Raw genomic sequence first — 55,946 nt, 5'->3', positions numbered from 1 at the left:
CTGGGACACTCGGTGAAACGAGCCCCGCACCGGCCCGGTGACGGGCGGTGCGGGGCTCGGGGTGCGTTGGGCGCGGTGTTAAGAAGGGCCCCCTCCTCTACCGGAGGCGTTAAGAAGGGACCCTTCCTTTCACCTCAGTCGAAGATCGGGCCCTGTTCGCGGGTGCGCTTCAGCTCGTAGAAACCGGGGGTGGCGGAGACCAGCAGTACGCCGTCCCAGAGCCGGCCGGCCGCCTCGCCCTTCGGTGCCGGCGTGATCACCGGGCCGAAGAAGGCGACCTGCTTGCCGTCCGGGCCGGGCGCGTGGATCACCGGGGTGCCCACGTCGGTACCGACCGGCCGCATGCCCGCCTCGTGGCTGGCCCGCAGCGCCTCGTCGTACTGGGTGGATTCGGCCGCGTCGGCGAGCGCCGGGTCCAGCCCGACGTCGGTGAGCGCGCCCGCGAGCATGTCGCGGCCCAGTTCCTCCTTCTTGAGGTGGATCCGGTTGCCCATCGCGGTGTAGAGCTTCGCCAGCGCCTCGGCGCCGTGCGCCTGCTCGACGGCGATGCACACCCGCACCGGACCCCAGCCCTTGATCATCAGGTCCTGGTACTCCGCCGGCAGTTCCCGGCCCTCGTTGAGTACGGACAGGCTCATCACGTGGAACCGGATGTCCACGTCCCGGACCTGCTCGACCTCCAGCAGCCAACGGGAGGTGATCCACGCCCACGGGCACAGCGGGTCGAACCACATGTCCGCGGTGACACGTTCGGTCACGGTGTCTTCCCTTCACGACATCGTCGCGCCGGGGCTCCGGCGCGGTCACCTCCGATCCTCACCCCGTACCGCATCGACAGGTACCGGAATGAGAGCGTGACCTCGACCACCGAGAGCGGTCCGTGCATGGAAGACTCGGTTCTCGACGGGCCGTCACGAGCGGCCGGGCAGTACCGGCGCCGCGGGGCGCGGCGAGACGAGTGGGATGGAGACGAACAGTGCCGGGAGTGCGCAACCTGACCCAGGTCGAGGCTACCGAGCGGGCCCGCCTGCTCGAGGTGACCGGGTACGACATCAGCCTTGACCTGTCGACCGCGGTGCAGCCCACCGGTCGCACGTTCCGCTCGGTGACCGAGGTCCGGTTCCGCTGCGCCGAACCGGGGGCGACGACGTTCATCGAGACAGCCGCGGAATCGGTGCGGTCGGCCACGCTCAACGGCGAGCCGGTGGACCTGTCCGGCTGGTCCGCCGAGAAGGGACTCACGCTCAGCGGCCTGGCCGCCGAGAACGTGCTGGTGGTCGACGCCGACTTCGGCTACTCCAACAGCGGGCAGGGCCTGCACCGCACGGTCGACCCGGTGGACGGCGAGACCTACCTCTACAGCCAGTTCGAGACCGCCGACGCGCAGAAGGTCTACGCCTGCTTCGACCAGCCCGACCTGAAGAGCGTCTACACCTGGCACGCCACCGTCCCGGACCACTGGCGGGTCGTGTCGAACATGCCGGTGGCCCGCGAGGAGGCGGCCGGTGAGGGCTTGAAGACGGTGCACTTCACCGTCTCGGAGCGGATGAGCACCTACATCACCGCGCTGTGCGCGGGGCCGTACCACGAGGTGCGCCGCAGCCACGACGGCATCGACATGGGCTACTTCTGCCGGGCCAGCATGGCGCCGCACATGGACGCCGACGACCTGCACCTGATCACCACGCAGGGCTTCGACTTCTTCCAGGAGAAGTTCGGCGTCCGCTACCCGCTGCCCAAGTACGACCAGCTCTGGGTGCCGGACTTCAACGCCGGCGCGATGGAGAACTTCGGCTGCGTCACGCACGCCGAGTCGCACTACATCTTCCGGTCGCAGGTCACCGACTTCGAGTACGAGCAGCGCGCCAACACGATCCTGCACGAGCTGGCGCACATGTGGTTCGGTGACCTGGTCACCATGCGCTGGTGGAACGACCTGTGGCTGAACGAGTCGTTCGCCGAGTGGGCCAGCCACTGGTGCAACACGCACGCCACCCGCTTCACCGACGCGTGGACCACGTTCCTGTCGATCCGCAAGAACTGGGGTTACCGGCAGGACCAGCTCTCCTCCACCCACCCGGTCTACTGCGAGATGCCGGACCTGGAGGCCGTCGAGGTCAACTTCGACGGCATCACGTACGCCAAGGGCGCGAGCGTGCTCAAGCAGCTCGTCGCGTACGTGGGTGAGGAGCCGTTCCTGGCCGGTCTGCGCGCCTACTTCGGCAAGTACGCCTGGGGCAACGCCACGTTCGACGACCTGCTGTCCGAGCTGGAGGCGGCCTCCGGCCGGGAGCTGCGCAAGTTCGCCGCCCAGTGGCTGGAGACCGCGCAGGTCAACACGTTGCGCCCGGAGGTGACCATCGGCGCCGACGGCACGTACGAGCGGGTGGTGGTCCGTCAGGAGGCGCCGTCGGGCTACCCGACGCTGCGTACCCACCGAATCGGCGTGGGCCTGTACGACCTGACCGACGGCCGGCTGGTGCGCCGGGAGCTGATCGAGACGGACGTGACCGGCGAGCTGACCGAGCTGTCCGAGCTGCACGGCAAGCGGGCCGCCGACGTGCTGCTGCTCAACGACGAGGACCTGACGTACGCCAAGCTGCGGCTGGATGAGCGGTCGATGGCCACTGTGGTGCAGCACATCGCCGGCTTCGACTCGTCGCTGGCGCGGGCGCTGTGCTGGACCGCCGCGTGGGACATGACCCGTGACGCCGAGCTGTCGGCCCGCGACTACGTGGCGCTGGTGCTGGCCGGGCTGACCGCCGAGACCGACATCAACCTGGTGACTGCGACGCTGCGGCAGGCGACCACGGCGCTCACCTTCTACGCCGACCCGGCGTGGGCGCCGACCGGCTGGGCCGACCTGTCCCGTACCGCACGGACCGCGCTCGCGGCGGCCGAGCCGGGCAGCGGCTTCCAGCTCGCCTGGGCCCGGGCGTACGCCTCGTCGGCCCGCTCCGGCGAGGACCTGGCGACGCTGCGCGGCTGGCTGGACGGCAACGGGGTGCCGGAGGGCCTGACCGTGGACACCGAGCTGCGCTGGACGGTGCTCCAGTCGCTCGTCGCCAACGGTGCGGCGGGTGCGGCCGACGTGGACGCGGAGCTGGCCACCGACCGTACCGCCAGCGGCGAGCGGGAGGCCGCGTACGCGCACGCGCTGGTGCCGACCGCCGAGAACAAGGCGGCGGTGTGGGCGCTGCTCACCGGCCCGGACGCGCTGCCGAACTGGCGTAACCGGGCGCTGCTGCAGGGCCTCACCCACCCGGCGCAGGTCGAGCTGACCGCGCCCTACCGGGAGCGGTACTTCGCCACCGTGGACCAGGTGTGGGCGCAGCGTGACAGCGAGCCGGCGCAGGAGTTCGTGCAGCTCGCGTACCCGTCGTACCTGGTCGAGGAGGACACCGTCGCGGCCACCGACGCGTGGCTGGCCCAGGACGGGCGGCCGGCGTCGCTGCGGCGGCTGGTGGCGGAGGGCCGCGACGGCGTGGTCCGCGCGCTGAAGGCCCGGGAGCGGGACGCGCGCAGCGCCTGAGTGAGGCATGCCGGCCGGGGCCGGCGCGGGTGGCAGCCCGCGCCGGCCCCGGCCGTTATCGTGTGTGGAGGAGGTGGACGTGATGGCACAACCGACCCACGAGTGGCGCCCGCCGGAGCGGCCGTGGCAGGAGCAGGACCTGTCCGACCTCCCCGAGGACGGAAGCCGCTACGAGATCATCGACGGGAGCCTGCACGTGACCCCACCTCCCGGGTACGGGCATCAACTTCTGGCCGACGAGATCCGATCGGCGCTCCAGGCCACTGCGCCGACCGGTTGGTGGGTCATTCGGGAGGCCGGACTTCGGGCGCCTGTCGCCAATCTCATTCCGGACATCTCCGTGCTGAAGCCCAGCGCTCCCCCGGACGGCTTGTGGACGCACCCCTCGGATGTCGCGCTCGTCGTCGAGATCGAGTCACCCAGCAGCCGCCGGTATGACCGGCTGATCAAGCCTCCGCTCTATGCCGAGGCCGGCATCCCGCACTACTGGCGGGTGGAGCGAGGCGACTTCGGCCCGGTGATCTACCGCTACCAACTGGTCAAGGGCGTCCACTACAACCTGATGGGCACACTCGGGCCGGATGACCCCGTCCAGCTCGACGAGCCGTGGCCCATGCGCCTGGATCCCTCCGCCTGGCCCCGCTGAGACGACGAGAAAGCCCGGCCCCGCGTACGCGGGGCCGGGCTTCGTCGTGTGTGCGGGCGGGGATCAGCCCTTGCCGGCGTGGCTGGCGAGCTGGTCGAGGCCCTGGATGATGCCGCCGGCCAGGTCGCCGCCGCCGAAGGAGGCCACCATGGAGAGCGCGGCCAGCTTGGCGTACGTGTCCGGGATGCGCTTGCGCGCGTACTTGCCGGTGACGATCTCCAGCTGCCGCTGGTTGGGCGACACCGCGATCAGCACCGAGCGGTCCGGTTCGGCGAGCTGGCGGTGCAGCCGCTCGGCGTGCTCCCGGATCGGCTCGTCGAGGCCGCCGACGTAGACCGAGAAGACCAGGCCGGTGCCCTGGTCGGCGAGGCGCAGCGCCTCGTCGATGCGGAGCAGCTGACGGGTCGAGAACGGTCCGTCCAGCACGTCGGGCGGGGTGCCTGTCCCCGTCGTGGGCCGCGCTTCACCAACGGTCACTTGCGCCTCCGGTTCCACCGGCCGGCGCCTCCCGGCCGGCCTGCTCCTGCTTGCGGCTGGTCAACGCCGGCGCCTGCGCCCCGGCGGCCAGCGCCGTGCCGGCCGAGTCGGCCAGCTGCTCCGGACGGCCCAGGAACCAGACCGGAGTGAAGTCGAAGGGCCGGCCCGGCCGGTAGCGCTTGGCGCCGCCACCGTTGCCGCGGCTGCCGACGGCCGCCAGGGCGGCGATCAGCAGCACCGCGGCGGCCGGGATGCCGACGAAGACCACCAACGTCTCGGTAACAGACAATCCCAACGCCCCCAGGCGGAAAGAGAGACCAGGAATGGTGCGGGTCGGCCGGTCAGGACCGGTCGCGCCCCACGTCACTTGTGATGTTCACGTTAGCGGAGTCGGCGGCCCGCCAGATTGCGGGGTGCTGATCCCATCCGTCACTCCGGTGCTCCAGTTGCGCGGCAGTGGCGAGCAGTGTCGCGTCGTCGCCGTACCGGCCGGTGAGGAGCACCCCGACCGGAAGCCCGTCGGCGGTCCGTCCGAGAGGTAACGAAACGGACGGATCGCCCGTGACGTTGAAGACCGCGCAGTACGGCGAGAAGCGCCGCTGCCGGTCGAAGTCCGCTGCCGGTTCGAGGGCGGCGAACGCGCCCACCGGCGCCTGCGGGGCCGCGAGCGTCGGGCAGAGCAGCAGGTCACACCCGGCGGTACGGCGTACGCCACGGCGTACCTGCGCCTGGAGTTCGCCGAGCGCGGCCATCAGCCGGGCCGCGCCGAGCGCCTCGCCGCGCTCGCGCAGGTACCGGGTCAGCGGCAGCAGGTCGCCCTCCCGCCCGGCCGGGACGGGGGTGACCGCCAGCGCGTACCAGACGGTCTCGAACAGCGGCCACGCCTCGGGGCCGAGCGGTGCGGGGACGTCGACCACCTCGTGGCCGGCGTCGGTGAGCAGCGCGGCGGCCCGGTCGACGGCGGCCACGCAGTCCGGGTGGACCGGTTCGTCGGCGAGCATCGGCGTGGTGAAGCGGCCGACGCGCAGCCGGCCGGGGCCGGCGACGCGGGCGGCGCGGGTGACGCCTAGGTAGCCGCCGGCGGGCGCGGCCGGCGGCAGGTACGGCTCGCCGGGTACCGGGCGGGCGAGCACGTCGAGCAGCGCGGCCACGTCGGCGACGGTGCGGCCGATCGGCCCGTTCACCGGCAGGCCGAAGCCGCCGAAGCCGAGCGGCCCGCCGGAGACCACGCCCCGGCTGGGCTTGTAGCCGACCAGCCCGCAGAGCGCGGCCGGGATGCGCAGCGAGCCGCCACCGTCGGAGCCCTGCGCCACCGGCACCAGCCCGGCGGCGACCGCGGCGGCCGCGCCGCCGCTGGACCCGCCCGCTGTGTACGCGAGGTCCCACGGGTTGCGGGCCGGCGGCGCCACCAGTCCCTCCGAGTAGAGCGAGCAGCCCAGTTCGGAGGTGGTGGTCTTGCCGAGGCTGACCAGGCCGGCGTCGGCCAGGAGGCGGACCACGTCGGCGTCGACCGGCGGGACGAAGTCGGCGAAGGCGGCGGAGCCGAAGGTGGTGCGGACCCCGGCGGTGAGCGTGAGGTCCTTGATCGCGGTCGGCACGCCGTGCAGCGGGCAGCGTTCCTCGGCCGCGACCGCGTCGGCGGCGCGGGCGGCGGCCCGGGCCTGTTCGGCGGTGACGGTGACGAACGCGCCGACGGTGTCGCCGAGTGCCTCGACCCGGCGCAGGTGGTGCTCGACCAGTTCCAGGCTGGACAGCTCGCCCCGGCGGATCGCGGCGGCCTGTTCCAGCGCGGTCAGGTCGTGCGGCTCGGCCATGCCGTCCATCCTGCCGGTCCGGCGGCCGGGAGGCCGGGCGACACGTCCGGCCGGTCCTGAGCAGCACCGGGTGCGTCCGTCGACTCTAGGGCGACGACGGACGCACCCGCGCCGGCTTCAGCGGCGGCCGAGGAACCGCAGCGCGTTGCCGCCGAGCAGCGCGTCCCGCTGCGCGTCGGTGAGGAAGTCCGCCCGGTGCACCACGTCGCCGACCGGCCGCTCCCCCAGCGGGTACGGGTAGTCGCTGCCGAGCAGCACCCGCTCGGCGCCCATGGTGTCCACGAGCAGCCGCAGCGCCGCCGGTTCGAAGACCACCGAGTCGACGTGGAACCTGTCGACGTACGAGCTGGGCGGTGCGCTCGACGCGCCGCGTACCAGGTCGCCCCGGCGGTGCCAGGCGTTGTCGGCGCGGCCCAGCCAGAACGGGAAGCTGCCGCCGCCGTGCGCGAAGCAGATCCGCAGCGTGTCCGGCACCCGGTCGAACACGCCGCCGAGGATCAACGCGAGCACCGACAGGTGCGTCTCGGCCGGCATTCCGGTCAGCCAGCGGGCCATCCACCGGTCCAGCCGGGGGCCGCCGGGCATGTCCCACGGGTGCACGAACACCGGCGCGCCGACCTCGGCGCAGTGGGTCAGGAACTGCACGATGCCCTCGTCGTCCAGGTCCCGGTCACCGACGTGGTTGCCGATCTCCACCCCGGCGTGCCCGGCCGACAGGCAGCGGTCCAGCTCGGCGCAGGCCGCGTCCGGGTCCTGCAACGGTACCTGGCAGAACGGCACCAGCCGGCCGCCACCGCCGGCGGTGACCTCCAGCGTGAGGTCGTTGAAGATCCGGGCCACCTTGACCGCCTGGTCGGCCGGGCGGTCGTAGCTGAAGAACACCGGGGTCGGCGAGACGACCTGCACGTCCACGCCGTCGGCGTCCATGTCGGCCAGCCGGGCCGGCGCGTCCCAGCACTGCGCGCCGACCGGGCGGAACTCCGTCTCCCCCACCATGATCATGGCGGCGCGCTCGGAGTCCACCCGCAGCCAGGGCCAGCCGGACCCGCCGCACGCCGCGGCGAGGTCCGGCCACCCCTTCGGTACGACGTGCGTGTGCACGTCCACGACCGGCACGCGTCAGCCCTTGCCGGGGTGCAGCGCGCCGCAGTTGTCGCAGGTGCGGGCCTTCTCGTCGGCGTAGAACGCGGCGAAGACCGGGGGCAGGTCGGCGGCGATGTCGCGAACCTGCAACTCGACCTCGTGCACCTTGTGGTCGCACTCGGCGCAGTACCACTGGAACTTCTCCAGCGTGCCCTCCTCGCGGACCCGCTCGATCACCATGCCGATCGAGCCGGCCTCCGGGCGCTGCGGCGAGTGCGGGGTGTTGCGCGGCAGCATCCACATCTGCCCCTCGCGCACGTGCACCGTACGCGGGCCCTCGGGCAGCATCAGGTTGATGTGCATGTTGCCCTTGACCTGGTAGAAGAACTCCTCGTACGGGTCGACGTGGAAGTCCGTGCGCTGGTTCGGGCCGCCCACCACCATGACGATGAAGTCGTCGCTGCCGGGCAGCATCTCCTTGTTGCCCACCGGGGGCTTGAGCAGGTGCTGGTTCTCGCCGATCCAGCCGGAGAAGCTGAACGGCTCGGCGATCTCACTCATGGGAACCTCCCGACGGAAGTAGGGCGACGGCCTGCATCTCGATCAGCAGATGCGGGTGCGGAAGCTGGTGCACGGCGACTGTGGTCCGGGTCGGCCCGGTGGCGTCGAAGAACTCCGCCCACACCTCGTTGTAGCCGCCGAAGTCGTTCATGTTGACCAGGTAGCTGGTGACCTGCACCAGATCGCTCAGGTCGGCGCCGACCGAGCGGAGCAGGTCGCGGATGTTCTCGATCACGGCCCGGGTCTGCTCGCGGATGTCCAGGTCGGTGGTGCCGAACTCGTCCACCGACACCCCGGCGAACGTGTTGTCCGGCCGGCGCGACGACGTACCGGAGACGTAGACGAACCCGCCGGCCACCTTGACGTGCGGGAACGCACCCCGCGGCACGGCCTTGCCGGCCACCACGCGGGCCGTCATGGGAGGGCCTTCAGGGAGGCGGAACCCAGCTTCTCCACTGTGGCGCGGACGTGCGCCCCGGGGCGCAGCGGCACCGCGGCGGTGGCCGCGCCGGCCAGGAACACCCAGCCCTTGCGCAGCCGTACGCCGTGCCGGCCGGCCAGCCGCAGGCCCTCGTCCAGCGCGCGGCGCGGGTCGCCGAGGATGGCGGCGGTCGAGCCGACCTGCGCCACCCGCCCGTCGATCTCCAGCAGCACGCCGAGGTTGTCCAGCCCGTCCGGCACCGGCGACCACGGCCCGACCACGAACGCGGCGGCCGAGGTGTTGTCGGCGATCACGTCCGGCAGCGAGAAGGTGAAGTTCGCGTACCGGGAGTCGATCAGCTCGATCGCCGGGGCGACCGCGCGTACCGCACGGGTGAACGAGCCGACCGGTTCGCCCGGGTCGGGCAGCCGGTCCAGCAGGAACGCCACCTCCGGCTCGACCCGGGGGTGGATGAAGTCGCCCACGTCGACGCCGCCGCCGTCCGGTACCCGCATCACGTCGGTCAGCCGGCCCCAGATCACCTCGTCCACGCCGACCTGCGCCATCTTGGCCTTGCTGGTGAGCCCCATCTTGAGGCCGACCAGCCGCTCACCCCGGTCGAGGCGGCGCTGCACCAGCGCGGTCTGCACCGCGTACGCGGCGTCGACGTCGAGGCCGGTCTCGGCGGCCAGCTGCGGGATCGCGGTGGCGTCGTCGGCCGCCGCGCCCAGCTTCTCCGCGATGCCGGCGATGTCCGGCCCGATCATGAGTTGCTCTCCTTGCTCGCCAGGTCCAGTGCCACGTCCACGATCATGTCCTCCTGGCCGCCGACCATCCGGCGACGGCCCAGCTCGACCAGGATCGAGCGGACGTCCACGCCGTACTTGGCCGAGGCCCGCTCGGCGTGCCGCAGGAAGCTGGAGTAGACGCCCGCGTACCCGAGGGAGAGCGTCTCCCGGTCCACCTGGACCGGCCGGTCCTGCAACGGGCGGACCAGGTCGTCGGCGGCGTCCATCAGCGCGAACACGTCGCAGCCGTGCTTCCAGCCGTGCAGCTCGGCGACCGCGACGAAGACCTCCAGCGGCGCGTTGCCCGCGCCGGCGCCCATGCCGGCGAGCGACGCGTCCACCCGGACGGTCCGCCCGGACGGCGAGCCGAGCGGGCCGTCGCCGAGGATCCGGCCGTGCTCGACCGCGAGCACGCTGTTCGCCACACCCAGCGACAGGTTGTGGTGCGCGTGGATGCCGATCTGCGTCTCCGGTTCCAGCACCTGCCGGTACGCGTCGACGCGCTGCGCCACGTCCGACATCAGCAGCCGCCCGCCGGAGTCGGTGACGTAGACGCAGTGCGCGCCGTACGACTCCATCAGCTTGGCCTGCGCGGCCAGCCCGGCCGGGTCGTTGAGGTGCGACATCATCAGGAACCCGGAGACGTCCATGTCGTTCTCCCGGGCCCACGCGATGTGCTGGGCGGAGATGTCCGCCTCGGTGCAGTGCGTGGCGATCCGGACGCTTGTCACGCCGAGCGCCTTCGCCGCCTTCAGGTCGGCGATGGTGCCGATGCCCGGCAGCAGCAGCGTGGTGAGCCGCGCGGTGGTCAGCACCTCGGCGGCGGCGGCGATCCAGTCCGCGTCGGCGGCGGCGCCGTGCCCGTAGTTGACGCTGGAACCGGCCAGGCCGTCGCCGTGCGCCACCTCGACCGCCGCCACACCTGCGGCGTCGAGCGCGGCGGCGATGGTACGCACCTGGTCGACCGTGTAGCGGTGGGCGATGGCGTGCATGCCGTCGCGCAGCGTCACGTCCTGGATGTAGAGGTCGGTCATCGGGGTGCCCCCTCCGGGGAACGCAGCGCCACCAGCCGCTCCGCGGTACGCAGCGCGGCCGACGTCATGATGTCCAGGTTCCCGGCGTACGCGGGCAGGTAGTGCCCGGCGCCGGAGACCTCCAGGAACACCGACACCTGGAGGCCGGTGAAGTGCCGGCCGAGCACCGGCGCGTACGTGTCCACGGCGTCGAACTGCACGTCCTGCTTGAGCCGGTAGCCGGGCACGTACTCCTGCACGGTCTTCACCATGTCGGCCACCGAGGCGGCGATCTTCACCCGGTCGGCGTCGGCGTCCGGGCACAGGCAGTAGACCGTGTCGCGCATGAGCAGCGGCGGGTCGGCCGGGTTCAGCACGATGATGGCCTTGCCGCGCTCGGCGCCGCCGACCACCTCGATGGCGCGGGCGGTGGTCTCGGTGAACTCGTCGATGTTGGCCCGGGTGCCGGGCCCGGCCGACTTCGAGGCGATCGAGGCGACGATCTCGCCGTACGCGACGGGGGTGACCCGGCCGACCGCGTGCACGATCGGCACCGTGGCCTGCCCGCCGCAGGTCACCATGTTGACGTTCGGCTCGCCCAGGTGCTCGTCGAGGTTCACCGGCGGCACCACGTACGGGCCGATCGCCGCGGGCGTCAGGTCGACGACGGTGCGGCCGTGTGCCCGCAGCACCTCGTCGTGACGCTTGTGCGCGCCGGCCGAGGTGGCGTCGAAGACGAGCTGGACGTCCGCGAACTCGGGCAGCGCCACGAGGCCGTCGACGCCCTCGGCGGTGGTGGTCACGCCGAGCCGGCGGGCCCGGGCCAGACCGTCCGAGGCCGGGTCGATGCCGGCCATCGCCACCATGCGCAGGCTCTCACTCAGCCGCAGCACCTTGATCATCAGGTCGGTGCCGATGTTGCCCGACCCGAGCACCGCCACTCCGACAGTCATGACGTTCCCTCCCGCGAGAAACAGGTACGCACCGAGCCGAGCCCGGAGATGCGCGCCTCGTACGCGGCGCCGGGCGTGACCGGCACCATCGGCCCGAGCGCGCCGGAGAGCACCACGTCACCGGCCTTGAGCGGGTCGCCCGCCCGGGCCATGGTCGCGGCCAGCCACTGCAACGCGTGCAGCGGATTGCCGAGGCAGGCCGCGCCCGCGCCGACCGAGACCGGCTCACCGGCGTGCTCCAGCACCATGCCGCACAGCCGCAGGTCGACGTCCGCGAGCCGCCGGGGCGCGGTGCCGAGCACGAACAGCCCGCTGGAGGCGTTGTCCGCCACCGTGTCCACGATGGAGATGTCCCAGTCCGCGATCCGCGAGTCGACGATCTCGATGGCCGGCAGCACGTGGTCCACCGCCCGGATCAGGTCGACTGTGGTGACCCGCTCGTCCGGCAGGTCCGCGCCGAGCACGAAGGCGATCTCCGCCTCCACCCGCGGCTGGAGCAGCCGGTCGATCGGCACCTCGACGCCGTCACCGACGGCCATGTCGTCGAAGAGCACCCCGAAGTCGGGCTGGAAGACGCCGAAGCTCTCCTGCACGGTCCGCGACGTCAGGCCGATCTTCGCGCCGACGCGGCGGTGTCCCTTGCCCAGCCGTTGCCGGGTGTAGACCTGCTGCACCTGGTACGCGGCCTCGATGTCGCCCTCGGGCAGCAACCGGCCGCGCAGCGGCGGGCAGGGCTTCCCGTCCTGCCGGGCCACGGCGAGTTCCCGGTTGGCGGCCTCGATGTCCACGGTCATGGCGGCTCCTCGCTTACGTCGCTGGGGATTCCGGCCATTCTGCCCACGCGCGCTCATGTGAGGTCCACGCAGACGTTTGTCAGTTCCGAATAGAAGTCGAGCGAGTGCACGCCGCCCTCGCGGCCCACGCCGGACGCCTTCACTCCGCCGAACGGGGTGCGCAGGTCGCGCAGGAACCAGGTGTTGACCCAGACGATGCCCGCGTCGAGCCGGGCGCCGGCCCGGTGCGCCCGGCCCACGTCCCGCGTCCACACCGTCGCCGCGAGGCCGTAGGCGGTGCCGTTCGCGAGCGCGAACGCCTCGTCCTCGTCGTCGAACGGCGCGACGTGCACCACCGGGCCGAAGATCTCCTCCTGGTTGGTGCGGGCGTCCGCGCCCAGGCCGGTGAGCACCGTCGGCTGCACGTACGCCCCGCCGTCGCGGGCGTCGCCGAAGCGCAGCGTGCCGCCACCGGCACGCACCTCGGCGCCCTCGGTACGGGCCAGCGCGTAGTGGCCGAGCACCTTGTCCCGGTGGCCGTGCGAGATGAGCGGCATGTTCGCCGTCGCCTCGTCGTCCGGCCAGCCGTACGCCAGCTCGTCGGCGCGCTTGGCCAGCCGCGCGGTGAACTCCTCGAACACCGGCCGCTGCACGTAGATGCGCTCGGTGCACAGGCACACCTGGCCGCCGTTGGTGAAGCTGGACCGCACCGAACCGGCGACCGCCGCGTCCAGGTCGGCGTCGGCGAACACCAGGCCGGCGTTCTTGCCGCCCAGTTCGAAGCTGACCGCCTTCACCCCGTCGGCGGCGGCGCGCATGATCGCGCTACCGGTCGCCGACTCGCCGGTGAACGTGATCGCGTCCACGCCCGGGTGCCGGGTCAGGTGCTCGCCGGCCGAGCCGGGGCCGAAGCCGTGCACCAGGTTGAACACGCCGTCGGGCACGCCCGCCGCGGCCATCACCTCGGCCAGCAGCGTGGCCGACGCGGGGGTCTCCTCGCTGGGCTTGACCACCACGGCGTTGCCGCAGGCCAGGGCCGGGGCGACCTTCCAGGTGAGCAGCAGCAGCGGCAGGTTCCACGGCACGATCACCGCGACCACGCCGACCGGCTTGCGGACCGCGTAGTTCAGCGCCCGGCCCCCGGCCGGGGTGACTGTGGTGAACGACTCGGTGGGCGCGGTCGCCACGATCTCGGCGAACGCCCGGAAGTTCGCCGCGCCGCGCGGGATGTCGAGCGTCCGGGCCTGCGAGATGGCCTTGCCGGTGTCCGCAACCTCGGCGGCGACCAGGTCGTCGAAGCGCCGCTCCAGCTCGTCGGCGACCCGGCGCAGCACCTCGGCGCGTTCCCGCTCCCCCATCCGGCCCCACGGGCCGCGCAGCGCCGCCCGGGCCGCCGCTACCGCGTCGTCCACAGTCGACTGCGACGCCTCGACCACCTCGAACACCGGCTCGCCGGTGACCGGGCTGCGCTTGGTGAACCGGGAACCGGCATCGACGAACTCGCCGCCGACGAAGTTGCGCAGCAGGCCGGGGCCGTCCGGCGCGTGCCCGGCCATCAGCCGGGGGTCCCAGAGCGTCATCGGCGTCGCTCCACGGCCGCGCCGACGGCGGTGGCCAGCAACGCCAGCACACCGGAGGCGACCGCGCCGACGACGGCGTACTGCCGCCGCACCCGGCGGCGCACCTGCGCGTACGGGGTGGTGGAGAAGGAGACCAGCTCGTACTGGGAGACGTAGCGGCCGGGCAGCGCGCGTTCCAGCGCGTGCTCGACCTGCTTGCGGGTGCGGAACACCGGCGAGGCGACCTTGTCCCGCATCTCCACGAAGTTCGCCAGCGCCATCCGGGCGATCGCCTCGGCGTTGTCCTGGCGGCGGTGCTGGAACAGCGGCAGCGCGGCTGCCCACTCGTCGTCGCACTCGTCGAGGCAGCGGTCCAGCTCGACCACGTCCTCGAACGCGCAGTTCGCGCCCTGGCCGTAGAACGGCACGATGGCGTGCGCGGCGTCGCCGATCAGGCCGACCTTGCCGGCTACCTGCCACGGCGTGCAGCGCACAGTGCCGAGCACACCCACCGGGTTGTGCTGGTAGTCGTCGACCAGGTTCGGCGCGAGCGGGACCAGGTCCGGGTAGTGCGTGGCGAAGAACCGCTCGATCGCCGCCGGGCTGCTCAGCGAGGCGAAGCTGCGGGTGCCGTGGGTGGGCCAGAACAGCGTGCAGGTGAAGGAGCGGTCCGGGTTCGGCAGCGCGATCATCATCGAGGTGCCGCGCGGCCAGATGTGCAGCGCGCCCGGGTCGAGCGCGAACTCCCCGCCCAGCGGCGGGATGGTCAGCTCCTTGTAGCCGTAGTCGAGGAAGTCCAGGCTCTCGGTCAGGCCGCCGTACGCGAGCAGTTGCCCGCGCACCGCGGAGCCGGCGCCGTCGGCGCCGAGGATGACCGAGGCGGTGGCGGTGACCTTGCCCTGCGGCGTCTCGAACGTCATCTCGCCGCCGAGCGGGTCGAGCCCGACCAGCCGGTGGTCGAACGCGACGCGCACGTTCGGCAGCGCGGCGGCGGCGTCGAGCAGCGCGTTGTTCAGCGCGCCCCGGCTGATCGAGTTGATCGCCCGGTCCCCGGAGCCGCTGTAGGACTGGAACTCCGGCTCGCCCTCGACCGGGTGGATCATGCGGCCGCGCATCGGCAGCGCGTCCGCCATCACCTCGTCCTCCAGGCCGATGCGGCGCAGCGCGTCCAGGCCGCGCTCGGACAGCGCCAGGTTGATCGACCGGCCCCGCTCGACGGTGCCGGTACGCGGGTCGGGCCGCCGCTCGTAGAGGGCCACCGGGTAGCCGCGCCGGGCCAGGTAGCAGGCCAGCAGACAGCCGGCCAGCCCGGCGCCGACCACCGCGATCTCGTCGCGCTCACTCGTCACGCTCACGAGCCCTCCTTCTCAACAGTTGCCGCCAGCGCCTCGGCGACCCGCCAGCAGTCGTGGTACGTCGAGTAGAGCGGCACCGGCGCGAACCGGACGATGTCCGGCTCCCGGGCGTCGGCGACCACGCCGTGCTCGTGCCGCAGCCGCTTGGTCAGCTCGTTGGCGCTACCGACCCCGATCCGCACCGAGAGCTGGCAGCCGCGGCGGGCCGGGTCGCGCGGGGTGACCACGGCGAGCGGACGGCCGGGCGTCACCTCGTCGAGCAGCTGCTCCAGCCAGGCGGTGAGCCGCAGGCTGCGCTCGCGCAGCGCCGGCATGCCGACGGAGTCGAACAGCTCCAGCGAGGTACGCACCGGGCCCATCGCGAAGATCGGCGGGTTGGAGATCTGCCACGCCTCCACGGTGGCCGGCGGCCGGGACACCGGGGTCATCTCGAACCGGGTGGCCGCCTCGGTGCTCCACCAGCCCTCGAACCGCGGGATCGACGGGTCGCCGAGGTGCCGCTCGTGGACGAAGACACCGCCCAGCGCGCCGGGGCCGGAGTTGAGGTACTTGTACGAACACCAGGCGGCGAAGTCCACGTCCCAGTCGTGCAGCGCGAGCGGCACGTTGCCGGCGGCGTGCGCCAGGTCCCAGCCGACGACGGCGCCCGCGGCGCGGCCGGCGGCGGTGATGGCCGGGATGTCCATCAGCTCGCCGGTCAGGTAGTTCACGCCGCCGAGCATCAGCAGCGCCACCGTGTGGCCCTCGCGGGCCAGGAAGTCCAGCACGTCCTCGGTGCCGAGCGTGTCCGAGCCGGGACGCGGCTTGAGGCGTACCACAGTGGTGTCCGGGTCCAGGCCGTGGAAGCGGGCCTGGCTGCGCACGGCGTAGCTGTCCGAGGGGAACGCGCTGTCCTCGATGACGATGCGGGTGCGCTCGCCGGCCGGCCGGTAGAAGCTGACCATCAGCAGGTGCAGGTTCACCGTGAGGGAGTTCATCACCACGGTCTCCGCGGGCAGCGCGCCGACCAGGCGGGCGGCCGGCGCGGTCAGCAGCTCGTGGTACGGCAGCCAGGGCCGCTCCGACTCCAGGTGCCCCTCGACGCCCAGGCGCTGCCAGGCGTCCAGGTCGGCGAGGAGTTCGTCCCGGGTGGCCCGCGGCTGGAGGCCGAGCGAGTTGCCCGCCAGGTACGCCGTGTCGGGGTAGCGCCCGCCGTCGGCGGGTGGGATGTGGAACAGGTGCCGGTGGCCGGGGTCTGCGGCGTCGCGGCGGAGGGCTTCGTTCTCGGGGGTGTGCATGCTGTTCTCTCTCGTCACATCGCGGTGCGGGCCGACCACAGCTCCGGGAAGACCACCCGGGCCATGCTGCGCTGCAACCATGCCAGGCCGGCGGAACCGCCGCTGCCGACCTTGGCGCCCATCGTGCGCTGGACGGCCTTGACGTGGTTCCAGCGCCAGTCGCCGAACTCCTCGGCGATCTCGGTCAGCGCGTCGCCGAGCAGGCGGAGGTGGTTGTCCGGCCCGTTGTCGCCGTAGATCCGGACCCAGGCCGCCTCGATCGCCGGGTGTCCCTCGTGCTCGGCGTTCACGTCCCGCGACAGCAGCTCGGCCGGCACGTCGAAGCCCTTGCGGGCGAGCAGCGCCACCACCTCGTCCCAGAGGCTCGGCGTGGCCAGCGCGGCGGTCAGCTCGTCGTACACCTCGGTCTGCCGGCGGAACGGACGGATCAGCGCCCGGTCGCGCAGGCCGAGCAGGAACTCCAGCTGCCGGTACATGGCGGACTGGAAGCCGGAGCCCTCGCCGAGCCGGTCGCGGAAGCGGTTGAAGTCGGCCGGGCTCATCCAGCGCAGGCCGTGCCACGCGGCGTTGAGGCCCTCCAGGTGCAGGGCGGCGCGGCGCAGCGGGGGCAGCGCCTCCCAGATCCGGTCCTCGCGCAGCTCGCGCTTGGCGTGCCGCAGCTCGTGGCAGGTCAGACCGAAGTACAGCTCCATGATCTGGCTGACCATCAGGAAGGACATCTCGCCCGGGTCGTCGCTGAGCGGCTCCTGGAGCCGGTGCAGCGTGCTGGCCCGCACGTACGCGTCGTACGGCACGCGGTCGGCGAACTCCAGCGTCGGCTCGCCGCCGTTGCGCGCCGCCCGAGCCGCCCGTTCCTGGGGGGTTACCGGGCGCACCGCCGTCGTCTGTTCCACAGTCATTCTCCGTCCGTGCGCGGGGTAGACGTCATGATCCCGCTGGTGGGCGGCCGAATGGAATGCCTGTTCAACGGCGGTATGGTGGTCTCACTTCGCGAACCGAAACCATCTCGCGTCGCTGTCTTTACGGAAGGAAGGTCCGCGCGTGGACGACATGGACTGGGCGCTGCTGCGCGAGCTCCAGGCCGACGCCCGGCTGTCGTACAGCGAGTTGTCCCGCCGGGTCCACCTGTCGCCGCCCGCTGTGGCCGAGCGGGTCCGGCGGCTGGAGGAATCCGGTGTGATCACCGGCTACCACGCCCACGTCGACCTCACCCGGGCCGGGCGGACGGTGCTCGCCCTGATCCGGATGTCCTGCTACGGCGCGCGCTGCATCCTCAACGACCCCGACGTCGCGGGCTGGCCGGAGATCATGGAGATCCACCGGATCACCGGTGACGCGTGCAGCATGCTCAAGGTCGCCGCCACCAACATGGGTGAGTTCGAGGAGGTCATCGACCGCCTCGCGCCGTACGGGCAGCCGTCCAGCACGATGGTGCTCTCCACCCCGCTGGCCTGGCACCCCGTGGTCAAGGCGCCCCGTTAGCTTCCCCCGCCCTCCGGGAAAGCAGGCGCCGCTGCCCGTCAGTGGTCCGGCGCACCGTCGCGCCGGGAGGGGGGAACCATGCGAGGGCTCCTGTCACATCGTGCGTTGTCGTCCCTGCTGGGCCTGTTCGGCCTGGTGGCGGCGTTCGTCCTGACCACCGCGCCGCCGGCCCGGGCCGGGGAGAGCGTGTTCATCGAGGTGACGCCGAACAGCGTCCAGGCCGGTTCCCGGGTCAACCTGCGGGCCGGCTGCGACAACAGCAACAACCGTCAGGCGCAGGTCACCTCGGACGCCTTCGGGCGGGTGACGCTGCGGCCGGACAACGGCTTCCTCACCGGCTCGGTCACCGTGCCCGGCAACAAGGCGCCCGGCGACTACCCGGTGAACCTGGACTGCTCCAACGGCAACACCGCCTCGACCATGCTCACCGTGCTCAACATGGCGCAGCCGAGCAAGGGACCGGCGACCGGCGGCGGTGGCACCGCGGGTAGCCGGGGCACCGGTTCGCTGCTGCTCGTCGGCGGTCTGGTCGCGGTGGCAGTGGTGGCCGGTGTGAGTGCCCGCCGTAAGACCGGCGGCCGTGCCTGACGAGAGGTGCCGCAATGGCCCGCTCATCGCGCCGCCGGGACCGTACCGGCCCGGCGGCGGACCGCAGACGCCGCGACGCCGCCCGTCCCGGCCGCCGGTCGCGACAGCGCGCCGGCCGGCTCCGGGCCGCGCTGCGGCTGACGTCCCGCGCCGCGCGCCGGTTCGCCCACGTCGCCGGGCACGCGTTCTCGGCCAGCGTCGCCACCGCCGACCCGCAGTCCCGGCCGGTCCCGGCCCGCGCCGCCGGGACCACCACCCGCCGGTACGCCCCGAGCCGCAGCCCCGGGATCCCGGTGCTCGTGGTGGCGAGCGTGATGGCCCTGATCGTCGCCATGCTCGGCGTGGAACGGGTGACCGGCGTCAGCGTGCTGCCGGACCGGATCGTGGCCGGCCTGCGCCCGCCACCGAAGAAGTTCCCGGTCCTGCCGGCCAGCCCGCCGACGGACCTGAGCATCGGCAAGCTGAACCTGCGCGCGCCGGTGCACCGGGTCGGCATCGCGCCCGACGGCAGCATCGCGGTGCCGGACGTGGAGCGCGCAGGCGAGGTCGGCTGGTACGACAAGGGCCCCACGCCCGGCCAGTACGGCCCGGCGGTGCTCGTCGGGCACGTCGACACCACCACCGGTCCGGCCGTCTTCCACGGGCTGAAGGACCTCGACGACGGCGACCGGATCGAGGTGACCCGCGAGGACCGCTCGGTGGCGGTGTTCGAGGTGACGTCGATCGAGCGGTACGGCAAGGAGAAGCTGCCGGTGGAGGACGTCTACGGCGACTTCAGCCGGCCCAACCTGCGGCTGATCACCTGCGGCGGGCGCTGGGTGGGCGGCGAGACCGGGTACGCGGACAACCTGGTCGTCTACGCCGCGCTGGTCAAGGCGCGTTGAGCGGGCGGGTCAGGCCGCCTCGGGCTCGGGCTCGCGCAGGTCGAGCCAGTCCGCCCAGCGCGGGTCGGGGGCGCGGTGCCCGAGCACCCGCCAGGCGGCTCCTTTGGGCGCGGCCGGCAGGTGGTGCAGCCGCCAGCCCAGCTCGGCGGGCGTCTTGTCGCCTTTGGTGTGGTTGCACCGCGCGCACGCGGCGACCACGTTCTCCCAGGCGTGCCGGCCGCCCCGGCTGCGCGGGAAGACGTGGTCGATGGTCTCGGCCGGCCCTCGGCAGTACGCGCACCGCCACCCGTCGCGGGCGAACACCGCCCGCCGGGACAACCCGACGTGGGTGCGGTACGGCACCCGGACGTAGCGGGTCAGGCGCACCACAGAGGGCACCGGTAACGCGTTGCGCGCGCTGTGCAGGATGCCCTCGCCGTCGGCGACGCAGACCGCCTTGGCGCTGAGGACGAGGATCGCGGCACGACGCACCGACACGACGCACAGGGGCTCGTAGGTGGCGTTGAGAACGAGTGCACCGGAGCCCGCCGTGGGTCGTATGTCAGGCATCGCGCTCACCCTCCCGGTCCAGTCGTTCCCGCCTCGTCTGCGCCGGAACCGCCCCGCGGACAGCGCGGAACGGCTCCGACGCCGGCCGGATCACCGACGTCCGTTGCGCCAATAGTCCCTGATCGCGCCCCGGATTGCACGTACTAATCCGGGCTACCCCCTCCGGTAGCGACACTTCGCCGAGGTGGCGGTGTCCGCCGCCCGTCACCGGTGCGGTACGAAAGCAGGGTGAACGTCTCCGACCTGATCTCCGCCCTGCTGTCGGCCTTCTCCGACCGGAAGCCGGACTGCCAGGGCAGCAGTTCCTGCGAGTTCCTGTACCGGCTCACCGGCTCCGCCTGGTTCGCCGAGAGCAGCTACTGGGTCCTGCTGAAGCCGCTACGGGTCGCGTTGATCCTGTTGATCGCGGTGGCCGCCCGGTGGGCGCTGCACCGGACCATCAACCGGCTGGTGCGGACCACCACCCAGGGCGCGGTGCCGACCATGCTCCGCCCGCTGCGGGAACGCATCCCCAGCGCCACGCTCGACCCGGACCAGTTCGTGCCGGAGCGGCGGCGGCAGCGGGCCGAGGCGATCGGGTCGGTGCTGCGCAGCATGGTCACCGCGTTCGTCTTCGGCATCGCGCTGCTGATGGTGCTCAAGGAGTTCAGCTTCGACCTGGCCCCGCTGCTGGCCAGCGCGGGCATCGCCGGCGTGGCGCTCGGCTTCGGCGCGCAGAGCCTGGTCAAGGACCTGATCGCCGGCCTGTTCATGCTGATCGAGGACCAGTACGGCGTCGGCGACACGGTCGACCTGGGCGAGGCCACAGGCGTGGTCGAGGCGGTCGGGCTGCGGGTCACCACGGTCCGGGACGGCCGGGGCGTGCTCTGGTACATCCGCAACGGCGAGATCGTCCGCGTCGGGAACAAGAGCCAGGGCTGGGCGCTCGTCGTGGTCGACCTGCCGATCGGGTTCGCCGGCACCGAGGAGGCCACCGCCGTGCTGCGTACCGCGGCGGCCTCGGTGGCGCTGGACCCGGAGCTGGCGCCGAGCATCGTGGAGCAGCCGGAGGTCCTGGGCGTCGAGCAGATGACTGTCGACGGCGCGGTGATCCGTACCGTCGTCAAGACCACCGCTGACGGGCAGTTCGCGGTCGGGCGTGAGCTGCGCCGCCGCCTCGCGGAGGCGTTGGAGAACTCGGGGATCGTCGCGCAGATCGCGGCTGCCCGGCTGTTCCCCGGCCTCCCGGTCCAGCCGCCGGCGCCGCCCGCCGCCGAGGGTACTGGTACCGGCGGACCCACCTGAGCCGCCGGACGAGCCGGACGATTTCCGGGGTTCCGCACCGCGCGGCCCCTCGGGTATCGTCCGTTCGTTCAGTCGGAGATGCGACGATCAATCCGTTCGCCCTAGCCAGTTGTCAGACGATCGGGCAGAATCCGGTGCACACGCTCCACCGGGGGGCGTGCTCGTGTCCTCGCTGATCGATCGATCTGACGACGGTTCCCGGTCGGGCCATCACAAGTGGTCGACCAGGAACGATGGAGGCGACGGTGTCCGACGCGCGACCCGCCCGGGAGGCCCCGGCCACATTCCGGGACGTCTTCGGTCAGTCGGAGTTCCGCGCCATCTTCGCCGCCAACACCCTCTCCTGGGTGGGTGACTATCTGGCCCGCGCCGCGGTCACCGTGCTCGTGCTGCGCGAGACCGATTCGGTCGCGCTCTCCGCCGCCGCGTTCGCCGCCAGCTACCTTCCCTGGCTGGTCGGCGGCCCGCTGCTCTCCGCGCTCGCCGAGCGGCACCACTACCGCCGGGTCATGGTCGTCTGCGACCTGCTGCGGATGGCGCTGATGGCGCTGGTCGCGATGCCCTGGATGCCGACCTGGTCGATCTTCGCGCTGATCTTCCTGGCCACGCTCGCGAACCCGCCGAGCCAGGCGGCGCGGTCCGCGTTGATGCCGCACATCCTGACCGGGGACCGGCTGGTCGTGGGCCTGGCCGCGTTCACCAGCGCCGGTCAGGCCGCCCAGGTCGTCGGCTACCTGATCGGCGCCACGGTGGCGGCGCTCAACCCGAACACCGCGCTGCTCGTCAACGCCGTGACCTTCGCCGTGTCGGCCGCGATCGTCCGCTTCGGCGTACGCGAGCGGCCACCGGCGATGACCGAGGTGCACCGCAGCCACCTGCTGCGGGAGACCGTCCAGGGCTTCCGGATCGTCTTCGAGCGGCCGGTGCTGCGCGCCATCGCGGTGCTGGTGTTCAGCGCGATGCTCTTCTCGATCGTCCCCGAAGGGCTGGCCGCGGGCTGGGCCGCCGACCGGACCGACGGCCGGATGGACGCCGGCACCGCCCAAGGTCTGATCATGGCCGCCGTCCCGGTCGGATACATCCTCGGCGGGCTGACCATCAGCCGGCTCGTCGGCCCGGACCGGCGGCTGACGCTGATGCGACCGTTGATGATCATCGCGCCGGCGACGCTCGTACCCGCGCTGTTCAACCCGCCGCCGGCGGTGGTGGCGCTGCTGGCCGCCGGCTGCGGCTTCGCCGTCGCCGGGCTCGTCCCGGTCGCCAACGGCCTGTTCGTGCAAGCGCTCCCGGAGGGCTTCCGGGCCCGGGCGTTCGGCGTCATGGCCAGCGGCACACAGATCATCCAGGGCGCCGCGGTGCTGGCCACGGGCGCGCTCGCCGAGCGCTTCTCGGTCCCGTCGGTGGTCGGCGTGTGGAGCGCCGCGGGGGTGCTGATCATGTCGGTGGCGGCGCTCGCCTGGCCCCGGCCACAGGTGATCCACGAGGCCGTCGCGGCCGCCCGCGCGGAGTCGGCGGCCGGTGGCGGACCGGCGCACTCCCACGCGCCCGGCCCCGCGTCCGGTGACCGGAACCGGGAGCACGGCCGACGCCGGCACGCGGTGACGTGATCCGCGCCGCCCGGCGGGCGGGCGCGGGTGCCGGGCCGCACCTGGCAGGATGGAAGCGTGACTTCCCCAGGCGAGTCGATGACCCTCTTCGAGGCGATCGGCGGCGAACCGGCCTTCCGCAAGCTGGTGGACGAGTTCTACGCCGGTGTGGCCGACGACCCGCTGCTGCGGCCGATGTACCCGGAGGAGGACCTGGGCCCGGCGGCGGACCGGCTGACCCTGTTCCTCATCCAGTACTGGGGTGGCCCGCACACCTACTCGGAGCAGCGCGGCCACCCGCGGCTGCGGATGCGGCACGCCCCGTTCCGGATCGGCGCGGCCGAGCGGGACGCCTGGCTGCACCACATGCGCCGGGCGGTGGACGCGCTGGACCTGCCGCCGCAGCTCGCCGCCGCGCTCTGGGACTACCTGGAGCGGGCCGCCTACTTCATGGTGAACGTGATGGAGGACCCGGCCGGCTGAGCCCGGCTCAGAGCAGGGCGCCCTCGTCGTGCAGCCAGTCGACGAACGTCACCGCGACGGCGGCGCCGCAGTCGAGCATCTCGACCAGCAGCGCGTCGTGGGCGCCGGCGCCGAGCGGGACCTGCAACTCGGCGTAGATCGGGAGCTGACCGCGCTCGGTCGGGTCACCGATGTACGCCTTGCAGAAGCGCCGGGTGTGGTTCCACTCGTTCACGACGCGGTAGGCCCGGTCGGCCCAGTCCGGCGGGACCGTCGCGTGCGGGCGGGCCCGCATCACGAGGATCTCGTCCTCGGGGCCCTCCAGCGCGACGAGCACGGCGTGCCGCTCCCACATGGCCAGCAGGTTGCCGTCGCCGTCGGCCAGATAGCGCACGTCGAGCAGGTCGAGCGCGTCGCAGACCCGGCTCAGCGTGACCGGCGCGACGGTGGCCGGCATGTCCGCGAGGGCCGCCCGCTCGGGCGGCGCCACGTCGTCCCCCGGCTGGCGAGGGGTCGGTGGTCCGACCCGGATGGTGTCATCCACTGTGGTCCCGCTTCGAGTCTCCGGCTCCCCGCCAGCGGCGGGACCAGGGCGCCATGACCACCACGGCATCGCTCGCGCACCTCACTCCCCAGCGGATCCGGACGCCTACGGTGCGTTGGATCCGAGGATGGACGGTACCCGGACAGGCGGCCTGAGGCATCCCCCCAACGACCGCCCCAAACCGGAAGGACGACATGGGGTCATCCGTTCGGATGACCTGGCGTCGGCCTGAGTGCAAGATCGGCGACGGTCCGCGACCAGGCTGCCCCGAACGGTCCGACGAGTCCGACCCATCGACCAGCCGTCCGCACCTGAACGTCGTCCGCGCCGGTGCCGAGGAAACCCATCCGGACCAGCGCCTGCACCAGTCGCTGCGACACCTCCACCGGCGTCCGCGGCGCCTCGTCCGGGGTCACCACCACGGCGACGTGGTCCAGCAGCGCGTCCCGCAGCACCCGCTGCCCGACCGCGCGGCCCGCCACGCCGTGCGTGGACGCCTCGCGCAGCGTCCCGGCCGCCGCCTCCGCGATCCGGCGCAGCTCGGCGCCGGGCAGCGCCTCCACCGCCCGGCTCGCCGCCGGCGGGAGCTGCCACCGCCAGCCGTCGTCCCGGCGTACCGGAAGCGCCTCGCCCCCGGCGGAGAGTTCGGCCATCAGCTCCCCCGCGGCGACCGTGACGTCACCGGGGGCGGTGCCGGGCACGGTACGGACCACGAGCACGCCCCACGGCAGCCGCGCCCAGAGGGCGGTACGGCCCGCGCCCGGTACCGGCCGCAGCCGGACCACAGTGGCCGGGTCGAACCGGACCAGCCGGGCCAGGAAGGCCCCGGCGTCGGCCGTCCCGGTCAACCCGTGCCCGGTCATCCGCTCAGCCCCGGCGCGTAGCGGAGCAGGAACGCCCGCTCCTCCGGCGAGATCCGGCGCGGGCGCTGCGCCGTCAGGTCGAACGGCACCAGCAGCGACCGGGCGGTGCCGGCCAGCGTGTCGCCGTCGTACAGCTCGTACGCGACCGAGAAGGAGGCGGCCCTGATCTGGTCCACCCACAGCTCGATCCGTACCGTCGGGGCGGCCTCCGCGCTGGCCCGGCCGAGCGCGTAGTCGACCGGGCGCAGGTAGTCGACCTCGTGCCGGCGGATGACCACCCCGTCGGCGAACGAGCCCACTCCCCACGCCCGGCCGCCGGCGAACATCATCGCCACCCGGGCCTCCTCGTAGAGCGTGAGGAAGCGGGCGTTGTTGACGTGGCCGTACGCGTCCAGGTCGGACCAGCGCAGCGCGCAGTGGTAGACGAAGCGGTCAGTCACGGGTGAGCTTGCGGTAGGTCACCCGGTGCGGACGGGCCGCCTCGGCGCCGAGCCGGTCGACCTTGTTCTTCTCGTACGCCTCGAAGTTGCCCTCGAACCAGAACCACTTGGCCGGGTTCTGGTCGTCGCCCTCCCAGGCCAGGATGTGCGTGGCGACCCGGTCCAGGAACATCCGGTCGTGGGAGATGACCACGGCGCAGCCGGGGAACTCCAGCAGCGCGTTCTCCAGGCTGGACAGCGTCTCCACGTCCAGGTCGTTCGTCGGCTCGTCGAGCAGGATCACGTTGCCGCCGATCTTCAGCGTCAGCGCCAGGTTGAGCCGGTTGCGCTCGCCGCCGGAGAGCACCTTCGTCGGCTTCTGCTGGTCCGGCCCCTTGAAGCCGAACGCGGCGATGTACGCCCGGGACGGCATTTCGACCTTGCCGACCATGAGGTGGTCCAGGCCGTCGGAGACGACCTCCCAGACGGTCTTGTCACCGTCCAGGCCCTGCCGGTTCTGGTCGACGTACGACAGCGAGACGGTCTCGCCGACCCGGACCGAGCCGCTGGTCGGCTGCTCCAGACCGACGATGGTCTTGAACAGCGTGGTCTTGCCGACGCCGTTCGGGCCGATGATGCCGACGATGCCGTTGCGGGGCAGCGAGAACGACAGGTCGTCGATCAGCACCCGGTCACCGAACGCCTTGGTCAGGTTCTGCGCCTCGATGACCGTGTTGCCCAGGCGCGGGCCCGGCGGGATCTGGATCTCCTCGAAGTCCAGCTTCCGGGTCTTCTCCGCCTCAGCGGCCATCTCGTCGTAGCGGTCCAGGCGGGCCTTGGACTTGGTCTGCCGCGCCTTGGCGTTCGAGCGGACCCACTCCAGCTCCTCGGAGAGGCGCTTCTTCATCTTGGCGTCGCGGCGTCCCTCGACGGACAGCCGGGCGGCCTTCTTCTCCAGGTAGGTGGAGTAGTTGCCCTCGTACGGGTAGGCCCGGCCGCGGTCCAGCTCCAGGATCCAGTTGGCCACGTTGTCCAGGAAGTACCGGTCGTGGGTGATCGCCAGGACGGTGCCGGCGTACTTGGCCAGGTGCTGCTCCAGCCACTGCACGCTCTCCGCGTCCAGGTGGTTGGTGGGCTCGTCGAGCAGCAGCAGGTCCGGCGCCTCCAGCAGCAGCTTGCACAGCGCCACCCGGCGGCGCTCACCACCGGAGAGCTTGGTGACGTCGGCGTCCGGCGGCGGGCAGCGCAGCGCGTCCATCGCGAGTTCGAGCTTGGAGTCGATGTCCCACGCGTCGGAGGCGTCCAGCTCCTCCTGGAGCTTGCCCATCTCCTCCATCAGCTCGTCGGAGTAGTCCGTGGCCATCTGCTCGGCGATCTTGTTGAACCGCTCCAGCTTGGCCTTGGTCTCGGCGACCGCCTCCTCGACGTTGCCGAGGACCGTCTTGGCGTCGTTGAGCGGCGGCTCCTGCGCGAGCATGCCGACGGAGTAGCCGGGCATGAGCCGGGCCTCGCCGTTGCTCGGCCGGTCCAGCCCTGCCATGATCTTGAGGAGGCTGGACTTACCGGCGCCGTTCGGACCGACCACCCCGATCTTGACACCCGGCAGGAAGTTCAGCGTCACGTTGTCGAGCACGACCTTGTCGCCGTGCGCCTTGCGCGCCTTGTCCAGGACGTAGATGAACTGGGCCACGGTGCGGGCTACCTCCGTCGGGTTGCGATCGCGGGCTTGTCGGGTGCGGGGCGCGGGCGTCGATCTCCGCCTGCCGCCGCCGGCCGGGAGCCGGCCGCACGCACGCCGCCGTCAATCCTGACAGGTACGGACCGCCACGCCCACATCACCCCACCCCAGGGGTACGGCGGGGTGCCGCGTTGCCAGCGCAGGTATGACTGAATAGCCTTGACGTATGACCAAGAAGATCGCCGTGAGCCTTCCGGACGATGTCGCGGAGCGGCTGGCCAAGGAGCCGAATGTGTCCGCCTTCGTGGCACGTGCCGTGCGCCGTCAGATGGCCGGCGAACAGACGCGGGTGGTGCTCGCTCGCGCCGGTGTCACGATCGCCGAGGAGGACGTGGACCGGGCCCACGCGGAGATGCAGCAACTCGCCGCGAGCATCACGCCCGAGCTGCGCGAGCAGGCCACCAAGCTCCAGTCGGAGGTCCTTGCGGCCAGGGCGAAGGCACGCCGGTGACGCAGTTCGGCCTGGCGCTCGACACGGCCGCACTGCTGGCCTACGCCTCGGGCGCCAAGGACGTCGGCGCGAGGATCGCCGAGGCTGCCGACTACGCGGGTGACGTGCTGGTGCCCGCCCTCTGCCTGGCGCACGCGCATCAGCAGGCCACGGCCGCGCAGTGGGAGCTTCTCGAATTGCTGGCCGCGCTGCCGCAAGTACAGATCACCCCGGTGGAACCGGACATGTGTGCGCATCTCGGCGGCTGGTCGCGCCGGATGACCGGCCGGATGGACCTCGCGCAGCTGGCCATGGAGGCAGCCGCCAACCCGCTCGTGCCGATCGTGACGGACCGGCGGGAACTGCTCGGTGAGGTGCTCCCCAAGGAGTGGCCGATCATCGACCTCTGAGCCGTCGGTGTCGACAAGATCACGCGGTGGGTTCGGCGGTTCTGGGACGGGTAGGTAACTCCGGCACGGGGGATCAGACGCCGCAGCTACGCTCAGTACGCTCATCGCGGTGGACCCGTCAGTACCCGGAGGTGGCCGATCGTGACCGTCCGTAGCTCCTTTGTCGTAGTGGCCAATCGTCTGCCGGTCGACGAGGTGAGCACACCCGAGGGACGGCAGTGGCGGCGCAGCCCCGGCGGGCTGGTGACCGCGCTGCACCCGGTGCTCGCCGAGCACCAGGGCACCTGGGTGGGGTGGGCCGGCGGCACCGGCGCCGCGCCCGAGCCGTTCGACCTGGAGGGCATCCGGCTGCACCCGGTGCCGCTGAGCGCCGAGGAACTGGAGCGCTACTACGAGGGCCAGTCGAACGCGACGATCTGGCCGCTCTACCACGACGCGGTGGAGACGCCCGCATACAAGCGGCGCTGGCGCGAGGCGTACCGATTGGTGAACGCCCGGTTCGCGGAGGCCGCGGCGGACGTGGCGGCCGAGGGCGCCACGGTCTGGGTCCAGGACTACCAGCTCCAGCTCGTGCCGGCGATGCTCCGCGAGTTGCGGCCGGACCTGCGGATCGGCTTCTTCCTGCACATCCCGTTCCCGCCGATCGAGCTGTTCATGCAGATGCCGTTCCGCACCGAGATCCTGCGTGGACTGCTCGGCGCGGACCTGGTCGGCTTCCAGCAGCGGCTGGCGGCGCAGAACTTCGTCCGCCTGGCCCGGCACCTGCTCGGCCTGCGCTACGAGGGCCAGATGATCCAGGTCGACGGCCGGCAGGTGAAGGCGGGCGCGTTCCCCATCTCGATCGACACCAAGGAGATGGAGCGGCTGGCCGAGGACCCGGCGATCCAGGCCCGGGCCAAGCAGATCCGCGAGGAGCTGGGCAACCCGAAGACGATCATCCTGGGCGTCGACCGGCTCGACTACACCAAGGGCATCGAACTCCGGCTGAAGGCCTTCCGCGAACTCCTCGCTGACGGAAAGTTGACAGTTCCGGACGCGGTTATGGTGCAGGTCGCCACGCCCAGCCGTGAGCGTGTGGAGCACTACCAGGCACTTCGGGTGAAGGTGGAACGCGAGGTTGGCCGGATCAATGGTGAATTCGGCCGGGTCGGCGTGCCTGCAGTGCATTATCTGCATCAGTCGTACAGTCGCTCCGAACTGGCCGCGATGTACGTCGCGGCCGACGTGATGATGGTGACCCCGCTGCGAGACGGAATGAATCTGGTGGCCAAGGAGTACGTCGCATCGCGCGCCGACCAGGGCGGCGCGCTCGTGCTCAGTGAGTTCGCCGGCGCCGCGACAGAGCTGCGCCAGGCGTTCCTGTGTAATCCGCACGACCCGGACGCGGTGAAGGACGCGTTGCTGCGGGCCGTGCATGTCGAAAAGCCCGAAGCCCGCCGCCGGATGCGCGTCATGCAGCGCCATCTGCGCAGCCACGACGTGGGCCACTGGGCCAAGTCGTTCCTCAGCGAGCTCGGCGTCCCCGATACGGAGGCTGCGTGACCTCGCCCGCCCCCGCCGCCGCCCACGGCGGCGTGCTGGATCCCGAACTGCGTGCCGCCATCGGCCGTATCGCCCGGGTTCCGCAACTCCTGGTCGCCTGCGACTACGACGGCACACTGGCGCCGATCGTCGAGGACCCCAGCAAGGCGGTGCCGCTGCCCGAGTCGGTGGCGGCCGTACGCGCGCTCGCCGCTCTGCCGCAGACGAGCGTCGCCGTCGTCTCCGGCCGGGCACTGCGCGACCTGGCCACACTCTCCCGGCTGCCGAGCGAGGTGCACCTGGTCGGCAGCCACGGCTCGGAGTTCGACATCGGCTTCGTCGAGCGGCTCACCCCCGAGCTGATCGCGGTCCGGCACCGGCTCCGCGAGGCGCTGCGCGAGATCGCCGCCGAGCACCCCGGCATCCGCCTGGAACGCAAGCCGGCCAGCGTGGCCGTGCACACCCGCGGCGTCGACCCGCACGTCGCCGCCCGGGCCGTCGAGGCGGTCCGCAACGGCCCCGCGACCTGGGAGGGCGTGACAGTCACCCAGGGCAAGGAGGTCATCGAGCTGTCGGTGGTCGTGACCAACAAGGGCACCGCCGTCGACCAGCTCCGTACCCAGCTCGCCGCCAGCGCGGTGCTGTTCATCGGCGACGACGTCACCGACGAGAACGCCTTCGGCAACCTGACCGGGCCGGACGTCGGCATCAAGATCGGTCCCGGGGAGACGCGGGCCGACTACCGGGTGGCCGAGCCGATCGAGGCGGCCCGCGCGCTGGGTCTGCTGCTGGAGACGCGGCGGCACTGGCTGTTCGGCGAGCGGGCGGTGCCGATCGAGCGGCACTCGATGCTCGCTAACGGCCGTACCGTCGCGCTCGTCACGCCGGAAGCCAAGATCACCTGGTTGTGCCACCCGAAGCCGGACTCGGCGGCGATCTTCGCCGACCTGGTCGGCGGCAGCCCGGCCGGGCACTTCACGGTCGGCCCGGAGCGCGGCGGCATCCCGCTGGGCCAGCGCTACCGCAGCAACACGATGACCGTCGAGACCCGCTGGTCCGGCCTGACCGTGACCGACTGGCTCGACCTTCCGGTACGGGAGACCACGCCGGACGACCCGGCAGTGGTCAGCGGCGACTCGACACTGGTCCGGGTGCTCAGCGGCACCGGGCGGGCCCGGGTCGAGTTCGCGCCGCGCCCCGAGTTCGGTCAGGTGGCGGTGCAGCTCCAGCCGCTCGACGACGGGCTGCTGGTGCTCGGCTCCAACGAGCCGGTCGCGCTGCACTCCCCCGGCGTCGAGTGGGAGGTCACGAACGACGCCGGGTACGAGACCGCGAAGGCGGTGGTCGACCTGTCGGCGGCCGGCGGCCAGGTGGTGCTGGAGCTGCGCTTCGGCACGCAGAGCCTGGAGCCGCACCGGCTGCCGCTGCACGAGCGGCAGACCGCCGCCGAGCAGCCCTGGAAGGACTGGGTGGCCTCACTGCGGCTGCCCGCCACCGCCCGGGACCTGGTCGCCCGCAGCGCGCTGACGCTGCGCGGCCTCTGCCACGAACCGACCGGCTCGATCCTCGCCGCGGCCACCACGTCGCTGCCCGAGGAGCTGGGCGGTGTCCGCAACTGGGACTACCGCTACTGCTGGCTGCGGGACGCGGCGATGACCGCCCGCGCGCTTGTCGACCTCGGCTCGACCGAGGAGGCCGAAGGGCTGCTGCGCTGGATCGACGGCGTGGTCGAGCGCACCGGCGGGCACCCGGAACGGCTGCACCCGCTCTACACGGTGGACGGCTTCGAGCTGGGCGCCGAGGCGGTCATCGACACGCTGCCCGGCTACGCCGGCTCCCGGCCGGTACGCGTCGGCAACCTCGCCAACCACCAGCTTCAGCTCGACGTCTTCGGCCCGGTCGCGGACCTGATCGCGGCGGTGGCCGACGCCCGGGGCTCGATCCGCGACGACGAGTGGCGGGTGCTGGAGAACATGGTCGAGGCGGTACGCCGCCGCTGGCACGAACCCGACCACGGCATCTGGGAGGCCCGCCTCCCCCCGCGGCACCACGTCTTCTCCAAGGTCATGCTCTGGATGACGGTGGACCGCGCGCTGCACGTCGTCCGCCGCCACGGCGGCGAGGACCGGCCCGAGTGGGTCGAGCTGCGCGACCGGATCGCCTCGAACGTGCTGGAGCACGGCTGGCACCCGGAGGCCGAGGCCTACAGCGTCGCCTACGGGTACGAGGAGATGGACGCCTCGTCGCTGTGGATCGGCATCTCCGGGCTGCTCGCCGGCGACGACCCGCGCTTCCTCTCCACCGTGCTCAAGATCGAGGCGGAGCTGCGCAGCGGTCCGGTCGTCTACCGGTACCACTGGGACGACGGCCTGCCCGGCCGGGAGGGCGGCTTCCACATCTGCACGTCGTGGCTGATCGAGGCGTACCTGCGCACCGGTCGCCGCAGCGACGCCGAGGAGCTGTTCACCCAGATGGTCGACACGGCCGGTCCGACCGGGCTGCTGCCGGAGCAGTACGACCCGCTGGCCGAGCGCGGGCTGGGCAACCACCCGCAGGCGTACAGCCACCTCGGCCTGATCCGCTGCGCCCTGCTGCTCGACAACATGCTCAAGCAGTGACCCGACCGGGGCGGGGGACTGACGTCCCCCGCCCCGTCCCCGCCCCGGCCCGGCCCGGCCCGGCGATCTTGCACTTACCGCCCCGACATAAGGGCCATAACGGGCATCTGGTGGGCACCAAGTGCAAGATCGACGGGGTCAGGCCGAGGTCAGGCGCGCGTCGGGGCGTCGGGGGTCAGGGCGTGGACCACGTCGCCGAGCACCACGATCGCGGGTGGGCGCAGGGCGGCGGTCTCGACGTCCTGCGCGACCGCGCCCAGTGTGGAGCGCAGCATCCGCTGAGCCGCTGTGGTGCCCTCCTGGATCACCGCGGCGGGAGTCTCCGCCGGCTTGCCGTGCGCGATCAGCGTGGCGCTGATCGCGGCGAGGTTCTTCAGGCCCATCAGGACAACGAGCGTGCCGCGCAGCCCGGCGAGGGCGTCCCAGCGCACCAGCGACGCGGGCGCGTCGGGCGCGAGGTGCCCGGACACCACAGTGAACTCGTGCGCCACGCCCCGGTGCGTCACCGGCACGCCGGCCACCTCGGGCACCGCGATCGCGCTCGTCACGCCGGGCACGACTGTCACCGGCACACCCGCCTCGGCGCAGGCCAGCAGTTCCTCGCCGCCACGGCCGAAGACGTACGGGTCGCCGCCCTTGAGCCGTACCACCACCTTGCCGGCCCGCGCCCGGTCCACCAGGATCCGGTTGATCTCCTCTTGGGCACGCGACGGCCCGTACGGGATCTTGGAAGCGTCGACCAGCTCGACGTCCGGCCGCAGTTCGTCCAGGAGCAGGCCGGGCACGAGCCGGTCGGCGACGACCACCTCGGCCTCGGTGAGCAGCCGCCACCCCTTCACGGTGATCAGCTCCGGGTCGCCCGGCCCGGATCCGACGAGTGCGACGCGCCCGCCGGTGTTAACAGGGGGCCCCTCCTCTACCGCAGGGGTTAAAAGGGGTCCCCTCCTTCCGAGCAGGGCGCGGATGGCGTCGCGGACGCCCATCGCTCGGCGGGGGTCGCCACCGCCGAGTACCGCCACGGTGACCGGGCCGTGCCGGGTCACCGCCGGGGTCCACGCGCTCGCCGCCGTCCGGTCGTCGGCGCGTACGCAGAAGATCCGCCGCTCGGCCGCTGCCGCGCTGACCGCGGCGGCGGCGGCCCGGTCGTCGACAGCCACCTGGACCAGCCACGCGCCGTCCAGGTCGTCGGGGGCGAACCGGCGCGGCTCCCAGTGCAGCCGCCCGGCGTCGACGTGCGCGCGCAGCGCCGGGGTCAGCTCGGGCGACACCAGCAGCACGTCCGCGCCGGCGTCGAGCAGCGCGGGGACCCGCCGGGTGGCGACCGCTCCCCCGCCCACGACCACCACGCGCCGCCCGCCCAGCCGCAACCCCAGCGGGTACGGGCTGGGCGGCGTCGGCCCGGCCGGCTCGGTCACTTCTCCGCCACCCCGGCGGAGTCGAACGTGGCGACCTCGTGCAGTACCCGGACCGCGCCGGTGACCACCGGCAGGGCGAGCAGCGCCCCGGTGCCCTCGCCGAGCCGCAGTCCCAGGTCGATCAGCGGTTCCAGGCCGAGGTGCCGCAGTGCCGCCGTGGCGCCCGGCTCGGCGCTGCGATGCCCGGCGACCATGGCGCCCACCGCGTCCGGCGCGAACGCGGCGGCGGCGACCGCGGCGCTGACGGCGATCACGCCGTCGAGCAGCACCGGCACGCGGCGCGCGGCGGCGCCGAGGATCAGGCCGGTCAGCGCGGCGTGCTCCAGCCCGCCGACGGCGGCCAGCACACCGATCGGGTCGGCCGGGTCGGGCTCGTGCCGGGCCAGCGCGGCCCGCACCACAGCCACCTTGCGGGCGTACGTCTCGTCGTCGACCCCGGTGCCCCGCCCGGTGGCCGCCTCGGCGTCCACGCCGGAGAACGCGGCGATGAGCGTGGCGGACGGGGTGGTGTTGCCGATGCCCATGTCGCCGGTGAGCAGGATGCCCGCCCCGGCGTCGATCAGCTCGCCGGCGACCCGGATGCCGGTCTCGACGGCGGTACGGGCCTCGTCCCGGGTGAGCGCCGCGGTGACAGTCATGTCGCGGGTGCCGGGGCGGACGTTCGCGGACACCAGGCGCGGGCCGGCCGGATCGGTGGATTCGGCGCCGGGGATCGGGGTGGCCACGCCGACGTCCACCACCGTGACCGAGGCGCCGGCCTGGCGGGCGAACGCGTTGACGACCGCGCCGCCGGCCAGGAAGTTGGCGATCATCTGGGCGGTGACCTCCTGCGGCCACGGGGTCACGCCCTGGGCGTGCACGCCGTGGTCACCGGCGAAGATCGCCACCGCGGCCGGCTCGGGCAGCGGCGGCGGGCAGGCGCCGGCCAGCCCGGCGAGGCGTACCGAGAGCGGCTCCAGTGCGCCGAGCGAGCCGGCGGGCTTGGTCAGCCGCCCCTGCAACTCGCGGGCCGCCGCCATGGCGTCCTCGTCCAGCGGCCGGATCGCCGCGACTGTGGACTCCAGCATCATGCCTCCAGGATCCGTGCCAGCGTCTCGATGAACGCGTCGGTGGTGCCCCGGTCGCGTACGGCGATCCGGAGCCAGTCCGGGCCGAGCCCGGGGAACGTGTCGCCCCGGCGTACCGCCCAGCCGTGCGCGCGCAGCCGCTCGCGTACGTCGGCGGCGCCGGCCACGTGGATCAGGACGAAGGCGGCGGCGGGGCGGCCCGCCACGCGTACCCCCGGCAGGCCGGACAGGCGGGCCACCAGGTGGTCGCGGTCGGCGGCGAGTTCGGCGGCGATGGCGCGTTCGGCGGCGACGGCGGCCGGCGCGGCGCAGGCGGTGGCGGCGGCGAGCGCCGGGGTGGAGACCGCCCAGAGCGGCTGCGCGGCGGCGAACCGGGCCAGCAGCACGGCGTCGCCGAGCAGGTAGCCGATCCGCAGCCCGGCCAGGCCCCAGGTCTTGGTGAGGCTGCGCACCACCACGAGGCCGGGGAGGTCGCGGCGGGCGGCGAGCGACTCGGGCTCGCCGTCGACGCCGGGTGCGGCGGTGGTGTCGGCGAACGCCTCGTCGACCACGAGCACCCGGCCGGGGCGGGCCAGCGCGGCGATGGTGTCGGCCGGGTGCAGCACCGAGGTCGGGTTCGTGGGGTTGCCGATCATGACGAGGTCGGCGTCGCCGGGGACGCGGGCCGGGTCCAGGCGGAAGCCGTCGGCCGGGTCGAGCAGCACCCGGTCCACGCGGTGCCCGGCGGCCCGCAGCGCGGCCTCCGGCTCGGTGAACTGCGGGTGCACCACCACGGGGTGGCGGACGCCGGACAGCGCGCGGGCGATCAGGACGAATCCCTCGGCGGCGCCGGCGGTGAGGAGTACCTCTTCCGGGGGTCGCCCGTGCCGGTGAGCGACGGCGGCGCGGGCCGGCGCCGGGTCCGGGTACGCGGCCAGGTCGCCCAGCGCGGCGGTGATCGGGTCGGCCAGCCAGTCCGGCATCGGGGCGCGGCGCACGTTCACGGCCAGGTCCACCAGGCCGGGCGTGGCCTCGGCGTCCCCGTGGTGGCCCAGGTCGGGCTCGTCGAGCGCGGCGGCGCTCCCGGTCGGTGCTGCGGGCATGTCCGCGATCCTGCCGGGTAGCCGCCGCCCGGGACAGCGCATCCCGGCGTGGGTCGCGTCACGGTCCGCCGGTTTATGAGTTCTTCTCATTTCCGAATCGGAAATGTCATAGCTTGACCCCGTGAGCAGTCGTCCCCTTGCTTCCGCTGGCCGTCTCGTTCCCCTTCTCCGCGCCGGGCTGATCGCCGGCATCGTGGTCGCCGCCGCCCTGTACCCGCTGGTCGCCGTCACCGGCATCGGGGCCAAGGCCACCGCGCACGCGATCGAACAGAAGACGAACATCCTCAAGACCGCGTTGCCGGCCGAGACCTCGTACGTCTACGCGCCCGACGGCAAGACGGTGCTGACGATGTTCTACGAGGAGTACCGGCAGTACACCAAGATCGAGAACATGTCGCCGAACATCCAGCAGGCGATCGTCGCCGCCGAGGACAACCGCTTCTACCAGCACCACGGCGTCGACCCGAAGGGCGTGGCGCGAGCTTTCGTCTCCAACGCCCGATCCGGCGGCGTATCCCAGGGCGCCTCGACGATCACCATGCAGTACGTGCGGATGGCGCTGCGGGACAGCGCGACCACGCCCAAGGAGGTCCAGGAGGCGACCCAGCAGACCAGCCTGCGCAAGGTCAAGGAGATGCGCATGGCGCTGGACATCGAGAAGCACCTGAGCAAAGAGCAGATCATGGAGCGCTACCTCAACTCGGCCTACTTCGGTCACCGGGCGTACGGGATCTACGCCGCCTCGCAGATCTTCTTCTCCAAGACGCCGGCCACGCTCACCCCGGTCGAGGCGGCCACGCTGGCCGGGCTGGTGAAGTCGCCGTCGGAGTACGACCCGATCACCTCCGACCAGAAGGAGGCCACCGGCCGGCGCAACTACGTGCTGGACAACATGTCCCGCCTCGGCTACCTGTCGCCCGACGCCGCCGCCGCGGCGAAGGGCCAGCCGATCAAGCTGAAGCTGACCGACCCGCCCAACGACTGCGCCGCGATCGACGGCGGGCACCGCGCCTGGGGCTTCTACTGCGACTACCTGAAGAACTGGTGGAGTTCCCAGCCCGCGTTCGGCGAGAACCGGCTGGAACGGATGGACAAGCTGCGCCGTGGCGGCTACCGGATCGTGCTCGCGCTCGACCCGAAGACCCAGGCGGCGGCGGAGAAGAACGTCGGGGCCAAGGACAACACCGGCAGCCCGTTCGCCAACGGCATCGTGGTCGCCGAGCCCGGCACCGGGCGGATCAAGGCGATGGCGGTGAACCGGAACTACTCGCTGGACCTGGCCGAGAACCCGAACAGCTCGAACCCGGAGGCCGGCCCGAAGGTCAAGGCGAACTACCCGAACACGGTGGCGCCGCTGCTCGGCGGCGGGACGCTACCGGGCTACCAGGCCGGTTCGACGTTCAAGATGTTCCCGATGCTCGCCGCGCTCAACGCCGGGATGCCGTTGTCCACCGCGTACGACTCGCCGTACACGTACAAGTCGGCCGTCTACGACGGGTGGGCGCCGTCGAACGCCAGCGGCGCGATGACCGGCCGGCAGACCATGTGGTCCGGGTTCGGCAAGTCGGTGAACACCTACTTCGTCCAACTGGAGGAGAAGATCGGCGCGGACGCCGGGGTACGCCTGGCCGAGCAACTGGGGCTGCGCTGGCGCACCGACGTGGACAAGGAACAGGCGTCGCCGGGCAAGGCGAAGAAGTGGGGCGCGTTCACGCTCGGCGTCTCCGACGCCACCCCGCTGGAGATGGCGAACGCGTACGCCGCCATCGCCGCCGACGGGCGCTACTGCGAGGCCATCCCGGTCAACGCGATCATGAACCGGGACGGCACGCCGGCCACGTACACCACGCCGGGCGGGGTGCAACGGGAGGTGGCCAAGCCGCGGTGCCGGCAGGTGGTGAACGCCGACGCGGCCCGCGCCGCCACCGACGCGGCGCGCTGCCCCACCGGCGACACCCCGGCCAAGGGAAGCTGCGGCGGCTGGTCGACAGCCGACAGCGTCCGGGGTACGGTCGGCCGCCCGGTCGCCGGCAAGACGGGTACGACGGACAGCACCCGGTCGGCGTGGTTCGTCGGCTACACGCCGGAGCTGGCGGCGGCGAGCTTCATCGCCGACCCGGACAATCCGTTCAACGCGGTGGGCGACGGGCAGTCGCAGATCCCGGTGAACGCGGTGGCGCAGACCCTGCGGGACTCCCTGAAGGGCCAGCCCACCCGCCAGTTCACCCCACCCTCGGACCGGATAGTCGGCTGACCCGCCCTGATCCGCCCGGGGGTGCGCCCGGGTAGTTGATCAAGGAGTTTGCGTCACGGATCGCCCGATCCACGGACGCGAACTCCTTGATCGACGTCGGGAGGAGGTTGGGCGCAGGGGGTGGTCAGCGGAGGTCGGCGGCTACGAAGGACCACAGCTCCAGGTCGACCCGGGCGCCCCTGACGAAACCGGCGTTGCGCAGCAGGCCCTCGTAACTGAAGCCGGCCTTCTCGGCGACCCGCCGGGACGCCGCGTTGCCGGCCGCCACCCGCAGCTCCACCCGCTGGAACCCGTGCTCGAGGATCAGTGCGATGGCCACCGCGTCCACCGCCTCGACCGCCAGGCCGTAGCCCCGGGCGTGCGGCGCGATCGCGTACGACAACTCGGTGAGCCGGGCGCCCCAGTCGGTACGGCGGGCCCAGAGCGAGCCGACCACCCGCTGGTCCTCCCGGCGGACCACCGCCCAGTGGTCGCCGTCGCCGCTGTCCCGCCGCTGCCGGGCCAGCTCGGTGCACCACGCCCGCCCGTCGATCTGCCCGGACGCATCGGCCAGCGGCAGCCAGCGCTGCGTCTGCCGGTCGGCGAACACCTCGTCCATCGCCTCCGCGTCGGCGGCGACGAGGTGCCGCACCTCGATGCGCGGGGTGGAGACGGTCAGTGCCGGGAAACGGCGTACCGCCACCTGCCCGATCACGCCGACGCCCCCACCGGTGCCAGCGCGGCGGCCACCAGCCGGGCCGCGATGTCCGGATGCGCGGCCCAGTGCGGCACGAGCTGCGAGGCGTGCACCGCCTGCCGGACGAAGCCCTCCGGATTGCCACCCTCCCAGCGCCAGGCCGGCCGGTCACCGGCGCGCGGCGTGAGCACTGCGGCGTGCTGCTTGTGCCCGGTCACCGTGGCACCGGCCGCCGCCACCACGCTGTCGGTGACGGCGGTGGCCGTGCGGTAGCCGACCACCAGGCCGTCCCGGACCGTGCCGACCGCGTCGAGCACCCCGCACATGGGCAGGCCGTCCAGCTCGCGGGCCAGCCACAGCAGGCCCGCGCCCTCGGCGATCACCGGACGGCCCGAACGGGCCAGCTCGGCCACCGCGATGCACAGGCGGCGGTTGGCGGAGAGCTGCTCCGCGTACGTCTCGGGCAGCCCGCCGCCGACGACGAGCGCGCGGGCCCCGGCGGGCAGCGCCTCGTCGCGCAACGGGTCGAGCGTGACCACGTCGGCCCCGGCGGCGCGCAGCAGCTCGGCGGTCTCCGGGTGGCTGTAGGCGCCGGCCGGACCGCCGGCCAGCGCGACCACCGGGCGTTCCCCCGACGGCTGCGGGGCGTCGGCCGGCTCCGGCGACCACGGCTCGACGGTGAGCGCGGGGGCGGAGCGGGCCAGCGCCAGCAGCCGGTCGAGGTCGACGGTGGCGGCCACCGCCTCACCGAGCCGGCGTACGCCCCGTTCGGCGTCCGCGTCGGCGCGCACCACGGGCCCGGTGCCGTACCGGCGGGCGGGCAGCACCGGAGGCAGCTCGTGCCGGCGCAGCGCCCCGTAGACCGGCACGCCCACGTCGTCGAGCGCCTCACGCAGCAGCGCCTCGTGCCGGGGCGAGGCCACCCGGTTGAGGATCACGCCGCCCAGCCACAGCTCGTCGTCGTACGCCCGGAAACCGTGCACCAGCGCGGCCACCGACTGGCCCATCGCTGCCACGTCCACCACGAGCACCACCGGGCTGCGCAGCGCGGTGGCGACTGCCGCCGTGGACTCGCTCTCGGGTCGTCCGGCGACCGAGTCGTAGAGGCCCATCGTGCCCTGCACCAGCGCGAACCCGGCGCCATCAGCGCCGTACGCGAAGAGGGGGGCGATCCGCTCCGGGCCGACCAGTCTCGGATCAAGCGTGCGCCCGGCGCGCCCGGCGGCGAGCCCCAGATACGCCGCGTCCACCTGGTCCGGCCCGACCTTGAACCCGGCCACCGGGATCCCCCGGTCGGTGAGCGCCGCGAGCAGGCCGAGGGAGACGGCGCCGGTGCCGTGCCCCGAGGAGGGCGCACTCAGCACGACGCGCGGCACGTCGGTCATCATCGACTCCTGATGTGGGTGGTTTCCGCCCGCGTGACCATACCCGTCCGGCCCGGCGCGCGAGAGCCGCGCACACCGCCGTTTCTGCCTGGCAGCGGCGAGTGGCATCGCTCATACGGGTAGCCTTGGCCAACGTGTACCGGTTCCTGCTGACCCCGCGCTGGCTCGGCTACCTCGCGCTCACGCTCGTCGCCGCCACGGTGATGGTGTTCCTGGGCAACTGGCAGCTGGACCGCTACCGGGGGCGCACGGCCGTCAACGAGCGCATCGACGCCGGGGCCACCATGACACCCGCGCCGTTGCGCGACGCGCTCCCCGCGCCCAGCGGCGGCGACGTCGGTCCCGCACCGTCCGAGGAGCTCACCTGGAGCCGGGTCACCGCCACCGGCCGGTACGACAGCGCGAACACCGTCCTGATCCGCGGCCGGACCCTCGACCGGACGGTCGGCTTCGAGGTGCTCACCCCGCTGGTGCTGGCCGACGGCACCGCGGTGCTCGTCGACCGGGGCTGGATCCCGCCCGTGCCGGGCGCCGGCGCGACAGTCCAGCCGGAGGTGCCGGCGGCGCCGACCGGCGAGGTGACAGTGACCGGCCGGGTCGTCGGCAGCGAGAGCGGCGGCGGCGCGGTCAGCCGGCGCGACGGCAAGCTGGAGGCCCGGCGCATCGACATCCCCCGCCTGGCCGATCAGCTCCCCTACCCGGTGACCGGCGGCTACGTGCTGCTCGACGGGCAGACGCCGGCGGCCGACCCGGCCTTCCAGGCGGTCCAGATCGGGCACACGAACAACTGGCAGAACTTCGGCTACGTGTGGCAGTGGTGGATCTTCGCGGTGATGAGCCTGTTCGGCTACGGCTGGGTGGCGCGCCGGGAGGCCCGCCGCCGGGCCGGGCTGGACACCCCGGGTGAGCCGGTGGACCGCGCCGCCGAGCCGGCCACTCCCACCTCCGCCTGAACAGGCCTCACCGGGCACGGCCCGCCTCGTCGATCCTCTGCACAGGCGCCCGTTACTCGCCGTAGCCGCCATCGACGAAGGACTCCTCACGACGGATATGCCTGAGAGGCATATTTATGCCTCTCAGGCATATCCGTTCCGAGCGATGAGGCTTCCGCGCAGGGCGGGCCGTGGATCCGGCGGCACACCGGGCGGCGGGGACGTTGGTAGGGTCCGCGGATGATCGTCAATCGTGGGGGTCGCGGTGACCTCTGACGCCACGACGCCCCCGGCCGCCGAGCCACCCGCGTACGACCCGTGGTCGGCCATGCCGCCGGCCGTCGCGCCCCCCACCGAGCAGTTCCCGGTGATCGCCGCGCCGGACGCACCGGTCACCCCCGCACCGTTCTCCGCGCCGCCGCCCACCGCGCAGTTCCCGGCCGCGCCGCAGTTCTCCGCACCGCCCGCGCAATACTCCGCACCGCCCGCGCAATACTCCGCGCCGCCTGCCCAGTTCTCCGCGCCGCCGGTGCCGGCGGCCGGGGTGGTCGCGCCGTACTACGGGCCCGCACCCGGGGCGTACCCGCCGCCCGGGCCGGTGCCGCCCACGCAGTCGGCGGTGGCCGTGCAGATCGCCGAGATCGTGGTGACGCCGCCGGTGATCCGTACCCCGGCCGGTGTCCTGCCACTCGCCGGCGCCTCCTGGTACGTGACCGACTACTGGCAGAAGGAGGAGAAGATCGCGCACTGGGCCGTCGTCGCCGCGATCCTCGGCTTCTTCTGCCTGACCGTGTTCAGCCTCCTGTTCCTGCTGATCAAGGAGACGCGGCACTACGGCACCGTGCAGGTGACGGTGAGCAGCGGCGGGCACCAGTACGTCGCGCGGATCCCGGTCACCGACCAGTTCCAGGTGCAGCAGCTCAACAACCAGGTCAACTACGCCCGGTCGCTGTCGGCGGGCTGAGCCGTCAGCCGGTGACCCGGCCGGCGTGGATGGCGCGGACCGCGTCGATGGTGTCCGCCTCGGCGGCGGTCTTGTCGTCGCGGTAGCGCAGCACGCGGGCGAAGCGCAACGCCATGCCGCCCGGGTACCGGCTGCTCGTCTGCACCCCGTCGAACGCGATCTCGACCACCTGTTCCGGCCGGACCCGCACCACCCAGTCGCCCTTCTCCACGGCGAGCGACAGGAACCGTTCGGTCTGCCAGCGCAGCAGCTCGTCGGTGAGCCCCTTGAACGTCTTGCCCAGCATGACGAACTCGCCGGTGCGCGGATCGCGGGCGCCGAGGTGCAGGTTGGACAGCCAGCCCTCCCGCCGGCCGCTGCCCCACTCGACCGCGAGGACCACCAGGTCGAGCGTGTGCCGCGGCTTGACCTTGACCCAGGCCGAGCCGCGCCGACCGGCGTCGTAGGGCGCGGCCGGGTCCTTCACGACCACGCCCTCCTGACCGGCGTCGACAGCCGCGGCGAACGCCGTGGCCGCCTGCTCCGCGTCGTCCACCTCGACCCGGTCGACGAGCAGCGAACCGTCGACAGCGCGTGCCAGGGCCGCCCACCGCTCCCGGCCGGGTGCGTCGATCAGGTCGGCGCCGTCGAGGTGCAGCAGGTCGAAGAAGTACGGCGTGAGCACCGGTTCGCCGGTGCGCTCGGCGGCGGCCAGCACGGCGGGCGCGACCTGCGTCGGCCCGGTGGTGCTGGGGGTGGTGCGACGGGCCGCCCGGCTGGACGTCTCCTGGAACGGCAGCGGCCGGCCGGCGGCGTCCAGCCCGATCGCCTCGCCGTCGAGCACCAGCTCGCGTGCGGGCAGCGCGCGGACGGCTGCGACCACCTGGGGCAGCCGGCCGGTGATCTCGTCCAGGCTGCGGGTGAAGACCGCGATGTCCGCCCCGGAGCGGTGCACCTGGATGCGGATGCCGTCGAGCTTGACGTCGACCACGGCCGGCACGCCGGTGGCGGTGAGCGCCTCGTCGACCGAGGGCGCGCTCTGCGCCAGCATCGGCGCGAGCGGCCGGCCCACCTGGAGCCCGAACCCGGCCAGCGCGGCGGCGCCGCCGGTGAGCGCCGCGACCGCCACCGCCCGCAGGTCACCGGCGAGCAGCAGGGCCCGGCGCACGGCGGTCACCGGCACGTCGGCGGCGCGCGCGATCGCGTCGGTCAGCAGCCCGGCCTGCGCGCCCTGACGCAGTTCGCCCCGGAACAGGCCGGTCAGCAGGCGCTGCTCGTCGGCGGTGGCGGCGGCGAAGAGACGGCCGACCAGGTCCCGCCTGCGGGCTTGCGAACCGGACCCGGCGACGCGGGAGATCTCCTCGATCGCCGCGTCCACGGCGGCGACGGTGAGCGTCGGCTCGGCGGCCGGCGGGGGCAGGTCACGCAGGCCCGCCCAGCCGACACCGGTCTGACGCTGGCGCAGGTCACCGGCGAGGTAGCCGGCACCGGCCGGGATCTCGCCCGGCTCCAGCCCGCGCAGCGCGGCGGCCAGCAGCTCCACCTTGGCCCGACGGCCGCTGGTGGCGCCGACCGCGGCCGAGGTGGCCGCCAGCTCCGCGAAACGCACGTCCACATCCTGCCAGCCGCCTGTGACATCGGGGCGGATCCGGCGACCCGGCACACCGCACGGGTGCGCCGGATCCGCCGGGCCGACGGTCAGGCCGAGACCGGTTCCTCGATGCGCAGGCCGCGCCCGCGCACGCCCTCGGCGACCCGGGTGAGCAGCGCGTCGAGCGTGACCAGGGCGGCGGAGAGCTCGCCGATCTGTTCGTTGAGCGTGTCCTCGGACCACGCGGAGACGTCGACGTCCCCCAGAGCACGGACGGCGGCCTGAAGCCGCTCCATCTCGTCGTTCGTACGCATGTTCGAAAGGCTATAACACCCCGCCCGCCGACACACCACAAACTCCGACATCGGCCCCGAAGTTACGGTTTCGACACCTCAGGAGCGGTTTCCGGCCTCCGCCACCCGGGCCAGCAGCAGCGCCTCGGCCAGGCACACCCGGGCGAACTCGCCCAGGTGCAGGCTCTCGTTCGGGCCGTGCGCCCGCGCGTGCGGGTCCTCCACACCGGTCACCAGGATCGCGGCCTGCGGGAACATCTCCTGGAACGTGGCGATGAACGGGATCGATCCGCCCACCCCGATGTCGACCGGGTCGGTGCCGTCCCAGGCCGTCCGGAACGCCGACCGGGCCGCGTCGAACATCGGCCCGGAGGCGTCGATCACACAGGGCGCGCCGTCGTGCTCGAACGTCACCGACACCTGCGCGCCCCACGGCGCGTGCCGCTCCAGGTGCGCGGTCAACGCCGCGTACGCCTTCTTCGGGTCGTCGCCCGGCGCCAGCCGTACGCTCAGCTTCGCCTTCGCGGACGGCACCAGCGCGTTCGGGGCCTCGCCGGTGGACGGCGCGTCCACGCCCAGGATCGCCAGCGCCGGCTTGGTCCAGAGCCGGTCGGTGATCCGGCCGGTGCCGAACAGCGTCGCGCCGTCGACCAGGCCGGCCTCGGCCCGGAACCGGTCCTCCGGGTAGTCGACGCTGGCGCCCTCGCGGCCGACCAGCCCGTCCACCGCGACGTCGCCGGCCTCGTCGTGCAGCGTGCCGAGCAGCTTCACCAGGGCGGTGAGCGCGTCCGGCACGGCGCCGCCGAACATGCCGCTGTGCACGGCGTGGTCGAGCGTGCGCACCTCCACGAAGCAGTTGACGATGCCGCGCAGCGAGGTGGTCAGCGCCGGCACGCCGACGTCCCAGTTGGTGGAGTCGGCGATCACGATGACGTCCGAGGCCAGGTCTTCGCGGTGCTCGGCGAGCAGCCGCTCCAGCGAGTCCGAGCCGTACTCCTCCTCGCCCTCGATGAACAGCACCACGCCGACCGGGAGCCGGTCACCGAACGCGCGCAGCGCGGCGACGTGCGCCATGATGCCGGCCTTGTCGTCGGCGGCACCCCGGCCGTAGAGGCGGCCGTCGCGCTCCACCGGCTCGAACGGGTCCGACTCCCACAGCGACAGGTCGCCGACCGGCTGCACGTCGTGGTGCGCGTACATGAGCACGGTGGGGGCGCCGGGCGGGGCCGCCTTCGTGCCGATCACCGCGGGCTGGCCGCCGGACCGGACGATCCGCGTGTCGAGGCCGCAGCCGCGCAGCAGCTCCGCCACCGCCTCGGCGGAACGCTCCACGTGCGAGTGGTCGAAGCCCTCGAAGGCGATGCCCGGGATGCGGACGAGTCGCTCGAGGTCGGCACGGACGCCGGGCAGTTCCCGCTCGACGGCGGCCCGCACCTCGGACTCGGAGAGGATCGGAGTGGTCATGACCGGAATCGTATGCTGGCCTTACCCCACCACGTCGCCCGAGCCCGATCGCCGCCCCGCGCGCACGTAGTACCGGCCCGCGTCGTGCGGCAGGTCCGGGGCGCCGTCGACGACCAGGTCCACCGCCGCGGCCGTGCCGTCGGCGGTGAAGTGCGCCCGCTCCCCCGCGTGCCAGCGGCGCAGCTCCGGCAGGATCTGCTCCCCGTCGCGGGCCAGCGCCCGCCGCAACCGCAGCTCGGCCGGCGCGGTGACCAGCACCGACAGCGTCAGCTCGGGGCGCACCGCGGCGCGGGCGGCGCTCACCCCCTCGACGATCAGCACCGGACCGGCCGGCACCGGCACCACCCGGTCCAGGAAGCGCCGGCGCACCCAGCTGTAGCGCCGGTAACCACCCGCCCGGCCGGCCCGCAGCGGGCCGAGCACCTGCTCCTCCAGCCGGGTCCAGAACGTGAGCTGGTCGTCCCAGCCGTCGAGCAGGTCGTCGGTGTGCACGAGCGGCGGGCGCACGCCGCCCGCCCGCTCCGCGAGGGCGTCCGCGAGGCGCGTCGCGAACCGGCTCTTGCCCGCGCCGCTGGGCCCGTCGACGGCGACCAGCCGGGTACGCCCCAACCGCGCCGGACCGGCCAGCACCCGACCGGCCAGCCCGGCGTACGCCTCGATCACCGCCACGTTCACCCGACCGACGCTAACGTTCCCCCGTCCGCTGGAAACTGCGACCCGGGCGGACCGTTTCGCCGAGCGGCGGCGCTGCGCGCTGGGCATCATCGGGGGGTGCTCCATGACGTGATGTGTCCGGGCGTCGACGCCCTCCTGGAACAGGCCCGCGCCGGTCTCCGCCGGCTGACCCCGCACGAGACCGTCGAGGCGGTCCGTGGCGGCGCGCTGCTTATCGACACGCGTACCGAGGCGCAGCGCCGCGAGGAGGGTGAGCTGCCCGGCGCGATCGTCATCGACCGCACCGTGCTGGAGTGGCGGCTCGACCCGGCCAGCGCGTGGCGCATCCCGGAGGCCACCGGGTACGACCGCGAGGTCGTCGTGGTGTGCCGGGAGGGGTACAGCTCCAGCCTGGCCGCCGCCAGTCTCCAGACGCTGGGGCTGCGGCAGGCCACCGACATGATCGGCGGGGTGCAGGGCTGGCGGGAGGCCGGGCTGCCGATGTCCGACCGCCCGGCCGACGTGCGCTACTGAGCCGGTGGCGCGCCGGGTGGCACGAACGGCAGCCCCGGCGGTGGGCCGGACTCGATGAGCCGCCACAGCGCGTCCGTGTCGAGGTGTTCCTCCACCAGGTCGCCGAGCAGGTCCAGCGTCCGTTCCCGGGCCGCCGCGAAGGACGTGTCCGGCGCGACCTTGAACCCGGTACGCCCGGCCGCCTCCGCCACCTCGGTCAGGAACCGGCGGCGGAACGCGTCGGAGGAGAAGGCGCCGTGCCAGTGCGTGCCGTACACGGTGCCGAGGTGCGCGCCCTCGCCGGTGCCGTCGGCGTAACGCAGCAGCGGCGCGAGTCCCGGGTCGGCGGCCGTGACCCGGCCGTGGTGGATCTCGTAGCCGTGCACCGGCACGTCGCCGGCGGCGGTGCCATCGGCCCGGCGAACCGTCTTGCGCGGCTCGAAGGTGATCTCGAAGGGCAGCAGCCCGAGGCCGGGTACGGTGCCCCGGCGGCTCTCCACCGCGTCGTGGATCGCCCGGCCCAGCATCTGGAAGCCGCCGCAGATGCCGAGCAGCGGCCGTCCGGCGGCGGCGTGCGCCCGCACCGCGTCGGCCAGTCCGGTCTCCCGCAGCCACGCCAGGTCGGCGACTGTCGACTTGGTGCCGGGGAGCACCACCAGGTCGGCGGCGGCCAGTTCGGCCGGCTCGACGGTGAGGCGGACCCGCACACCCGGCTCGGTCGCGAGGGCCTCCACGTCGGTGGCGTTGCTGATCCGCGGTAGCCGCACCACGGCGACGTCGAGCCAGTCGGTGCCCCGGGGCGCCGCCGGGCGGCCGAGGACCCGCCCGTACGCGAGCGAGTCCTCCGCGTCCAGCCACAGGTCCAGTGCCCAGGGCACCACCCCGTACGTCGGGCGGCCGGTGACCCGGCGCAGCATGTCCAGCCCCGGCTGGAGCAGGCCGCGGTCACCCCGGAACTTGTTCACCACGAACCCGGCCAGCAGCGCCTGGTCGGCCGCGTCGAGCAGCGCGACGGTGCCGAACATCGAGGCGAACACGCCACCCCTGTCGATGTCGCCGACCACGATCGCTGGCAGCCCCGCCTGCCGCGCCAGCCCCATGTTGACGTAGTCGCCGTCGCGCAGGTTGATCTCGGCGGGACTGCCCGCACCTTCGCAGATCACCACGTCGTACTCGGCCCGCAACTCGGCCAGCGCCGCGTACGCCGTGGTGGCGAGCCGGGACCGTACCTCGTGGTAGTTGCCGGCGGTGACCGTGTCGACCGCCTCGCCGAGCAGCACCACCTGGCTGGCATGGTCGCTACCCGGCTTGAGCAGCACCGGGTTGAAGCGCAGGTCGGCGTCGAGCCCGCAGGCGGCGGCCTGCATCGCCTGGGCGCGGCCCAGCTCGCCGCCGCGACCGTCCGGCCCGACCACCACGGCGGAGTTGTTCGACATGTTCTGCGCCTTGAACGGGGCGACCCGGACGCCCCGGCGGCGCAGCCACCGGCAGATGCCGGCGGTGAGCACGCTCTTGCCGGCGTCGGAGGTGGTGCCGGCGACGAGCAGCCCGCCGCTCACCGCCCGCTCCCCCGGCGGGCCGCACGCATGAGGACGCCAAGCGCGGCCCGTCCGGCCGCCCCGGCCGCACGCCCGACCGTCACCGGGTAGAGCGCGGCCAGGCCGAGCGCTGCCACACCGACCGCACCGGAGATCCGGGCGGCCCGCTTCAGGTGCCGCGCCTCGGGGCGGGGTCCGTCACCGAGGAACGGCCGGGTCTCGGCGCGGCCGAAGTAGACGTTACGGCCGCCGAGCCGGACGCCGAGCGCGCCCGCCATGGCCGCCTCGCACTGACCGGCGTTCGGGCTCGGGTGGTCGGCCCGGTCCCGCCGCCACACGTGCCACGCGGCGGCCCGGTTCCCGTGCGCCACCGGCGCGACGGCCACCGTGAGCAGCCCGGTGAGCCGGGACGGCAGCAGGTTCAGCGCGTCGTCCAGCCGGGCCGCGGGGGTGCCGAAGCGGGCGTACCGGGGCGAGCGGTGGCCGACCATCGCGTCGAGCGTGTTCGCCGCCCGGTAGCCGAGCAGGCCGGGCAGGCCCGCGACGGCGCCCCAGACCAGCGGGGCGACCACGGCGTCCGAGGTGTTCTCGGCGACCGATTCGACAGTGGCGCGGGCGAGTTCGGGCTCGTCGAGGGCGGACGGGTCGCGCCCGCAGAGGTTGCCCAGGCGGGCCCGGGCGGCGGGCAGGTCGGCCCGGCCGAGTGCCCGCGCCATCACCCGGGACTCGTGCCGCAGCGTGCGCCCACCCAGCACCGTCCAGGTGCCGGCGGCCACCAGCGCGGCCCGCGCGATCGGATGGTGCCGGGTCGCCAGCGCGGCGGCGGCGCCGAGCAGGACCGGCGTGCCGACGGCGAGCGCCGTGAACGCGGTGCCGGCCGCCCGGTCGGGGCGGTAGACCCGCCGTTCCAGCGCACCGGCCGCCGTGCCGAAGCCGGCCACCGGATGCCACCGGCGGGGGTCGCCGAGCAGCGCGTCGAGCGCGTAGCCCGCCACCAACCCGGTCGCGTTCGCCATGGCGGTCGCCTGCCGCACCCGTCACCACCTCCGGCCGGCCAGCCTAGTCGTACCGCGGGGTGGTGACGCCGACGTCACCACCCCGCGCCCCCGTCGGACGAAGAGTCAGGCGGGCACCGGGGTACGCCGCCGTCCGCGACGCCCCGACGCGGTCCCGCCCGCACCGCCCGGGCTCGCGCCGCCCGGCTCGCCCTCACCCGGTCCGGCACCACCCGGCCCGTCGGCCTCCGGCGGCGTGACCTCGCCCAGTTCGTCGTCCTCGGCCGTCACCGGGCCGTCGTCCTCCGCGTCGCCCAGCTCCTCCTCCGGGCCACCCGACCCGGGGTCGAAGCCGGCGGCCTGCCGCACACCGGGCCGGCCGTCGAACGGGTCGGGCTCGCCCACCCGCTCGACGGTGCCGGCCAGTCCGACCCGGCCCCCGTACTCCGGCGGCGGGAAGTCGTCGTCGAAGGGCCGGTCGTCGAACGTCGCCGGGGCCTGGGCATCCGGCACCGGCTCGGTCGCCTCGCCGTGCACCCGCTGCTCGGCCTCCGCGTCCTCGACCGTGCTGGTGGCCGCGCGGGGCTGGTTGCGCAGGAAGCGTGCGCGGCCCCGGGACAGGTCGTGCCCGACGGCCACCGCCTCCAGTTCGTAGAGCGTGCGGTGGGTGCCGGACTCGTCGGTCCAGTCCCGGGTGTAGAGGCGCCCGGCCACGATGACCGGGTCACCGACCGCCACCGAGGCGGCCACCCCCTCGGCGAGGCGGCGCCAGCAGTTGACGCGTACCCGAAGGCTGTTGCCGTCCACCCAGCGGCCGCTGTCGCGGTCGAGGCGGCGCGCGGTCGAGGCGACCTTGAAGTTGGCCACCAGCGTCCCGCTCTGCGTGGTCCGGCGCCACTCCGGCGCGGTCAGCACGTTGCCGACGATCGTCACGTACGTATCGAACATCGCCCCTCCCAGGGATCGACTTGTCCCGGTGAGCGTCGGCCGGATGCCCGGCCCGGGCCACCCCGCCGGCCCGGTCCTGTGGATGACGAACCGACCTGTGGACAACCACCTGATCAAGGTCCCGATCTGCTAGGCCGACCGGCCCTACGTGCCTGAGCTGCAAAGACGCATGATCGAGTGGAGCCGGCAAGCAGGCGTTCCGGAATCACGCCGGTTGGGTAAGTACTTGATCAACCGAGAGAAAGGGAGCTCCCATGCTTCTCCGAGACGTCCGCGAGGCAGCGCGATGAGCGCCGTGGCGAACCCCGCGACCGTGGCCGAGTGCCTGCGGGTCGGCGCCGGGTTCTCCCAGGGCGACCGCAACTGGATCGCCGAGCAGTTCGGGACCCTGGACGCCCGGCTCGCCGGCTTCCACGCCGACGCCACCGAGCTGGAGGTGTCCGTCAAGGATCGCGAGGCCCGGGGCCAGAAGGTGACCCTGGAGTGCTGGATCGCCGGGCGGCAGAAGATCGTCACCACCTCGACCGAGGAGGATCTGCACGCCGCGCTCAACGACGTCCGGGACGACCTGCGCCGCAAGCTCAACGACGCGAAGACCCGGCAGGAGCCGCGCCACAACAAGCACCTGCGCGCCGTCGACCAGCCCGAGGGCGCCCCGTTGCAGGACGCCGAGACCGTCTGAGGCCGTATGCCCCCGTCCGTCCGGTGCGGGCGGACGGGGGCTACCGCCGGGTAGCGAGGCGGCGTACCGTCGCGGTCGTGGAACCGGACGTGCTGGGCGCCCCCTACGAGCGGCGGACGATCGAGCTGGGCACCGACGACGAGGGGCCGGTGGTCGCGACCCTCGTGCGGCGGCGCGCCGACCGCCCGACCGGCCGCGCCGTGCTCTACGTGCACGGCTTCGTCGACTACTTCTTCCAGACCCACGTAGCGGACTTCTTCGCCGAGCGCGGCTGGGACTTCTACGCGCTCGACCTGCGCAAGTACGGCCGTAGCCTGCTCCCGCACCAGACCCCGAACTTCTGCCGTGACCTGAGCGACTACTTCCCCGAGCTGGACGCCGCCGCGGAGATCATCCGCGCCGAGGAGGGCCACGACACCCTGCTCGCGATGGGCCACTCGACCGGCGGCCTGATCATCTCGCTCTGGGCGCACGACCGCCGCGACGCCGGCCTGGTCGACGGCATCGTGCTCAACAGCCCCTTCTTCGACATCAACGCGCCCTGGATGGTCCGTCGACCCCTCGCGGCCGCCGTCTCCCGCCTGGGCCGCAGGGCGCCGCAGCGTGTGCTGCCGTTCGGCCTGGGCACGGTGTACGGCGAGAGCCTGCACGCCGACCACCGGGGCGAATGGCGGTACGACCTGGCTTGGAAGCCGCTCGCCGGGTTCCCGGTCCGGGCCGGCTGGCTCAACGCGATCCGTACCGGCCAACGTCGCCTGCGGGCCGGGCTGGACATCCCGGTGCCGGTGCTGCTCGCCTGTTCCACGCGTAGTTTCCGGGGCACCAAGTGGCACGACAGCGCCACCGGCGCCGACGCCGTGCTCGACGTCGAGCACATGGTGCGCTGGGCGCCCCGCCTCGGCCGGCACGTCACGCTGGCCCGCTTCGACGGCGGGCTGCACGACCTCACGCTGTCCAGTCCCGGCGTACGCGAGAAGGTCTTCGCGGAGGTCGGACGGTGGGCGGAGGGATTCCTCCGCGCCGGGCCGACCGAGCCGGAGCCCACGACGCCGCCGGCCCCTCGGCGGCCGGCCGACGCGAACGCCGAGGGCTGAGGCCGGTCCGTCCCGCCGCCGGGACGCCCGGCTCAGTCGGCGACGACCGCCGTGAGCGCGGCGCGGATCCGGTCGAAGGTGGCGATCGGATGGCCACCAGCCTGCGGCGGCAGCACCACGCCCAGGCAACGCAGCGCGGGCCCGCCGTCCGGCCCGGCCTCGACCGCGAACACCGGCGCGCCCACGTAGCCGGCGGGCAGTTCCGTCGTGACCCGCACCTCGCCGCCGTCCCGGGCGACCCGCTCGACCACCGCCTCCAACGGCCGCGTCCCCCCGTCGCCGACCCCTAGGGCCAGCACGAACGCCGACGCGGGCGCCGCGCCGATCCGCGCGACCGCGTCGGCCGGCGCGGCCACCGCCTCGGTGACATGCTGGGTACGCCAGCGCCAGCCCCGATCGTCGGCCCAGCCGTGCAGACCGCCGGTCGGCATCGCGGCGAGCCCCAGTTCCGGCAGGTGCAGCCAGTGGTCGGCGAAACCGGGCAGGTCGATCGGCTCGTCCGCACCCTCGGCCGGGTCGGTGACGCTCGGCCGCAAGCCGATCTCGCCGTACGCCCGGTCGGTGAGCGCGTCGGCGGTGAGCAGCCACTCGTGCGCGATCTCGCCGTCGTCCGTAGCGCCGACCAGCTCGCTGTAGAAGAAGGCCGTGCCGAGGACGCCGGGCGGTGTGCCCGGGCCGTCCGAGCCGGTGAGGGGCAGGATCGCCCGCCCGAGGAGCTGACACAGCTCGAAGACGATCTCGTTCTCGGTTTCCTGGTCGAGCAGCATCCGACGAGGGTACGGATCGCGTCCCGCCCGGCCCGCGCCGGACCCGCCGGAACTGTGGTGCCGGTCCGGGCCCCGGCGTGGGACGCTGAGGGGCGGAACGGACGCGCCGACCCGTACCACCGGGCACGCGGGGAGCGGCGGTACCCTCTTGGCGCAACGACCGTCGGCACGCGCCCGTAGCTCAGCGGATAGAGCAGGGGACTTCTAATCCCAAGGCCGCAGGTTCGAATCCTGCCGGGCGCACCATCCCGACCGCAGGTCAGCGGCTTTCCGCCGCCGGTCGAATCGATCACCACGGCTCACGTACAGCCATTCGTACAGCCTACTCAGCCGAAGAGGTGCTTCGCGGCCTCGTCCACGGCGGCCCGCGCGATCTCCGGCAGGACGTGGGCGTCAAGGCCGGCAGCCGCCCGAATCTTGTGCCATGTCCGGTCGATGTGGTCCGGGTACATCGGCGTACCGACCTTGGACGGGAAGACCAGACCGTCATCCTTCCACCGCTCCCCCGCCATCAACCGATCCGCGGCCTGCTGCTGACGATGAGCGCGGAACAGGGCGAGGGTCTGCGCCGGGACCGGAACCGCCCGCCGGGACCGGGGCGCGGCGGCGAGGTTCTGCCCCTGCTCCTGGCGGCGGCGAAGGTCGACCAGCTTGCCGAGCACTTCCCGCTCTGTCTTGCCGTAGACCCACTTCTGCGACCGCTTGCTTTTCCGAACCACTAAGATCATCGATTGACGGGACCCGGGATGACGGAGAGTTGTTGCTCGCGGTTCGGGTTCTAGGCTTTGTCAGTGCTGATGTTCCGCTCGCCGGGGAAGTGCCTGGGGACCAGACGCCTGACGCTAGAGTCTCGCCGTGGTGAACCAGTCGGTCCGTGAGGCCTACTCATACATGTCTGAGCAATACATCGCCTTGTTCAAGGGTGACTCGCAGGCTGACGTGGACGACGCGGCCCTCGTCCGGGACCACCTGGTCGGCTTGGACGGTAGGGTGCTCGATCTCGGGTGCGGCCCCGGGCACTGGAGCGCCTACCTGCATTCGTTCGGCGCCGACGTGACCGGTGTGGACCTGGTCCCTGAGTTCATCGACCATGCACAGACGAACTTTCCGGGGCCGGAGTTCAGACTCGGATCGATGACCGACCTGAACCTTCCCGACCACTCGGTGGCGGGCATCCTCTCCTGGTATTCGACCATCCACCTGCCGCCGCCAGAGCTGGACGGTGTACTTACCGAGTTCCGCCGGATGTTAGCTCCCTCCGGGAAGCTGGTGATCGGCTTCTTCGACAGTGCCGACGGCGTAGCCGCGTTCGACCACAAGGTTCACACGGCATACCGCTGGCCCGTAGATACGATCTCCGCCCGCCTGGCAAAAGCCGGTTTCACCGAGGTTCAGCGCTTGAGGAAACAGATTCCGGACCGGCCGGACCGCATGTGTGCGGCCATCGCAGCGACAGCCGCTGCGTCATAGTGATCATCTCACCGCTGGACCAGCCCTTCCGGGCAACTTGATGGCCTCGATGTCCCGTTCCGGGCGTTCCGGTGGATCCACGCGGGTTGCCTCCCCAGGCCAAAGATGGGTATCTCTGGGTAAGCAACTTCGGGATCATGTCAATGGATACGCTGCGTATACCGAAAGAGTGGGGCAGAACTACAGCAGGGTAGTCCGGTCAACACATCCCTCGCCCCAGCCCACATCAAGGCGGCCCGCAAGCGGGCCGCGCCGGCCCGGCCCCGGCCTGCTGGCGACCTCCGGCCGGCATCGGCCGGGCCGGCCGGCCACGCTTACGAGATGCAAGAGCTTGAAGACCTCGGGGCTCCGCCCCGAACCCCGACCCTCCTCAGAGATCGGCCGGGAGCGGATCACCTCGCCGGGCACCACAAGGGCTACCAGCCTCCCCAGGCCGGGCCAAGGTCGTACGTCCAGTAGGGCGCTCCACCTTGTCCCGGCCTGGGGAGGCTGGACGGTCTGACGACTGCCCGACGAGGAGACCCGCCTTCTGGCCCCGCCTAGACGCTTGTGCGGCGCCTGATCAGTTTCCGACTGCCAGCCCGCCGGATTGCTTCGCCCACCCCCGTTGACGAACGAAGCGACCGACTGGTGCCAGCCTGGCTGACCTTGGCTTGGGGCTAGATCCGAAACATGTGTCGGCGAATGCTTCCGCGATTGCCGCGATGCCCGCCTCTTTCGCCGTTACCACCCGGCCGTTGGCGAGCGACGACCACCAGCGTGAGAAGGACCGGGCCGAGCAGGCTCACGAGGACTGCGTACGTGGCGAGGGCGCTGAACTCCACACTTGGGGAGCCCCGCCACGGGCTCACACTTCCAGCCAGTTTGTGCAGCGAGAGCTGAGCGACCGGAGTAAGTAACACCAGCGAGGCCCAGACGCCGCGGTTGTCACGATGGAGGGCCGGGCCGAGAGCCAGTAGCAGAGCGACAGCCAGCAGAAGCCCACCGGCGGCCGGTAGAAACCGGGCGGTACTGGCGGCGTAGTACCCATCGAACGCGTCATGCAGGATCAGGTAAGCCGCTGTCCCACCTGCGCCTACCGCCGCGAGTGGTACTCCAACCCGAATGAGGGTCAAAGACCCCTCCGGCAGGAGGAGCGCTAGCGCGCCAAGAGTGACTTGCGGCAGCAGGATGAACAGCGGTGGCCTGGACAGGCCGGTCAACGCGCTCAGTGGCACTGCCGCGATCGTGAGCGCAAGAGCTACGGCTACCGCGACTCGCGTCGTCCGGCCCGGGGAGACGGTTGCGGCGATCGCGGCGACCAGCCAGGCGGTCCACGCAATGAACCCGAGTGAGGCGAAGGGACTCATGTGCGGGTGGTCCCCAACGGGCGCCACGGGACGCAGTTCCGCCACCCACCAGATGGCCGCAAAGGCGGTAGCAGCGAGCAATGCCACGACCGAGGCGAGATGCACCCCGGGAACGAGATCAATGAGGCCGGCGGCGCGCAGCCGCTGACGGACGCCGCCGCGCACGAGATCCGTGATGTCGCCAGGTGAGGGCCAGCGTTGGCCAGGCTTGGCCAGGTCAAGGCACGTTCCCACGATCTCGGCCCCACGCGCCCGGCGATAGTCCGAGGGGTACACATTCAGCAGGCGCAGGTACCTGCGTTCCAAGTTGGTCACGCCAAGCCTCCGGCGGTACGCGCAGTGAGCGACCGGCCGGTGCGGGCTCGCGCGCGAAGCCGCGTCGTGGCCGCCTCGACGTTGCGCCGCAGCCGGTCCGTCTCCTCCGCCAAAGTGGCGTCGCCGGCTGGCGAGAGGCGGTAGTAGCGACGCGCTCGACCGTTCACGACCTCCTCCCGGTCGACCTCCACCAGGCCGGCGTCGACCAGCCGGTCAAGCGCCCCGTAGAGGGTGCCTGGACGCAGTGAAACTCTGCCATCGGAAAGAACGGCAACCTCGCCGATCAACCCGTAGCCGTGCATCGGCTCCTTCGCCAGCGCGGTCAGGATCAAGAAGGTCGGCTCACGTAGCGGTGTGTCCATGCCCGCAATATATCGGACGCGAAGCTATATCGGGGGGCGTTACATGATGGTGTCTCCCAAGGCCATCATGGGCCATCCATGGGCCAGTAGCCGGGGCGCGCAGCGGTCATGAGCGGGCACGAGGGGCAACTGGCTCGACCGTTGGGACCAGGCGTTTCGGGCATCACGACCAGATGAGCACGATCTTCCAAACTGACGGTGCGGGTTCGATTCCCGTCGCCCGCTCCACCAACGAAGGCCCAGGCAGACCGCATGATCGCGGCACCTGGGCCATCGCATTCCTCCCCCATTTTCGATCTTGCGCCGTTCACCGGCGATGTCAGCCCGCCCCGGCGATCCGGTGATGCAGCGCCGAGGCGATCTCATGGTCGCGCTCGCCGATGGTGTGCTGATGGAGCAGGGCCGCCCGCATGGTGCTGTGACCCCTGCGCTACAGAGGTTGAAAGGCCAAGGTTCGAGTTATCTCGGTGGCTCGGGTTCGAGGGTCATGCCGGTGCTGGCGAAGAAGCCGGCGAGGAGATCGGTCT

55 protein-coding genes and 1 tRNA gene are annotated in these 55,946 nt (G+C 72.7%); 20 read left to right on the top strand and 36 right to left on the bottom strand.

Translation table 11 applies throughout. The annotated features are described in order from the left end of the window. Positions 1 to 134: 134 nt before the first annotated feature. The gene (locus SM452_RS27605; RefSeq protein ID WP_463840998.1) at positions 135 to 758 is read right to left on the bottom strand and encodes a mycothiol-dependent nitroreductase Rv2466c family protein; all 624 of its coding nucleotides are present in this window, start codon (positions 756 to 758) and stop codon (positions 135 to 137) included. Positions 759 to 985: 227 nt separating this feature from the next. Between SM452_RS27605 and pepN the strand changes: the two genes are divergently transcribed. Continuing rightward, positions 986 to 3,532: an aminopeptidase N gene (gene pepN / locus SM452_RS27600; protein ID WP_262014143.1), complete on the top strand. Its 2,547-nt coding sequence runs from the start codon at positions 986 to 988 to the stop codon at positions 3,530 to 3,532. An 82-nt stretch (positions 3,533 to 3,614) separates the two neighbouring features. Continuing rightward, positions 3,615 to 4,178 (top strand): Uma2 family endonuclease, encoded by a 564-nt coding sequence (locus SM452_RS27595; RefSeq protein ID WP_355511063.1) that lies wholly within the window; start codon positions 3,615 to 3,617, stop codon positions 4,176 to 4,178. Between the two features lie 63 nt (positions 4,179 to 4,241). Here SM452_RS27595 and SM452_RS27590 read toward each other — a convergent pair whose 3' ends face one another. The 14 genes from SM452_RS27590 to SM452_RS27525 form a co-directional block, all read right to left on the bottom strand. Continuing rightward, the gene (locus tag SM452_RS27590; protein ID WP_262014142.1) at positions 4,242 to 4,655 is read right to left on the bottom strand and encodes a DUF5130 domain-containing protein; all 414 of its coding nucleotides are present in this window, start codon (positions 4,653 to 4,655) and stop codon (positions 4,242 to 4,244) included. Beyond that, the gene (ctaJ, locus tag SM452_RS27585; protein WP_013475475.1) at positions 4,642 to 4,944 is read right to left on the bottom strand and encodes an aa3-type cytochrome oxidase subunit CtaJ; all 303 of its coding nucleotides are present in this window, start codon (positions 4,942 to 4,944) and stop codon (positions 4,642 to 4,644) included. The genes SM452_RS27590 and ctaJ overlap by 14 nt, the downstream gene beginning before the upstream one ends. A 52-nt stretch (positions 4,945 to 4,996) precedes the next feature. Continuing rightward, entirely contained in the window at positions 4,997 to 6,469 is a 1,473-nt protein-coding gene (locus SM452_RS27580; protein WP_355511060.1) for an amidase, read from the bottom strand. 117 nt (positions 6,470 to 6,586) lie between these two features. After that, positions 6,587 to 7,585 (bottom strand): amidohydrolase family protein, encoded by a 999-nt coding sequence (locus SM452_RS27575; protein WP_262014140.1) that lies wholly within the window; start codon positions 7,583 to 7,585, stop codon positions 6,587 to 6,589. Positions 7,586 to 7,588: 3 nt separating this feature from the next. Next, a complete protein-coding gene (locus SM452_RS27570; protein WP_269704516.1) occupies positions 7,589 to 8,113 on the bottom strand; it encodes a 3-hydroxyanthranilate 3,4-dioxygenase in 525 nt (174 codons plus the stop codon). Then, on the bottom strand, positions 8,106 to 8,531 hold the full coding sequence (locus SM452_RS27565; protein ID WP_194803402.1) for a RidA family protein: 426 nt from the start codon (positions 8,529 to 8,531) through the stop codon (positions 8,106 to 8,108). Before SM452_RS27565 ends, SM452_RS27570 begins: the two co-directional genes overlap by 8 nt. Further along, positions 8,528 to 9,301 (bottom strand): 2-keto-4-pentenoate hydratase, encoded by a 774-nt coding sequence (locus SM452_RS27560; RefSeq protein WP_091423125.1) that lies wholly within the window; start codon positions 9,299 to 9,301, stop codon positions 8,528 to 8,530. Before SM452_RS27560 ends, SM452_RS27565 begins: the two co-directional genes overlap by 4 nt. Continuing rightward, entirely contained in the window at positions 9,298 to 10,356 is a 1,059-nt protein-coding gene (gene dmpG, locus SM452_RS27555) for a 4-hydroxy-2-oxovalerate aldolase (RefSeq protein WP_262014138.1), read from the bottom strand. The genes SM452_RS27560 and dmpG overlap by 4 nt, the downstream gene beginning before the upstream one ends. Next, entirely contained in the window at positions 10,353 to 11,288 is a 936-nt protein-coding gene (locus SM452_RS27550; RefSeq protein WP_357209725.1) for an acetaldehyde dehydrogenase (acetylating), read from the bottom strand. The genes dmpG and SM452_RS27550 overlap by 4 nt, the downstream gene beginning before the upstream one ends. Further along, a complete protein-coding gene (locus tag SM452_RS27545; protein ID WP_262014136.1) occupies positions 11,285 to 12,082 on the bottom strand; it encodes a 2-keto-4-pentenoate hydratase in 798 nt (265 codons plus the stop codon). The genes SM452_RS27550 and SM452_RS27545 overlap by 4 nt, the downstream gene beginning before the upstream one ends. Positions 12,083 to 12,135: 53 nt before the next feature. After that, positions 12,136 to 13,617: a 2-hydroxymuconic semialdehyde dehydrogenase gene (locus SM452_RS27540; protein WP_463841010.1), complete on the bottom strand. Its 1,482-nt coding sequence runs from the start codon at positions 13,615 to 13,617 to the stop codon at positions 12,136 to 12,138. A gap of 20 nt (positions 13,618 to 13,637) precedes the next feature. Then, the gene (locus SM452_RS27535) at positions 13,638 to 14,969 is read right to left on the bottom strand and encodes an FAD-dependent oxidoreductase (RefSeq protein WP_262014157.1); all 1,332 of its coding nucleotides are present in this window, start codon (positions 14,967 to 14,969) and stop codon (positions 13,638 to 13,640) included. Positions 14,970 to 14,971: 2 nt separating this feature from the next. After that, positions 14,972 to 16,252 carry a kynureninase gene (gene kynU / locus SM452_RS27530; RefSeq protein ID WP_357209724.1) on the bottom strand — a complete coding sequence of 427 codons (1,281 nt, stop codon included), beginning with the start codon at positions 16,250 to 16,252 and terminating at the stop codon, positions 14,972 to 14,974. A 14-nt stretch (positions 16,253 to 16,266) separates the two neighbouring features. Then, positions 16,267 to 17,151: a tryptophan 2,3-dioxygenase gene (locus SM452_RS27525; RefSeq protein WP_013288067.1), complete on the bottom strand. Its 885-nt coding sequence runs from the start codon at positions 17,149 to 17,151 to the stop codon at positions 16,267 to 16,269. A gap of 142 nt (positions 17,152 to 17,293) precedes the next feature. Between SM452_RS27525 and SM452_RS27520 the strand changes: the two genes are divergently transcribed. The 3 genes from SM452_RS27520 to SM452_RS27510 all read left to right on the top strand — a co-directional run bounded on the left by SM452_RS27520 (position 17,294) and on the right by SM452_RS27510 (position 19,206). Beyond that, positions 17,294 to 17,734 carry an Lrp/AsnC family transcriptional regulator gene (locus SM452_RS27520; protein WP_091423095.1) on the top strand — a complete coding sequence of 147 codons (441 nt, stop codon included), beginning with the start codon at positions 17,294 to 17,296 and terminating at the stop codon, positions 17,732 to 17,734. 78 nt (positions 17,735 to 17,812) lie between these two features. Continuing rightward, positions 17,813 to 18,322, top strand: coding sequence for a hypothetical protein (locus tag SM452_RS27515; protein ID WP_135241659.1), 510 nt, complete (start codon positions 17,813 to 17,815; stop codon positions 18,320 to 18,322). Positions 18,323 to 18,336: 14 nt separating this feature from the next. After that, entirely contained in the window at positions 18,337 to 19,206 is an 870-nt protein-coding gene (locus SM452_RS27510; RefSeq protein WP_262014134.1) for a class F sortase, read from the top strand. Between the two features lie 9 nt (positions 19,207 to 19,215). On the opposite strand, the gene SM452_RS27505 is transcribed toward SM452_RS27510, so the two are convergent. Further along, positions 19,216 to 19,755 carry an HNH endonuclease gene (locus tag SM452_RS27505; RefSeq protein WP_013288071.1) on the bottom strand — a complete coding sequence of 180 codons (540 nt, stop codon included), beginning with the start codon at positions 19,753 to 19,755 and terminating at the stop codon, positions 19,216 to 19,218. 255 nt (positions 19,756 to 20,010) lie between these two features. On the opposite strand from SM452_RS27505, the gene SM452_RS27500 reads away from it, so the two are divergent. The 3 genes from SM452_RS27500 (at position 20,011) to SM452_RS27490 (ending at position 23,108) form a co-directional block, all read left to right on the top strand. Next, on the top strand, positions 20,011 to 21,039 hold the full coding sequence (locus SM452_RS27500; protein ID WP_402807933.1) for a mechanosensitive ion channel family protein: 1,029 nt from the start codon (positions 20,011 to 20,013) through the stop codon (positions 21,037 to 21,039). Between the two features lie 233 nt (positions 21,040 to 21,272). Further along, positions 21,273 to 22,646 carry an MFS transporter gene (locus SM452_RS27495; RefSeq protein WP_262014132.1) on the top strand — a complete coding sequence of 458 codons (1,374 nt, stop codon included), beginning with the start codon at positions 21,273 to 21,275 and terminating at the stop codon, positions 22,644 to 22,646. A 78-nt stretch (positions 22,647 to 22,724) separates the two neighbouring features. Next, positions 22,725 to 23,108 (top strand): globin, encoded by a 384-nt coding sequence (locus tag SM452_RS27490; RefSeq protein WP_355511121.1) that lies wholly within the window; start codon positions 22,725 to 22,727, stop codon positions 23,106 to 23,108. Between the two features lie 7 nt (positions 23,109 to 23,115). Here the strand turns inward: SM452_RS27490 and SM452_RS27485 are convergent, their stop codons facing one another. From SM452_RS27485 to ettA, 4 genes are all read right to left on the bottom strand, one after another. After that, a complete protein-coding gene (locus SM452_RS27485; RefSeq protein WP_463840997.1) occupies positions 23,116 to 23,700 on the bottom strand; it encodes a type III secretion system chaperone family protein in 585 nt (194 codons plus the stop codon). A 131-nt stretch (positions 23,701 to 23,831) separates the two neighbouring features. Next, a complete protein-coding gene (locus tag SM452_RS27480) occupies positions 23,832 to 24,494 on the bottom strand; it encodes a DUF8185 domain-containing protein (protein WP_463840996.1) in 663 nt (220 codons plus the stop codon). After that, positions 24,491 to 24,934, bottom strand: a complete 444-nt coding sequence (locus SM452_RS27475) for an acyl-CoA thioesterase (RefSeq protein ID WP_135241665.1) — start codon at positions 24,932 to 24,934, stop codon at positions 24,491 to 24,493. Before SM452_RS27475 ends, SM452_RS27480 begins: the two co-directional genes overlap by 4 nt. Then, a complete protein-coding gene (gene ettA / locus SM452_RS27470) occupies positions 24,927 to 26,603 on the bottom strand; it encodes an energy-dependent translational throttle protein EttA (protein ID WP_262014130.1) in 1,677 nt (558 codons plus the stop codon). Before ettA ends, SM452_RS27475 begins: the two co-directional genes overlap by 8 nt. A 214-nt stretch (positions 26,604 to 26,817) precedes the next feature. Between ettA and SM452_RS27465 the strand changes: the two genes are divergently transcribed. The 4 genes from SM452_RS27465 (at position 26,818) to otsB (ending at position 31,630) form a co-directional block, all read left to right on the top strand. Next, positions 26,818 to 27,102: a hypothetical protein gene (locus SM452_RS27465; protein ID WP_262014129.1), complete on the top strand. Its 285-nt coding sequence runs from the start codon at positions 26,818 to 26,820 to the stop codon at positions 27,100 to 27,102. Continuing rightward, positions 27,099 to 27,491: a hypothetical protein gene (locus SM452_RS27460; protein ID WP_463840995.1), complete on the top strand. Its 393-nt coding sequence runs from the start codon at positions 27,099 to 27,101 to the stop codon at positions 27,489 to 27,491. The genes SM452_RS27465 and SM452_RS27460 overlap by 4 nt, the downstream gene beginning before the upstream one ends. 141 nt (positions 27,492 to 27,632) lie before the next feature. Beyond that, entirely contained in the window at positions 27,633 to 29,033 is a 1,401-nt protein-coding gene (locus SM452_RS27455) for an alpha,alpha-trehalose-phosphate synthase (UDP-forming) (RefSeq protein WP_013288079.1), read from the top strand. Next, positions 29,030 to 31,630 carry a trehalose-phosphatase gene (gene otsB, locus SM452_RS27450; RefSeq protein ID WP_318335400.1) on the top strand — a complete coding sequence of 867 codons (2,601 nt, stop codon included), beginning with the start codon at positions 29,030 to 29,032 and terminating at the stop codon, positions 31,628 to 31,630. The genes SM452_RS27455 and otsB overlap by 4 nt, the downstream gene beginning before the upstream one ends. 149 nt (positions 31,631 to 31,779) lie before the next feature. Here otsB and cobA read toward each other — a convergent pair whose 3' ends face one another. From cobA to cobC, 3 genes are read right to left on the bottom strand one after another with little or no spacing between them, the layout of a single operon-like run. Next, positions 31,780 to 33,045, bottom strand: a complete 1,266-nt coding sequence (gene cobA / locus SM452_RS27445; RefSeq protein ID WP_355511026.1) for a uroporphyrinogen-III C-methyltransferase — start codon at positions 33,043 to 33,045, stop codon at positions 31,780 to 31,782. Then, the gene (cobT, locus tag SM452_RS27440) at positions 33,042 to 34,112 is read right to left on the bottom strand and encodes a nicotinate-nucleotide--dimethylbenzimidazole phosphoribosyltransferase (RefSeq protein ID WP_463841009.1); all 1,071 of its coding nucleotides are present in this window, start codon (positions 34,110 to 34,112) and stop codon (positions 33,042 to 33,044) included. The genes cobA and cobT overlap by 4 nt, the downstream gene beginning before the upstream one ends. Beyond that, complete coding sequence (cobC, locus tag SM452_RS27435; protein ID WP_463840994.1) at positions 34,112 to 35,194, bottom strand: Rv2231c family pyridoxal phosphate-dependent protein CobC; 1,083 nt, start codon at positions 35,192 to 35,194, stop codon at positions 34,112 to 34,114. The genes cobT and cobC overlap by 1 nt, the downstream gene beginning before the upstream one ends. Positions 35,195 to 35,315: 121 nt before the next feature. On the opposite strand from cobC, the gene SM452_RS27430 reads away from it, so the two are divergent. Beyond that, positions 35,316 to 37,448 carry a transglycosylase domain-containing protein gene (locus SM452_RS27430; RefSeq protein WP_355511023.1) on the top strand — a complete coding sequence of 711 codons (2,133 nt, stop codon included), beginning with the start codon at positions 35,316 to 35,318 and terminating at the stop codon, positions 37,446 to 37,448. Positions 37,449 to 37,572: 124 nt separating this feature from the next. Here SM452_RS27430 and SM452_RS27425 read toward each other — a convergent pair whose 3' ends face one another. Beyond that, a complete protein-coding gene (locus SM452_RS27425; protein ID WP_355511020.1) occupies positions 37,573 to 38,142 on the bottom strand; it encodes a GNAT family N-acetyltransferase in 570 nt (189 codons plus the stop codon). Then, entirely contained in the window at positions 38,139 to 39,509 is a 1,371-nt protein-coding gene (locus SM452_RS27420; RefSeq protein ID WP_262014124.1) for a cobyrinate a,c-diamide synthase, read from the bottom strand. Before SM452_RS27420 ends, SM452_RS27425 begins: the two co-directional genes overlap by 4 nt. 134 nt (positions 39,510 to 39,643) lie before the next feature. Between SM452_RS27420 and SM452_RS27415 the strand changes: the two genes are divergently transcribed. Both SM452_RS27415 and SM452_RS27410 read left to right on the top strand, forming a co-directional pair. Continuing rightward, positions 39,644 to 40,462 (top strand): SURF1 family cytochrome oxidase biogenesis protein, encoded by an 819-nt coding sequence (locus SM452_RS27415; protein WP_262014123.1) that lies wholly within the window; start codon positions 39,644 to 39,646, stop codon positions 40,460 to 40,462. A gap of 244 nt (positions 40,463 to 40,706) precedes the next feature. Next, positions 40,707 to 41,405, top strand: coding sequence for a flagellar biosynthesis protein FlhF (locus SM452_RS27410; protein ID WP_355511014.1), 699 nt, complete (start codon positions 40,707 to 40,709; stop codon positions 41,403 to 41,405). 4 nt (positions 41,406 to 41,409) lie between these two features. On the opposite strand, the gene SM452_RS27405 is transcribed toward SM452_RS27410, so the two are convergent. From SM452_RS27405 to SM452_RS27390, 4 genes are all read right to left on the bottom strand, one after another. Beyond that, on the bottom strand, positions 41,410 to 42,993 hold the full coding sequence (locus SM452_RS27405; protein ID WP_355511011.1) for an ATP-dependent DNA ligase: 1,584 nt from the start codon (positions 42,991 to 42,993) through the stop codon (positions 41,410 to 41,412). Positions 42,994 to 43,082: 89 nt separating this feature from the next. Further along, entirely contained in the window at positions 43,083 to 43,289 is a 207-nt protein-coding gene (locus tag SM452_RS27400; protein WP_030273275.1) for a hypothetical protein, read from the bottom strand. Between the two features lie 78 nt (positions 43,290 to 43,367). After that, entirely contained in the window at positions 43,368 to 44,732 is a 1,365-nt protein-coding gene (locus SM452_RS27395; RefSeq protein ID WP_463840993.1) for a M20/M25/M40 family metallo-hydrolase, read from the bottom strand. A gap of 21 nt (positions 44,733 to 44,753) precedes the next feature. Next, positions 44,754 to 45,407: a uridine kinase family protein gene (locus SM452_RS27390; protein ID WP_436798902.1), complete on the bottom strand. Its 654-nt coding sequence runs from the start codon at positions 45,405 to 45,407 to the stop codon at positions 44,754 to 44,756. A 111-nt stretch (positions 45,408 to 45,518) separates the two neighbouring features. Between SM452_RS27390 and SM452_RS27385 the strand changes: the two genes are divergently transcribed. After that, positions 45,519 to 45,920 (top strand): rhodanese-like domain-containing protein, encoded by a 402-nt coding sequence (locus tag SM452_RS27385; RefSeq protein ID WP_194800739.1) that lies wholly within the window; start codon positions 45,519 to 45,521, stop codon positions 45,918 to 45,920. Here the strand turns inward: SM452_RS27385 and SM452_RS27380 are convergent. The 3 genes from SM452_RS27380 to ssb form a co-directional block, all read right to left on the bottom strand. After that, a complete protein-coding gene (locus SM452_RS27380; RefSeq protein ID WP_463840992.1) occupies positions 45,914 to 47,458 on the bottom strand; it encodes a cobyric acid synthase in 1,545 nt (514 codons plus the stop codon). The genes SM452_RS27385 and SM452_RS27380 overlap by 7 nt on opposite strands. Continuing rightward, positions 47,455 to 48,471 (bottom strand): cobalamin biosynthesis protein, encoded by a 1,017-nt coding sequence (locus tag SM452_RS27375; protein ID WP_463840991.1) that lies wholly within the window; start codon positions 48,469 to 48,471, stop codon positions 47,455 to 47,457. The genes SM452_RS27380 and SM452_RS27375 overlap by 4 nt, the downstream gene beginning before the upstream one ends. An 87-nt stretch (positions 48,472 to 48,558) precedes the next feature. Beyond that, on the bottom strand, positions 48,559 to 49,380 hold the full coding sequence (gene ssb / locus SM452_RS27370) for a single-stranded DNA-binding protein (RefSeq protein ID WP_262014117.1): 822 nt from the start codon (positions 49,378 to 49,380) through the stop codon (positions 48,559 to 48,561). Positions 49,381 to 49,666: 286 nt separating this feature from the next. Between ssb and SM452_RS27365 the strand changes: the two genes are divergently transcribed. Both SM452_RS27365 and SM452_RS27360 read left to right on the top strand, forming a co-directional pair. Next, positions 49,667 to 50,062, top strand: coding sequence for an HPF/RaiA family ribosome-associated protein (locus SM452_RS27365; protein ID WP_463840990.1), 396 nt, complete (start codon positions 49,667 to 49,669; stop codon positions 50,060 to 50,062). Positions 50,063 to 50,139: 77 nt separating this feature from the next. Beyond that, positions 50,140 to 51,156, top strand: a complete 1,017-nt coding sequence (locus SM452_RS27360; protein WP_262014115.1) for an alpha/beta hydrolase — start codon at positions 50,140 to 50,142, stop codon at positions 51,154 to 51,156. A gap of 32 nt (positions 51,157 to 51,188) precedes the next feature. Here SM452_RS27360 and SM452_RS27355 read toward each other — a convergent pair whose 3' ends face one another. After that, entirely contained in the window at positions 51,189 to 51,923 is a 735-nt protein-coding gene (locus tag SM452_RS27355; RefSeq protein WP_463840989.1) for a hypothetical protein, read from the bottom strand. A 170-nt stretch (positions 51,924 to 52,093) separates the two neighbouring features. On the opposite strand from SM452_RS27355, the gene SM452_RS27350 reads away from it, so the two are divergent. Beyond that, positions 52,094 to 52,169: transfer RNA gene (locus SM452_RS27350), tRNA-Arg, on the top strand. 80 nt (positions 52,170 to 52,249) lie between these two features. Here SM452_RS27350 and SM452_RS27345 read toward each other — a convergent pair. Further along, a complete protein-coding gene (locus tag SM452_RS27345; protein ID WP_463840988.1) occupies positions 52,250 to 52,651 on the bottom strand; it encodes a hypothetical protein in 402 nt (133 codons plus the stop codon). A 163-nt stretch (positions 52,652 to 52,814) separates the two neighbouring features. Here SM452_RS27345 and SM452_RS27340 point away from each other — a divergent pair, with 163 nt between their 5' ends. Beyond that, the gene (locus SM452_RS27340) at positions 52,815 to 53,393 is read left to right on the top strand and encodes a class I SAM-dependent methyltransferase (RefSeq protein ID WP_436798903.1); all 579 of its coding nucleotides are present in this window, start codon (positions 52,815 to 52,817) and stop codon (positions 53,391 to 53,393) included. A gap of 659 nt (positions 53,394 to 54,052) precedes the next feature. On the opposite strand, the gene SM452_RS27335 is transcribed toward SM452_RS27340, so the two are convergent. Continuing rightward, positions 54,053 to 55,057, bottom strand: a complete 1,005-nt coding sequence (locus SM452_RS27335; RefSeq protein WP_269704541.1) for a hypothetical protein — start codon at positions 55,055 to 55,057, stop codon at positions 54,053 to 54,055. Next, on the bottom strand, positions 55,054 to 55,419 hold the full coding sequence (locus SM452_RS27330; protein WP_269704540.1) for a PadR family transcriptional regulator: 366 nt from the start codon (positions 55,417 to 55,419) through the stop codon (positions 55,054 to 55,056). The genes SM452_RS27335 and SM452_RS27330 overlap by 4 nt, the downstream gene beginning before the upstream one ends. Positions 55,420 to 55,946: the final 527 nt, after the last annotated feature.

The sequence above is a fragment of the Micromonospora sp. SYSU B005 genome (assembly GCF_055362685.1).
The sequence above is the reverse complement of the archived record's forward strand: the minus strand, read 5'-3'. Positions and strand labels throughout refer to the sequence as shown.

What these genes read in the sequence shown, in the direction of transcription:
- SM452_RS27330 (WP_269704540.1), bottom strand. Translation starts at nt 55,419, where the DNA reads ATGGACACACCGCTACGTGAGCCGACCTTCTTGATCCTGACCGCGCTG.
- SM452_RS27480 (WP_463840996.1), bottom strand. Translation starts at nt 24,494, where the DNA reads ATGACCGGGCACGGGTTGACCGGGACGGCCGACGCCGGGGCCTTCCTG.
- kynU (WP_357209724.1), bottom strand. Translation starts at nt 16,252, where the DNA reads ATGCACACCCCCGAGAACGAAGCCCTCCGCCGCGACGCCGCAGACCCC.
- SM452_RS27545 (WP_262014136.1), bottom strand. Translation starts at nt 12,082, where the DNA reads ATGACCGTGGACATCGAGGCCGCCAACCGGGAACTCGCCGTGGCCCGG.
- SM452_RS27385 (WP_194800739.1), top strand. Translation starts at nt 45,519, where the DNA reads ATGTGTCCGGGCGTCGACGCCCTCCTGGAACAGGCCCGCGCCGGTCTC.
- SM452_RS27345 (WP_463840988.1), bottom strand. Translation starts at nt 52,651, where the DNA reads ATGATCTTAGTGGTTCGGAAAAGCAAGCGGTCGCAGAAGTGGGTCTAC.
- SM452_RS27420 (WP_262014124.1), bottom strand. Translation starts at nt 39,509, where the DNA reads ATGACCGACGTGCCGCGCGTCGTGCTGAGTGCGCCCTCCTCGGGGCAC.
- SM452_RS27400 (WP_030273275.1), bottom strand. Translation starts at nt 43,289, where the DNA reads ATGCGTACGAACGACGAGATGGAGCGGCTTCAGGCCGCCGTCCGTGCT.
- SM452_RS27510 (WP_262014134.1), top strand. Translation starts at nt 18,337, where the DNA reads ATGGCCCGCTCATCGCGCCGCCGGGACCGTACCGGCCCGGCGGCGGAC.
- SM452_RS27365 (WP_463840990.1), top strand. Translation starts at nt 49,667, where the DNA reads ATGAGCGCCGTGGCGAACCCCGCGACCGTGGCCGAGTGCCTGCGGGTC.
- SM452_RS27565 (WP_194803402.1), bottom strand. Translation starts at nt 8,531, where the DNA reads ATGACGGCCCGCGTGGTGGCCGGCAAGGCCGTGCCGCGGGGTGCGTTC.
- cobC (WP_463840994.1), bottom strand. Translation starts at nt 35,194, where the DNA reads ATGCCCGCAGCACCGACCGGGAGCGCCGCCGCGCTCGACGAGCCCGAC.
- SM452_RS27515 (WP_135241659.1), top strand. Translation starts at nt 17,813, where the DNA reads ATGCGAGGGCTCCTGTCACATCGTGCGTTGTCGTCCCTGCTGGGCCTG.
- SM452_RS27395 (WP_463840993.1), bottom strand. Translation starts at nt 44,732, where the DNA reads ATGACCACTCCGATCCTCTCCGAGTCCGAGGTGCGGGCCGCCGTCGAG.
- SM452_RS27525 (WP_013288067.1), bottom strand. Translation starts at nt 17,151, where the DNA reads ATGACTGTGGAACAGACGACGGCGGTGCGCCCGGTAACCCCCCAGGAA.
- cobT (WP_463841009.1), bottom strand. Translation starts at nt 34,112, where the DNA reads ATGCTGGAGTCCACAGTCGCGGCGATCCGGCCGCTGGACGAGGACGCC.
- ssb (WP_262014117.1), bottom strand. Translation starts at nt 49,380, where the DNA reads ATGTTCGATACGTACGTGACGATCGTCGGCAACGTGCTGACCGCGCCG.
- SM452_RS27495 (WP_262014132.1), top strand. Translation starts at nt 21,273, where the DNA reads ATGGAGGCGACGGTGTCCGACGCGCGACCCGCCCGGGAGGCCCCGGCC.
- SM452_RS27485 (WP_463840997.1), bottom strand. Translation starts at nt 23,700, where the DNA reads ATGCCGTGGTGGTCATGGCGCCCTGGTCCCGCCGCTGGCGGGGAGCCG.
- SM452_RS27550 (WP_357209725.1), bottom strand. Translation starts at nt 11,288, where the DNA reads ATGACTGTCGGAGTGGCGGTGCTCGGGTCGGGCAACATCGGCACCGAC.
- SM452_RS27340 (WP_436798903.1), top strand. Translation starts at nt 52,815, where the DNA reads ATGTCTGAGCAATACATCGCCTTGTTCAAGGGTGACTCGCAGGCTGAC.
- SM452_RS27465 (WP_262014129.1), top strand. Translation starts at nt 26,818, where the DNA reads ATGACCAAGAAGATCGCCGTGAGCCTTCCGGACGATGTCGCGGAGCGG.
- SM452_RS27560 (WP_091423125.1), bottom strand. Translation starts at nt 9,301, where the DNA reads ATGATCGGGCCGGACATCGCCGGCATCGCGGAGAAGCTGGGCGCGGCG.
- dmpG (WP_262014138.1), bottom strand. Translation starts at nt 10,356, where the DNA reads ATGACCGACCTCTACATCCAGGACGTGACGCTGCGCGACGGCATGCAC.
- SM452_RS27355 (WP_463840989.1), bottom strand. Translation starts at nt 51,923, where the DNA reads ATGCTGCTCGACCAGGAAACCGAGAACGAGATCGTCTTCGAGCTGTGT.
- SM452_RS27540 (WP_463841010.1), bottom strand. Translation starts at nt 13,617, where the DNA reads ATGGCCGGGCACGCGCCGGACGGCCCCGGCCTGCTGCGCAACTTCGTC.
- SM452_RS27580 (WP_355511060.1), bottom strand. Translation starts at nt 6,469, where the DNA reads ATGGCCGAGCCGCACGACCTGACCGCGCTGGAACAGGCCGCCGCGATC.
- SM452_RS27595 (WP_355511063.1), top strand. Translation starts at nt 3,615, where the DNA reads ATGGCACAACCGACCCACGAGTGGCGCCCGCCGGAGCGGCCGTGGCAG.
- SM452_RS27490 (WP_355511121.1), top strand. Translation starts at nt 22,725, where the DNA reads ATGACCCTCTTCGAGGCGATCGGCGGCGAACCGGCCTTCCGCAAGCTG.
- SM452_RS27570 (WP_269704516.1), bottom strand. Translation starts at nt 8,113, where the DNA reads ATGAGTGAGATCGCCGAGCCGTTCAGCTTCTCCGGCTGGATCGGCGAG.
- SM452_RS27505 (WP_013288071.1), bottom strand. Translation starts at nt 19,755, where the DNA reads ATGCCTGACATACGACCCACGGCGGGCTCCGGTGCACTCGTTCTCAAC.